The 56,472-nt window shown below is 62.9% G+C and carries 55 protein-coding genes; 37 read left to right on the top strand and 18 right to left on the bottom strand.

Annotated elements, in window-relative coordinates; genetic code table 11:
• The first annotated feature begins 73 nt into the window (after positions 1-73).
• The 5 genes from A3M3_RS0102455 to A3M3_RS0102435 are packed head-to-tail and all read left to right on the top strand — an operon-like array spanning position 74 to position 5,497.
• Positions 74-679, top strand: a complete 606-nt coding sequence (locus A3M3_RS0102455; protein ID WP_028265007.1) for a flavin reductase family protein — start codon at positions 74-76, stop codon at positions 677-679.
• On the top strand, positions 676-2,136 hold the full coding sequence (locus A3M3_RS0102450) for a 4-hydroxyphenylacetate 3-hydroxylase family protein (RefSeq protein ID WP_028265006.1): 1,461 nt from the start codon (positions 676-678) through the stop codon (positions 2,134-2,136). Before A3M3_RS0102455 ends, A3M3_RS0102450 begins: the two co-directional genes overlap by 4 nt.
• A 58-nt stretch (positions 2,137-2,194) precedes the next feature.
• Positions 2,195-2,869 carry a DUF1028 domain-containing protein gene (locus tag A3M3_RS0102445; protein WP_028265005.1) on the top strand — a complete coding sequence of 225 codons (675 nt, stop codon included), beginning with the start codon at positions 2,195-2,197 and terminating at the stop codon, positions 2,867-2,869.
• Positions 2,866-4,089, top strand: a complete 1,224-nt coding sequence (locus A3M3_RS23540; protein ID WP_081736668.1) for an amidohydrolase — start codon at positions 2,866-2,868, stop codon at positions 4,087-4,089. The genes A3M3_RS0102445 and A3M3_RS23540 overlap by 4 nt, the downstream gene beginning before the upstream one ends.
• Positions 4,079-5,497, top strand: coding sequence for an aspartate ammonia-lyase (locus tag A3M3_RS0102435; RefSeq protein ID WP_028265004.1), 1,419 nt, complete (start codon positions 4,079-4,081; stop codon positions 5,495-5,497). Before A3M3_RS23540 ends, A3M3_RS0102435 begins: the two co-directional genes overlap by 11 nt.
• Before the next feature lie 269 nt (positions 5,498-5,766).
• On the opposite strand, the gene A3M3_RS0102430 is transcribed toward A3M3_RS0102435, so the two are convergent.
• Both A3M3_RS0102430 and A3M3_RS23535 read right to left on the bottom strand, forming a co-directional pair.
• Positions 5,767-7,278 carry a GntT/GntP/DsdX family permease gene (locus tag A3M3_RS0102430; RefSeq protein WP_442853089.1) on the bottom strand — a complete coding sequence of 504 codons (1,512 nt, stop codon included), beginning with the start codon at positions 7,276-7,278 and terminating at the stop codon, positions 5,767-5,769.
• Positions 7,275-7,838 (bottom strand): gluconokinase, encoded by a 564-nt coding sequence (locus tag A3M3_RS23535; protein WP_231497163.1) that lies wholly within the window; start codon positions 7,836-7,838, stop codon positions 7,275-7,277. Before A3M3_RS23535 ends, A3M3_RS0102430 begins: the two co-directional genes overlap by 4 nt.
• A 116-nt stretch (positions 7,839-7,954) precedes the next feature.
• Between A3M3_RS23535 and A3M3_RS0102420 the strand changes: the two genes are divergently transcribed.
• Positions 7,955-9,418, top strand: coding sequence for an MFS transporter (locus A3M3_RS0102420; protein ID WP_028265002.1), 1,464 nt, complete (start codon positions 7,955-7,957; stop codon positions 9,416-9,418).
• A gap of 6 nt (positions 9,419-9,424) precedes the next feature.
• Here A3M3_RS0102420 and A3M3_RS0102415 read toward each other — a convergent pair whose 3' ends face one another.
• The 4 genes from A3M3_RS0102415 to A3M3_RS26805 all read right to left on the bottom strand — a co-directional run bounded on the left by A3M3_RS0102415 (position 9,425) and on the right by A3M3_RS26805 (position 14,027).
• Positions 9,425-10,699, bottom strand: coding sequence for an MFS transporter (locus A3M3_RS0102415; protein WP_028265001.1), 1,275 nt, complete (start codon positions 10,697-10,699; stop codon positions 9,425-9,427).
• The gene (locus A3M3_RS0102410; RefSeq protein ID WP_028265000.1) at positions 10,696-11,811 is read right to left on the bottom strand and encodes a JmjC domain-containing protein; all 1,116 of its coding nucleotides are present in this window, start codon (positions 11,809-11,811) and stop codon (positions 10,696-10,698) included. Before A3M3_RS0102410 ends, A3M3_RS0102415 begins: the two co-directional genes overlap by 4 nt.
• On the bottom strand, positions 11,808-13,076 hold the full coding sequence (locus tag A3M3_RS0102405; protein ID WP_028264999.1) for a hypothetical protein: 1,269 nt from the start codon (positions 13,074-13,076) through the stop codon (positions 11,808-11,810). The genes A3M3_RS0102410 and A3M3_RS0102405 overlap by 4 nt, the downstream gene beginning before the upstream one ends.
• A 339-nt stretch (positions 13,077-13,415) precedes the next feature.
• On the bottom strand, positions 13,416-14,027 hold the full coding sequence (locus A3M3_RS26805; protein WP_028264998.1) for a ThiF family adenylyltransferase: 612 nt from the start codon (positions 14,025-14,027) through the stop codon (positions 13,416-13,418).
• Between the two features lie 436 nt (positions 14,028-14,463).
• Between A3M3_RS26805 and A3M3_RS0102395 the strand changes: the two genes are divergently transcribed.
• The 11 genes from A3M3_RS0102395 (at position 14,464) to A3M3_RS0102345 (ending at position 28,581) form a co-directional block, all read left to right on the top strand.
• Positions 14,464-15,309 (top strand): sugar phosphate isomerase/epimerase family protein, encoded by an 846-nt coding sequence (locus A3M3_RS0102395; protein WP_028264997.1) that lies wholly within the window; start codon positions 14,464-14,466, stop codon positions 15,307-15,309.
• A gap of 43 nt (positions 15,310-15,352) precedes the next feature.
• Positions 15,353-16,360, top strand: a complete 1,008-nt coding sequence (locus A3M3_RS0102390) for a Gfo/Idh/MocA family protein (RefSeq protein WP_028264996.1) — start codon at positions 15,353-15,355, stop codon at positions 16,358-16,360.
• A gap of 124 nt (positions 16,361-16,484) precedes the next feature.
• Entirely contained in the window at positions 16,485-17,345 is an 861-nt protein-coding gene (locus tag A3M3_RS0102385) for a sugar phosphate isomerase/epimerase family protein (RefSeq protein ID WP_231497162.1), read from the top strand.
• A gap of 32 nt (positions 17,346-17,377) precedes the next feature.
• Complete coding sequence (locus A3M3_RS0102380; protein WP_028264994.1) at positions 17,378-18,544, top strand: Gfo/Idh/MocA family protein; 1,167 nt, start codon at positions 17,378-17,380, stop codon at positions 18,542-18,544.
• 87 nt (positions 18,545-18,631) lie between these two features.
• Positions 18,632-19,678 carry a LacI family DNA-binding transcriptional regulator gene (locus A3M3_RS0102375; RefSeq protein WP_028264993.1) on the top strand — a complete coding sequence of 349 codons (1,047 nt, stop codon included), beginning with the start codon at positions 18,632-18,634 and terminating at the stop codon, positions 19,676-19,678.
• A gap of 84 nt (positions 19,679-19,762) precedes the next feature.
• On the top strand, positions 19,763-21,163 hold the full coding sequence (uxaC, locus tag A3M3_RS0102370; RefSeq protein ID WP_028264992.1) for a glucuronate isomerase: 1,401 nt from the start codon (positions 19,763-19,765) through the stop codon (positions 21,161-21,163).
• 86 nt (positions 21,164-21,249) lie between these two features.
• Positions 21,250-22,578 (top strand): mannitol dehydrogenase family protein, encoded by a 1,329-nt coding sequence (locus tag A3M3_RS0102365; protein WP_081736874.1) that lies wholly within the window; start codon positions 21,250-21,252, stop codon positions 22,576-22,578.
• A gap of 476 nt (positions 22,579-23,054) precedes the next feature.
• Positions 23,055-24,443 (top strand): glucuronide transporter, encoded by a 1,389-nt coding sequence (uidB, locus tag A3M3_RS0102360; protein ID WP_028264990.1) that lies wholly within the window; start codon positions 23,055-23,057, stop codon positions 24,441-24,443.
• A 182-nt stretch (positions 24,444-24,625) separates the two neighbouring features.
• Positions 24,626-25,855 (top strand): D-mannonate dehydratase ManD, encoded by a 1,230-nt coding sequence (manD, locus tag A3M3_RS0102355; RefSeq protein WP_028264989.1) that lies wholly within the window; start codon positions 24,626-24,628, stop codon positions 25,853-25,855.
• Positions 25,845-28,190, top strand: a complete 2,346-nt coding sequence (locus tag A3M3_RS0102350) for a gluconokinase, GntK/IdnK-type (protein ID WP_231497161.1) — start codon at positions 25,845-25,847, stop codon at positions 28,188-28,190. The genes manD and A3M3_RS0102350 overlap by 11 nt, the downstream gene beginning before the upstream one ends.
• Before the next feature lie 121 nt (positions 28,191-28,311).
• Positions 28,312-28,581, top strand: a complete 270-nt coding sequence (locus tag A3M3_RS0102345) for a hypothetical protein (RefSeq protein WP_155854261.1) — start codon at positions 28,312-28,314, stop codon at positions 28,579-28,581.
• Between the two features lie 17 nt (positions 28,582-28,598).
• Here A3M3_RS0102345 and A3M3_RS23525 read toward each other — a convergent pair whose 3' ends face one another.
• The gene (locus tag A3M3_RS23525) at positions 28,599-29,333 is read right to left on the bottom strand and encodes an SOS response-associated peptidase (protein WP_051422889.1); all 735 of its coding nucleotides are present in this window, start codon (positions 29,331-29,333) and stop codon (positions 28,599-28,601) included.
• Positions 29,334-29,452: 119 nt separating this feature from the next.
• Here A3M3_RS23525 and A3M3_RS0102335 point away from each other — a divergent pair, with 119 nt between their 5' ends.
• From A3M3_RS0102335 to crcB, 3 genes are read left to right on the top strand one after another with little or no spacing between them, the layout of a single operon-like run.
• Positions 29,453-29,989, top strand: a complete 537-nt coding sequence (locus A3M3_RS0102335) for a universal stress protein (protein ID WP_051422888.1) — start codon at positions 29,453-29,455, stop codon at positions 29,987-29,989.
• On the top strand, positions 29,986-30,489 hold the full coding sequence (locus tag A3M3_RS0102330) for a fluoride efflux transporter FluC (protein ID WP_081736667.1): 504 nt from the start codon (positions 29,986-29,988) through the stop codon (positions 30,487-30,489). Before A3M3_RS0102335 ends, A3M3_RS0102330 begins: the two co-directional genes overlap by 4 nt.
• On the top strand, positions 30,486-30,854 hold the full coding sequence (crcB, locus tag A3M3_RS0102325) for a fluoride efflux transporter CrcB (RefSeq protein ID WP_028264984.1): 369 nt from the start codon (positions 30,486-30,488) through the stop codon (positions 30,852-30,854). The genes A3M3_RS0102330 and crcB overlap by 4 nt, the downstream gene beginning before the upstream one ends.
• Before the next feature lie 27 nt (positions 30,855-30,881).
• Here the strand turns inward: crcB and zapE are convergent, their stop codons facing one another.
• The 4 genes from zapE to A3M3_RS0102305 are packed head-to-tail and all read right to left on the bottom strand — an operon-like array spanning position 30,882 to position 33,136.
• Positions 30,882-31,400, bottom strand: coding sequence for an AFG1/ZapE family ATPase (gene zapE / locus A3M3_RS0102320; RefSeq protein WP_028264983.1), 519 nt, complete (start codon positions 31,398-31,400; stop codon positions 30,882-30,884).
• Positions 31,400-32,395 carry a magnesium/cobalt transporter CorA gene (gene corA / locus A3M3_RS0102315; RefSeq protein ID WP_028264982.1) on the bottom strand — a complete coding sequence of 332 codons (996 nt, stop codon included), beginning with the start codon at positions 32,393-32,395 and terminating at the stop codon, positions 31,400-31,402. Before corA ends, zapE begins: the two co-directional genes overlap by 1 nt.
• Complete coding sequence (locus A3M3_RS27805; RefSeq protein ID WP_155854260.1) at positions 32,382-32,525, bottom strand: hypothetical protein; 144 nt, start codon at positions 32,523-32,525, stop codon at positions 32,382-32,384. The genes corA and A3M3_RS27805 overlap by 14 nt, the downstream gene beginning before the upstream one ends.
• A gap of 53 nt (positions 32,526-32,578) precedes the next feature.
• A complete protein-coding gene (locus tag A3M3_RS0102305) occupies positions 32,579-33,136 on the bottom strand; it encodes an Lrp/AsnC family transcriptional regulator (protein ID WP_028264981.1) in 558 nt (185 codons plus the stop codon).
• Between the two features lie 167 nt (positions 33,137-33,303).
• Between A3M3_RS0102305 and A3M3_RS23515 the strand changes: the two genes are divergently transcribed.
• The 3 genes from A3M3_RS23515 to A3M3_RS0102275 all read left to right on the top strand — a co-directional run bounded on the left by A3M3_RS23515 (position 33,304) and on the right by A3M3_RS0102275 (position 35,550).
• On the top strand, positions 33,304-34,542 hold the full coding sequence (locus A3M3_RS23515) for an MFS transporter (RefSeq protein ID WP_035741246.1): 1,239 nt from the start codon (positions 33,304-33,306) through the stop codon (positions 34,540-34,542).
• Between the two features lie 106 nt (positions 34,543-34,648).
• A complete protein-coding gene (locus A3M3_RS0102280; RefSeq protein WP_028264978.1) occupies positions 34,649-35,326 on the top strand; it encodes an ArsR family transcriptional regulator in 678 nt (225 codons plus the stop codon).
• Positions 35,323-35,550, top strand: a complete 228-nt coding sequence (locus A3M3_RS0102275) for a hypothetical protein (protein WP_028264977.1) — start codon at positions 35,323-35,325, stop codon at positions 35,548-35,550. Before A3M3_RS0102280 ends, A3M3_RS0102275 begins: the two co-directional genes overlap by 4 nt.
• 10 nt (positions 35,551-35,560) lie before the next feature.
• Here the strand turns inward: A3M3_RS0102275 and A3M3_RS0102270 are convergent, their stop codons facing one another.
• On the bottom strand, positions 35,561-36,064 hold the full coding sequence (locus tag A3M3_RS0102270; RefSeq protein ID WP_028264976.1) for an Lrp/AsnC family transcriptional regulator: 504 nt from the start codon (positions 36,062-36,064) through the stop codon (positions 35,561-35,563).
• 385 nt (positions 36,065-36,449) lie between these two features.
• On the opposite strand from A3M3_RS0102270, the gene A3M3_RS27800 reads away from it, so the two are divergent.
• Entirely contained in the window at positions 36,450-36,617 is a 168-nt protein-coding gene (locus A3M3_RS27800; RefSeq protein WP_155854259.1) for a hypothetical protein, read from the top strand.
• Between the two features lie 128 nt (positions 36,618-36,745).
• Here the strand turns inward: A3M3_RS27800 and A3M3_RS0102260 are convergent, their stop codons facing one another.
• The gene (locus tag A3M3_RS0102260; RefSeq protein ID WP_081736666.1) at positions 36,746-37,930 is read right to left on the bottom strand and encodes an integrase catalytic domain-containing protein; all 1,185 of its coding nucleotides are present in this window, start codon (positions 37,928-37,930) and stop codon (positions 36,746-36,748) included.
• Between the two features lie 220 nt (positions 37,931-38,150).
• Between A3M3_RS0102260 and A3M3_RS0102255 the strand changes: the two genes are divergently transcribed.
• Positions 38,151-39,110: an MIP/aquaporin family protein gene (locus A3M3_RS0102255; protein WP_028264974.1), complete on the top strand. Its 960-nt coding sequence runs from the start codon at positions 38,151-38,153 to the stop codon at positions 39,108-39,110.
• Positions 39,111-39,113: 3 nt separating this feature from the next.
• Here the strand turns inward: A3M3_RS0102255 and A3M3_RS23510 are convergent, their stop codons facing one another.
• Positions 39,114-40,376 carry an MFS transporter gene (locus A3M3_RS23510; protein WP_035741244.1) on the bottom strand — a complete coding sequence of 421 codons (1,263 nt, stop codon included), beginning with the start codon at positions 40,374-40,376 and terminating at the stop codon, positions 39,114-39,116.
• A 93-nt stretch (positions 40,377-40,469) separates the two neighbouring features.
• On the opposite strand from A3M3_RS23510, the gene A3M3_RS0102245 reads away from it, so the two are divergent.
• Both A3M3_RS0102245 and A3M3_RS0102240 read left to right on the top strand, forming a co-directional pair.
• Positions 40,470-41,444, top strand: a complete 975-nt coding sequence (locus tag A3M3_RS0102245; RefSeq protein WP_028264973.1) for a LysR family transcriptional regulator — start codon at positions 40,470-40,472, stop codon at positions 41,442-41,444.
• Positions 41,445-41,492: 48 nt separating this feature from the next.
• Positions 41,493-42,419: an N-acetylglucosamine kinase gene (locus A3M3_RS0102240; protein ID WP_051423282.1), complete on the top strand. Its 927-nt coding sequence runs from the start codon at positions 41,493-41,495 to the stop codon at positions 42,417-42,419.
• Between the two features lie 132 nt (positions 42,420-42,551).
• On the opposite strand, the gene A3M3_RS0102235 is transcribed toward A3M3_RS0102240, so the two are convergent.
• A complete protein-coding gene (locus A3M3_RS0102235) occupies positions 42,552-43,595 on the bottom strand; it encodes a pirin family protein (RefSeq protein WP_028264971.1) in 1,044 nt (347 codons plus the stop codon).
• A 101-nt stretch (positions 43,596-43,696) separates the two neighbouring features.
• Here A3M3_RS0102235 and A3M3_RS0102230 point away from each other — a divergent pair, with 101 nt between their 5' ends.
• From A3M3_RS0102230 to A3M3_RS0102200, 7 genes are all read left to right on the top strand, one after another.
• On the top strand, positions 43,697-44,155 hold the full coding sequence (locus A3M3_RS0102230) for an NUDIX hydrolase (protein ID WP_028264970.1): 459 nt from the start codon (positions 43,697-43,699) through the stop codon (positions 44,153-44,155).
• 147 nt (positions 44,156-44,302) lie between these two features.
• Complete coding sequence (locus A3M3_RS0102225; RefSeq protein ID WP_028264969.1) at positions 44,303-45,385, top strand: ABC transporter ATP-binding protein; 1,083 nt, start codon at positions 44,303-44,305, stop codon at positions 45,383-45,385.
• The gene (locus tag A3M3_RS0102220) at positions 45,385-46,095 is read left to right on the top strand and encodes an ABC transporter permease (RefSeq protein WP_028264968.1); all 711 of its coding nucleotides are present in this window, start codon (positions 45,385-45,387) and stop codon (positions 46,093-46,095) included. Before A3M3_RS0102225 ends, A3M3_RS0102220 begins: the two co-directional genes overlap by 1 nt.
• Positions 46,092-46,838: an ABC transporter permease gene (locus tag A3M3_RS0102215; RefSeq protein ID WP_028264967.1), complete on the top strand. Its 747-nt coding sequence runs from the start codon at positions 46,092-46,094 to the stop codon at positions 46,836-46,838. Before A3M3_RS0102220 ends, A3M3_RS0102215 begins: the two co-directional genes overlap by 4 nt.
• Complete coding sequence (locus A3M3_RS0102210) at positions 46,835-47,779, top strand: ABC transporter substrate-binding protein (protein WP_028264966.1); 945 nt, start codon at positions 46,835-46,837, stop codon at positions 47,777-47,779. The genes A3M3_RS0102215 and A3M3_RS0102210 overlap by 4 nt, the downstream gene beginning before the upstream one ends.
• 229 nt (positions 47,780-48,008) lie before the next feature.
• A complete protein-coding gene (locus A3M3_RS0102205; protein WP_028264965.1) occupies positions 48,009-49,229 on the top strand; it encodes a pyridoxal phosphate-dependent aminotransferase in 1,221 nt (406 codons plus the stop codon).
• 50 nt (positions 49,230-49,279) lie between these two features.
• On the top strand, positions 49,280-50,134 hold the full coding sequence (locus A3M3_RS0102200; protein ID WP_028264964.1) for a polyphosphate kinase 2 family protein: 855 nt from the start codon (positions 49,280-49,282) through the stop codon (positions 50,132-50,134).
• A 32-nt stretch (positions 50,135-50,166) separates the two neighbouring features.
• On the opposite strand, the gene A3M3_RS0102195 is transcribed toward A3M3_RS0102200, so the two are convergent.
• Together A3M3_RS0102195 and xseA are read right to left on the bottom strand one after the other, a co-directional pair.
• Positions 50,167-50,424, bottom strand: coding sequence for an exodeoxyribonuclease VII small subunit (locus A3M3_RS0102195; RefSeq protein WP_028264963.1), 258 nt, complete (start codon positions 50,422-50,424; stop codon positions 50,167-50,169).
• A 3-nt stretch (positions 50,425-50,427) separates the two neighbouring features.
• Entirely contained in the window at positions 50,428-51,723 is a 1,296-nt protein-coding gene (xseA, locus tag A3M3_RS0102190; RefSeq protein ID WP_028264962.1) for an exodeoxyribonuclease VII large subunit, read from the bottom strand.
• Between the two features lie 274 nt (positions 51,724-51,997).
• Here xseA and A3M3_RS0102185 point away from each other — a divergent pair, with 274 nt between their 5' ends.
• Positions 51,998-52,876 carry a hypothetical protein gene (locus A3M3_RS0102185; RefSeq protein WP_028264961.1) on the top strand — a complete coding sequence of 293 codons (879 nt, stop codon included), beginning with the start codon at positions 51,998-52,000 and terminating at the stop codon, positions 52,874-52,876.
• Complete coding sequence (locus A3M3_RS0102180; protein WP_028264960.1) at positions 52,873-53,958, top strand: 4-hydroxy-3-methylbut-2-enyl diphosphate reductase; 1,086 nt, start codon at positions 52,873-52,875, stop codon at positions 53,956-53,958. Before A3M3_RS0102185 ends, A3M3_RS0102180 begins: the two co-directional genes overlap by 4 nt.
• 35 nt (positions 53,959-53,993) lie before the next feature.
• On the opposite strand, the gene rmuC is transcribed toward A3M3_RS0102180, so the two are convergent.
• On the bottom strand, positions 53,994-55,205 hold the full coding sequence (rmuC, locus tag A3M3_RS0102175; protein WP_028264959.1) for a DNA recombination protein RmuC: 1,212 nt from the start codon (positions 55,203-55,205) through the stop codon (positions 53,994-53,996).
• 115 nt (positions 55,206-55,320) lie between these two features.
• Between rmuC and ychF the strand changes: the two genes are divergently transcribed.
• Entirely contained in the window at positions 55,321-56,406 is a 1,086-nt protein-coding gene (ychF, locus tag A3M3_RS0102170; RefSeq protein ID WP_028264958.1) for a redox-regulated ATPase YchF, read from the top strand.
• Positions 56,407-56,472: the final 66 nt, after the last annotated feature.

Genomic DNA, 56,472 nt, shown 5'->3' with positions numbered 1-56,472 from the left:
TGTTGGACACATATCTAACCTGCTCCGAATACTGATTGCAGACAACATCCGCAATCGGACAAAGGAGCCAACGATGACTGTTTCAGCCGAACGCACCTCCCCGGCCGCACCACCGGAAGCCCGCCCAAGGGACCCCTTCATTACCGCGATGGCAGTCGTGGCCACCGGGGTCACGGTGGTGGCGACCGACGGAGAAGCGGGCCGTTTTGCCCAAACGGTGAGCGCCATGTGTTCCGTCTCGGCGGACCCCCGTCTGGTGCTGGTCTGCATCAACAGCCGGAGCCCCATCAACGAAGCCATCAACACCCACGGGAGCTTCACCGTCAACGTGCTGGGGAGCCAGCACGATCACGTGGCCGACACGTTCGCAGGACGCCCCTGGCCGGGTAAGGAGCCATGGGACTTCAGCTGCGGCGAATGGGAGCAGGCTCCCTCCGGCTCCCCGCGAATCCGCGACGCCGTCGCCAGTTTTGATTGCCGTATCCACGAGGTAGTGGAGGCCGGCACCCACCGGATCTATATCGGCCTCGTCACCAGCGTCGAATCACACGGAGGGGATCCGCTGATCTACAGCGCCCAGACCTATGCCAAACCCATTCCCGTCCCGCCGTCGGTCTTCGACGAGTATCCCGGATCGGGCCCCACGTACCGCAAGAACACCAAGGAGAACGCCAAATGATCCGCACCGGAAATGAATACCGCGAGTCCATCCGCGACGGCCGCCAGGTCTGGATCAACGGGGAAAAGGTCGACGACGTCACCACACACCCCATGTTCAAACCGATCGTCGATGTCCGCGCCCGAATCTACGACCTGGCCCACGAAGAAGCCACGCAAGAGGTGATGACGTACGCCGATGAGACCACCGGCGAACTGAACGCAATCGCCAACCGGCTGCCGAAGACTCAAGAGGATTGGGCCGACAAACGGGCCGCCGTGGATCTGGTCCAGCGCGAGGCCGGCGGCGTCGTCACCCGTGTCGGCGACGAGACAATCGGCGAAATGTGGTCACTCTTCGACGGCCAGGACGTCCTCAATGAGGTAGACCCGCGGTTCTCCGAGAACATACGCCGGCACATTGCGAAATCCATCACCGCCGACCCCTTCCACGTTTCCGCCAACACGGACCCAAAGGGTGACCGCTCCAAGGCCCCGCAGGACCAAGACCCGGACATGCTGTTGCATGTGGTCCGCGAGACCGACAACGGCATAGTGGTCCGCGGTGCCAAGTATGAGACGGCTGCCGCATACTCCAACCAGGCCTTCACCAAGCCGACGATCGCCAACTGGGGAAATAGCGAACTCTCCGACTACGCCGTCGGATTTGTCATGGACATGGGCACGCCCGGGCTGAAGTTCATTTCCCGGAACGGCTTTGCCGGCAAGGGACCGTCGGACGACTACCCCCTCTCGAACCGAGTGGATGAGGTCGAGTCGCTGGTGGTGTTCGACGACGTCGAGATCCCCTGGGAGGATGTGCTCTTCTACCAGCACACCAAGGCCGCTGCATTCATCCGCTCCACGCTCCACCGTTACAGCGCCTTTCCTTTTGTCCAGCGCACCCTGCACCTTGCCGACCTCATGATCGGCGCGGCGCTGTGGAACGTGAAGCAGACAGGGCTGGAAAAGCAGCAGGCCGTCCAGGAGAAGCTGGCCCAACTAGCGTGCTACCGCGAAGGCATCAATGCCCACCTCACGGCCGCCGTCGCCAATGCCGAGACCAGTCCCGGTGGCCTGCTGATGCCCAACCAGTCGCTGCTCTACGCAGGACGGGTGACCGCGCTGTCCCAGCTTCCGGCCATGATGCACATTGCCCGAGAACTGTGCGGCGGCCAGATCTGCATCACCCCGGACGCGGCGACCTTCAGCGACCCCGATGTCTCCCCGTGGCTGGAGAAGTTCTACTCCATCAACGACAACTGGGTCTCGGAGGACCGCCGCAAGCTGCTGGCCTTTGCCCGCGACCTGCTCAATAGCGACTATGCCGGGCACCGCCTGACCTTTCAGCTGTTTGCGCAGTCCCCGCCCTTCGCCCAATTGGGCGCCGTGTACCGAAATTTCGATTTCGACGGGCCGCTGGGCCTGGTCAAGGCCTCCGCAGGACTCTCCGACAAAATCCTGACCGGGACATTGTGAAGGTCGCCACAACCGCCCTCGGCAATTCTGCCGCTTACGCCAAATAGAAGGATTTCCCATGACGTTTTCCCTTGTAGCCCGCGACCCGCAGACTGGTGCTTTCGGCATGGTGGTCACCTCATCCTCGCCCGCCGTGGCAGCGCGCTGCGTGCATCTGCGCCACGGCGTGGGCGGCGCCGCCTCGCAGAACATCACCGATCCGCGGCTCGGCGCCCGGCTGCTTGATCTGCTCGAAACCGGCACGACGGCGGACGAGGCGATGGCCAAGCTGGTGGCCGAAACGCCGGATATCAACTACCGCCAGCTCAGCGTGGTCGATGCCCAGGGCGGCACTGCCGCCTTCAGCGGATCCGGCACCTTGGGCACACACCGCACGGTGCAAAGCGAAGGGGCCGTTGCGGCCGGAAACCTGCTGTCCTCCCCGGAGGTGGTTGACGCCATCATGGCCGGTTACTCCGCAGCCAACGGCCTCTTTGAAGACCGGCTCCTTGCCGGTCTGGCCGCCGGCCGCGACGCGGGCGGAGAAGAGGGGCCGCAGCATTCGGCGGGCCTTGTCGTGGTTGACCAGGTGGCCTGGGCCGCCACGGATCTGCGGGTGGATTGGGACGAGGAAGATCCGATTGCCCGTCTTGCCGAGATCTGGCACCTGTGGGAACCGCAAAAGCTGGACTACGTGACCCGGGCGGTCCGTCCAGGCAGCGCACCTCGCTACGGTGTCCCGGGAGACCTGTGAACAAGTTGAAGGACGTAGTCGGCGCCCGGATCGATGCTTTGGAGGGCCGGTTACTGGCCCTCTCGCACCGCATCCACGCCAATCCGGAAGTCGCTTGGGCCGAGGTCAACGCCTCCGCCTGGGTGGCCGCAGAACTCGCCGGGGTGGGCTTCAGCGTCCGGAAGAACCTGTGCGGACTCCCGACGGCGTTTGCCGCCACCATGGGCAGCGGCACGCTGCACTTGGGGATTTGCGCTGAATACGATGCGCTGCCTGGGCTGGGACATGCCTGCGGGCACAACATTATTGCCGCGGCGGCCGTCGGCGCAGCCGCGGCGCTGGCGCCCGTGGTGGACGCACTGGGCATCACGCTCACGGTCTTCGGCACACCGGCGGAAGAGGGCGGCGGCGGGAAGATCGAACTACTGGACGGCGGCGCGTTCGACGGCGTGCACGCGGCCATGATGGTTCACCCGGGTCCGCTCGACGTGGCCCGGGCTGAACCGTATGCAGTTTCGCACAGCAAAATCCTTTATCGGGGCCGGGCGAGCCATGCCGCCGCCTATCCCGAACGCGGGGTCAACGCGGCAGATGCCTTCACCGTCGCCCAAGTGGCCATTGGACTTCTGCGCCAGCAGCTCGACTCCGGGTTCCGCGTCCACGGCGTCGTCACTCGCGGAGGTGAGGCGCCCAATGCCATCCCGGAAGTGACCGAGGGCCGCTGGTACGTCCGGGCCGGCTCGCTGGCCGAACTAGCCGTCCTGGAGAGCAAGGTGCGTCGCTGCTTCGAGGCGGGGGCCTTGTCCACCGGCTGCGAGCTGGAGATTGAGGCCGAAAGCAAACCCTATGCCGAGTTCGCCACGGATGAGGCCATGCTGGACCTTTACGTTGCCAACGCTATAGCCCTGGGCCGCGAATTCACCAGCTCCGGTCCGGACATGCGGATGAACCGCGCGTCCACGGACATGGGCAACGTATCGCAGGTGCTGCCGGCCATCCACCCCTACATCGGCATTGGATCCCTGCCGGCCGTCAACCACCAGAAGGAATTTGCCGCCGCCGCCATCACGCCTGCCGCCGACCGTGCCATCATCGATGCCGCCAAGGCCATGGCCCACACGTGCATTGATCTCGCACAAAACACCGGACTGCGCGAACGGCTCATCAGTCGCGGGGCCGATCAGTTCCCTGCGGATTGTCCGGCATCCCGGGCTGAAATGGAGAGCGCAAATGTCAGCTGATGTTCGGCGAGAACAAGATTTGATCGGTTGGCTGGATGTGCCGGCGGATGCCTACTATGGTGTCCACACCGTTCGGGCCAGCCTTAACTTTCCCATTTCCGGTGTCTCCATTGGCCTCTACACGCACTTTGTGGTGGGCCTGGCTGCGGTTAAGGAAGCAGCTGCGATCACCAACCATGAGCTAGGGCTGCTGGACGGTCCGCGCTCCCGCGCTATTGTGGCCGCGTGCCGCGAGATCCGTGCCGGAGGGCTGCACGACCATTTCATTGTCGACGTCGTTCAAGGCGGCGCCGGCACTTCCACCAACATGAACGCCAACGAGGTGATCGCCAACCGGGCCCTGGAACTGATGGGCGCGGAGCGCGGCCAGTACAGTGTGCTGCATCCGCTGGATCATGTGAACCTGGGCCAAAGTACCAACGACGTCTACCCGACCGCGCTGCGCGTGGGCCTGCACCATGCGGCCGAGGACCTGCTGACTGCAATGGCAGGTCTGCGCCGATCCTTCGCGGCGAAAGCCGAGGAATTCAAAGACCACTTGAAAATGGGGCGCACCCAGCTCCAGGACGCTGTGCCGATGACCCTGGGTCAGGAATTTCGAACATTCGCGGTCATGATGGCCGAGGACGAACAGCGCTTGCGTGAGGCGATGGACCTGACCCGCGAGGTCAACCTGGGCGGCACGGCCATCGGTACGGGACTGAACTCCCATATCGACTACTCCCGGTTGGCCTGCCGGAAGCTGGCTGAGATAAGCGGTGTTCGGGTTGTCCCTGCCGGCGACCTGATTGAGGCGACGCAGGACGTGGGCGGCCTGGTCCAGTTGCACAGCGTGCTCAAACGCATCGCCGTGAAGCTGTCCAAGGTGGCCAATGATCTGCGGCTGCTCTCTTCCGGCCCGCGCGCCGGGCTGTGCGAGATCCAGCTGCCTGCCGTGCAGGCCGGATCCTCGATCATGCCGGGCAAGGTCAACCCGGTGATCCCTGAGGTGGTGAATCAGGTGGCCTACTCCGTGGTCGGCAATGATGTCACCATCACCATGGCGGCCGAGTCCGGTCAGCTGCAGCTCAACGCCTTCGAACCCATCATGGCCCGTGCTCTCTTCTCCTCACTGGGCGAGCTACGGTCCGCCTGCACTGTGCTCGGCGAGCGCTGTGTGGACGGCATCACGGCAGACCCCGTTGCACTGCTGGCCACGGTGGAGCGCTCCATTGGCCTGGTCACCGCGTTGGTGCCGTATCTGGGTTATAAGACCTCAACTGAAGTGGCCCAACAAGCCATGGCCACGGGCGCAAGTGTGGTGGACGTTGTCCGCGAATCGGGTCTGATGAGCGACACCGAGTTGGCCGATGTTCTTGGCTCACCGCATCTTCTCACCGCGCCCGGCATCCGGCTCGCAGTGCTCTGAGATGCTTTCCATCAAGCGACGGATGTCATTGCTGGGGGAGTGTCCATAGCTGCTTGGCTTGGTTGTAGCTCCAGATCTGGTTCCGGAGAAAAAGTTTCTAAATCGGCGTCATCATGCGACTCGTGGGGACTATTAGTTCCTGGGGAGTTATTTGTCGGTACAGATGGGGAGTTCTTTGTCGGCACAGAGAAGACCCTCCGAGCTGCGGAAACGCTGGGCGGAGGGCTTTCTCTTGCCTGGGTGCAACAGGGGCGTTGCGGGAAGTTCGATCAGACGAAAACGGACAGCAGCAGGGTGAATCCGAATCCCACCACCGAGATGATCGTCTCCATAACCGACCAGGTCTTGATGGTTTGGCCCACCGTCAGGCCGAAGTATTCCTTGACCAGCCAGAAGCCTGCGTCGTTGACGTGGGAGAAGAACAGCGATCCGGCACCGATGGCAAGCACAACGAGGGCCAGTTGAGCGGGCGCCAGACCGGTTGCCAGAGGCGCAATGATGCCCGCCGCAGTTACCGTTGCTACGGTCGCAGAGCCGGTAGCGAGACGGATCAGCACTGCGATAATCCACCCCAGCACCAGGGCGGACAGGCTGGCTGCCACCGCGATCTTGGCAATTGCGGTTCCTGTACCGCCGTCGACGAGGACCTGCTTGAACCCACCGCCGGCGCCGACGATGAGCATGACCCCGACAATCGGCAGGAGGCTCTCGCCAATCTTTTTTGTCAGGGTCGACGCCGAGAAGCCAACCCGCGTGCCGAACGTGACCATCGCCAGCAATACCGCAACGAGCAACGCGAAGACCGGATCGCCGATGAAGTCCAGCAAGGGACGCAGCACAGCGGTCTTATCCATCCAAATGTCTGCCCCGGCTTTGATCAGCATGAGCACCAACGGGGACAGCAGGGTCACCAGGGTCCAGGCGAAGGAGGGGGTGCCTGTGGCTTGCGGATCCTGTGCTTTGCCTACGGGCACATCACCGCGCGAACTGGCCGCTTTTGCACCGGGGCCTCCCGGTCCGGACGTCGGGGCGCTCCCGCCGGATCCGACGGTGACGGCCAGACCGGCCCCAGCAGCGCCGATGGGTACCATCCGGGCGGCGAGACGGCCAAACAACGGACCGGCGATGATGACGGTTGGAACGGCAATCAGCAGGCCAAAGGCAAGGGTCACGCCGACATTAGCGTGCAGGATGCCGATCGCCGCCAGCGGGCCCGGGTGCGGCGGGATGAATCCGTGGAGTACGGACAGGCCGGCGAGGGCCGGGATGCCAAGACGCATCGCCGGGCCCTTGGAACGGTGCACGGCGAGCATCACGACAGGGATGAGCAGCACGAGCCCGATCTCGAAGAACATGGGGATGCCGATAATGCCGGCGATCAGCGCCATCTTCCAAGGCAGCGTTGCGGGCCGGCCATGGAGAAGGGTGTCCACGATCTTGTCCGCGCCGCCGGAATCGGCCAACAGCTTGCCCAACATGGCTCCCAGCGCGATGAGCACGCCGACATAGCCCAGCACGCCACCGACGCCATTTTCGTAGGAGGTGGTCACCTTGTCCAAGGCGATACCGGAGGCAACGCCGACGAAGAGGGCGCCGATACTGAGGGACAGGAAAGCGTGCATCTTCGCCCAGACGATCAGGAGGACGACAATCGCGATACCGATGGCCGCCACGATCAGTACTTGGGAGTCATGTCCGTTCCAAGGTTGATTCATGGCATCTGTGGTGGCGTCGGTGGCCACCCCGGCGAAGGGCCTGTTGAGGATGGAGATTCCGTTCATGGTTGTCGTCCTGTTCCGCTCGGCCGCAGGCCGAACTTGTCCATGATTTCCTGGGCAATCACCCCTGGAGCGGGACCGACGTCGATCCGGATTCCAGGCTCGCCGGGGGACAGCTCTTCAAGGTCCGCGAACTGGCTCCCCAGCATGCTCGCGGGCATGAAATGGCCGTGGCGTTCGGCCAACCGTGCGCTAATGGTCTCGGGTGTCCCGGACAGAAAAACGAAAAAGACACGCGAACCCCGACGATTAATGATGTTTCGGTAAGACTGTTTGAGCGCCGAACACGTAACGACGCCGTTCTCCCCATGATCAAGCCTCTGATCGACCCACTCGGCGACCTTCTCCAGCCAGGGATATCTGTCCTCATCCGTGAGGGGGTGTCCCGCGGCCATTTTGTCGATGTTCGTTTGGGGATGCAAAGCATCGCCTTCTTCGAAAGCCCAGCCAAGTCGTCCCGCAAGCAGGGCGCCAACTGTGGACTTGCCGGAGCCGGAAACGCCCATGACAACCAGCACCATAGCTTCGGTTAGGGCGGGCGTCACCATGTCCACAGGGTCCATGGTGCCCATCTTGGCAGCACCCGGGCCTCAGTGCCAGAGCGAACCGCGGCGGAATACTTTCCCTCAACCATAAATAGGAAGCATACTGATGATCTACGGCTCAACGAGGAGGGGTTATGTCAGCAGTGAAGGATGCACCAAGCGACATCATCGAAACCAACATCCCCGGCCGTATGGATCGCCTTCCTTGGTCCAGATGGCATTGGATGATCGTCATCGGCCTGGGGACGGTTTGGATCTTGGATGGCTTGGAGGTCACGATCGTTGGAGCGATCGGCGACAGCCTCACCCAGCCGAATGGCGGCCTCGGCATGTCCGCCTCGGACATTGGCCTTGCGGCCGCAATCTATGTATCAGGGGCCTGTGTCGGCTCTCTCGCCTTTGGCCATCTCACCGACAGGTTCGGGCGTAAGAAGCTCTTCCTGCTCACCCTTGGGCTGTATCTGGTGGCCACCGTGGCAACGGCGTTCTCCCTGAACCCGATGTGGTTCTTCATTTGCCGATTCTTCACTGGTGCCGGCATTGGCGGGGAGTATGCGGCTATCAATTCCGCCATCGATGAGCTCATTCCGGCCGCACGCCGCGGTGTGGTGGATTTGGCCATCAACGGGTCCTTCTGGCTCGGGACCGCCTTTGGTGCCTCGCTCTCGGTGGTACTGCTGAACCCGAGCTTCTTCGCGCCCGGAATCGGCTGGCGCCTCGCGTTCGGCTTGGGCGCGTTTCTTGGCCTGTTGATCTTGCTCGTCCGGCGAAACGTGCCGGAATCTCCACGCTGGATGTTCATCCACGGCCGGGACAAAGAGGCCGATGAACTGGTCCGCAAGATCGAGGACGAGGTGGAGGATGCCACGGGGGAGAAGCTGTCCGCGGTCCACGAGACGCTCAAGGTCCGCCAGCGCAAGTCGATCGGCTTCGGCGTCATCATCAGAACCGCGGTTCAGCGCTACCCGAAGCGGGTGGTACTGGGGCTCTCGCTCTTCATTGGCCAGGCGTTCCTCTATAACGCGGTGTTCTTCACCTACGCGCTCGTGCTGACAAAACTGTTGAACGTGCCCAGCGACGTCGCTCCCTGGACGCTGGTTCCGATCGCCGTCGGAAATTTCCTTGGCCCGCTCATCCTGGGCCGGTTCTTCGATAGTGTCGGGCGCCGCACCATGATCTCCGGCACCTACATCGCGTCAGGCGTCCTGCTTGCCGGCACGGCGTTCATTTTCGCCGGCGGGGCGCTGGACGCTTTTTGGCTCACCGCGTGCTGGATGGTGATCTTCTTCTTCGCTTCCGCCGGCGCCAGTTCCGCCTACCTGACAGTGAGCGAAATTTTCCCGATGGAAACCAGGGCCATGGCCATCGCGTTCTTCTACGCGGTGGGCACTGGACTCGGTGGCATTACCGGCCCCATCCTGTTCGGCCGGTTCGTGGAACAAGGGATCCAAGCCGTGGCCTTCGGCTATGTCATCGGCGCGGTGCTGATGGTCGCCGCCGGGATCGTCGAGATCGTGTTCGGAGTTGAGGCCGCAGGACGGTCGCTGGAAGACATAGCTGCCCCGATCACTGCCCAGACGGAGGAAGTTCCGGCTTGAAACGGCTCATTCTGCGCCCTGTTCGATCTTGGACAACAGCGGCAATTCGCGGACAGCAGTCGAGGCGACAATCCAGCACCCGGAAACCACGACGCCGAGGGTTGCGACCGCGAGTACCCCACCGGTCGGCAGGAACAGGGCCAGAACTCCGGCCAGGGCGGCGCCTACGGGGTCAACGCCCCACGTCAGGACCCTGCTGGCGGAAGAGAATCTCCCGATGGCGTCGTGGGGAACAAGAAGTTGTTTGAGCGTTTCAGTTCCGGTGATGTTGACCATCACGCAAGCTGCCCAGAAGCCGAGCGAAAGCCCGAGGAGAAGGACGTTCGCCACGACTTGTCCGGGCGTGATTAGGAGCATGCCGAGGCCAGCGACAGCGGGGAGCATGAAGGTTGCCGTGAGTGCCCCCACTGGCCGAAACCTGTCCCACACCCAGGGCGCGATCATCATGGAGAGCAGGCCGATGATTCCGCCGACGGCCCCGGCGATTCCAATCTCGGCGGGCGTCATGGATCCAGTCCGCAGGGCATGCGTGACATAGACCGATTGGATCGCCGTGGTGAAAAGGTTGAAATGGGCAATCGACAAGGTGACAGGCCACATGACGCGATCGTTCAGGAGGAGTTTGAATCCTGAACCCAGCGACGTGAAATAGTCCCTGAAAGTGAATGCCTCAGGCGGTGCCGGCCGCTTTTCCCGGATCCGGCCAATCGCCAGGGCTGACACCAGGTATGTGATCGCATCTGAAATAAAGAGGGCCACAGGTGAGAGCAGCTGCAGAAGTATTCCGGCAGTCGCTCCGGCTCCAATATCGCCGGCAGATCGGATTCCGGCGACCCAGGTGTTGGCCGTGGTCAGCTTGGAACGATGGGCGATGCTGGGGAGCAGGGCCGCGAACGCGCTGTCGTAGAGCCCCGTCAGCCCCGACACGAGGAAGGCCGCAATCACGAGCGCTAACAGTGACAGGTTTCCCGCAAGGAACAGGACTGCCATCGCGCCGAGAGTCAATGCTCGGAGCGCCGACATCAGGGACATGAACCGCGTCCTGCGCACCTTGTCAGTCCAGGGTCCCAGAAGCCCGAGAAAGACCACGGTTCCCAGCCCTGCTGCCGTATTGATCCACGCGACGTCGGAAGCGGAAGCGTCGAGGATCTGGAGTGCCACGATGGGAATCGCGAACAGGGTGAGCTGGCTTCCGAAGAACGATACCGCTTCGCTCCACCACAGCGTGCTGAAGTCGCGATTCCAAAGCTTCGTGGAGCTATGGGTTATTTGATCAGTCATTTTGAAGTCAACGCCTCGACATCAACCACATTCCGCCCAGCCAAATGGAAGAGAACCTCCCTGAGCTCGGGATCAATTCCGGAACTGAAGCTCACCCAGCGGTCATGCTCTAACCGTTCAAGGTGCATCCCAACTGCCGTATTTACTTTCATTGCGAATTCCGCGAAGGAGAATGAGAAGCCGTCCTCAGTCTTGGTGACGGTGGCGTCCTCCATCAGGCGGATCCGGTTTCGTTCGCTGTATAGATTAGCCCAAGACGTAAAGGGCAGATGTTGCCCCGTGCGAGGGAGCTTGCGTGGCTGGGGTTTCGACAATTCACGTTCGAGTGACGTGAGAAGTGCGGGGACGTCCGGCTGCCCTGAGTTCCACGGTTGTAGTTTCCTTAGCTGGGGCATGTCAGAAACGAGGCGGTTTACAGCGTCGTCGAGGAGGTGGCGAACGCGTGGACGTTCGACTGAGAAGGTGATGTGGATCGAGAGGTTGTCTTGTGCGGTTGCGACATGCGGTGTTCCAGCCGGCATGAAGAACATGTCGCCGGCCTTGAGCACACGCGGTGCCACCCGTTTCATCTGTTCATTGAGAGGGAACCCCGATGCTGTCGCGATCTCTTGCCGCTGGGCGTTGTCCACCGTCCAGCTCTTGGTTCCAAATGTCTGGAGCACGAACACGTCCTCTTCATCCGTGTGCGGGCTAAGTCCTTGGCGGCCTGGAGGTGTCACATAAGCGGTGGCGGTCGCCTGCATACCGAGTTCGTCGCTGAGATGACTGCAAATTTCTCTCACGGGATCAGACAGGTACTCAAGTGAGTCGAGCGTGATGGTTGCGCCCCGCGTGAGCCAGCGGGCGACGGCATGAGCGTCTATGCCATCTTCGACCCATTGAGTACCGATTCGCCTCGATTCGACGTATTCGCTTGAGGGGACTGGTCTTCCTGACGCCGCCACGCGTACTTGCGGATACCTGACGAGCGGATTTGCAAGAAGATCACCAAGGCGCTCCGGCGCAACGAGGCTGCTTGCTGTCTCACCCGGAAGGCTTCCCATGGTGAACTGATCTGCGTTGCGTTCGGCTGCAAGCGCCAAGATTTGAGCCGAAAGGTCTCCAATTCTCACTTATTTGCCTTTCTGGGTTGTAACAGGCTGAAGTCGAACCATCCACTCCGTGGGACGTTCAGCGGTGCTTCGGACCGGAACCGTGTGAGCATTCGTCCAAGGACCCTCCGACGTAAAAGGACATCGAGCGGTCGTTCAACATTCTTGGCGATCTGCCGGCGCTCAACGAGGTCCTCTGTGCGCCACATAGCGCCACAGAGCTCGCGGATTGCTTCTGCCCCCGGGACGGATCCATTGGCGACGACAGCGCTCTCAACGAGGAGGCCGACGTCGTCCGGGAAGTGCGAGGAATGGATCTGGAGGGAGAACCCATCACTTAGGCCCGCGCCGGAGATGAAATCTTCATAAGGGACCACGGTTGGCACCAGCCGGTTCCCAAGACTCCTTGCCAATTCCGTGGCGATCTCACGATTCGGTGGGAAATCCGTGAAGTACAGCGGCCAGCGCTCTGAGGGGGCGGGAAGTGCAGCGGCGGCGGCAGACTGCCGTACAGGCTCGCTCGCGAAGCGGGTCAATGTTGGGTTGAGGCCGAGCGGGGTGCCTTCCGAGAGCATGCACCGGGAGAGGATCTGCCTGGACGTCGTCTGGGGAAGGCCTCGTCCTGCAGCAACGACCACATGCATGTCGAGCGGTTGGGACTCCGGAAAGGGCCCGGGATCGTCGACTGACCAGAAGGACGGGGGAACTCCGATTCCCCATCCGATATCCAGGCGGCCCTCCCTGAACTGCCGACGACCTACAGCGCGGGAAGACGTCGTCACCAGTTCGATGACCGATCCGCGGGTCCGCCCGGTTGGCACCAAGATCGTGCGGTTCCGCTGTACCCGGGTGAGGCGGTAACTTCCGGAAGAGCCACCCGGGCGCCGTGGGGAGAAGACAGGATTAGCGAGTATTCGGTCGAGCAGCACGACCTTTTGCCGAGTGGTCATACTGAGGGTTCGGTCATCGTGGACTCGGCAAGCGCTGAGGAGTGCACGGGTCCAAGCCATGTGAGGCAGGACAACCACCTTCGCCATTCGTCGGGCAACATCGTGTGCTGTGACGACGTCACCCCCGTTCCAGCGTGCGTCGTCTGCAATACGAAAGATCCATTCCTTGGAGCCCGGCTGGTCATGGATCGACAGCAGATCCGGCACGATATCGGGACCTGCCTCGCGAAACAACGGTCGGTGGAGTTGCCTATCGAGTAGTTGCCCGGTGAACTCTCGGGACATTGTGTATTCGGAAGGTCGAGTGTCGATCTCCAAGGCTACCGTCGCGCTCATAGCTGAACCGTGCCCACCCTGGCGGTACACGGGGCTCCGTCCGGAGTCCGACGAATGATCAACGGCTTTTCATACTCCACAAAACCATCCAAGCCCGCCAAATGATGCAATATCTGGTCTGCCGCTATGGCCGCTGGGAACGTGTTTGTGGGTCCATGGGAGGCTTGGAACGGTTGCCCCGAATTGTGAAACTGTGCTGCCGGAAAGACTTCCCTGGGGTTTTTGGAGCTGAGTCCTGGTGCGAAGACCGGGCTTACCAGTGATTTATGCAAGCCAACGGTGGCAAGTATTGAAGGCACGTGGGCGGCCCAGGAGACTTGCAATATGGCGATCGCCGATTCAATCGATGGCTGCGACAACGAAGTCCACTCCATGCGAAACAAACGATCGCTGCATATCTGAACGTGGGTCCCAACTGGCCGCAAGCACAGAAACTTCCGCGGCAGGGAGCCGGTCCATAACGTAAGCGCGCGCGGCGTCGACCTTTTGTTGACCGACAGATGCCTGATCGTAGATGAACTGACGGTTGAGATTGGATGGTTCAACGTCGTCTGCGTCGAGGAGCCGGAAACGGCGCACTCCGGCGCCGACGAGATGCTGGAGAACCACCGCGCCGATACCGCCCACTCCGACAATCGCTACAGTCGCAGAGCATACGTTTGCGACGGCGCCGCTCGCGTCATCCGTGAAGGCTCGCCAGTACTCGATCTGCCGCTCTTGCTCCGGTACGGCTGCGATTGCCAGGGGTCGGAGAACTCCGCGGCGGGCAAGCTCCATCCGTAGCGGTTCCAACTCAGGTACCTCGTTCGGCGCCCAACCTTCAAAGAGCTTCCGCATGGCAAGCGATAAGTTCTTTTCCAAGGTAATCTTCAGTTCGGTTTCCTCGGAACTAAGCACGATTTGCGTCGCCGTGCGAACCATGGTCCAACCAGGCGCGAGGGTGTATTTCATCCACGATCTCTTCTCAAGTCAGGGGGTGCGCCTGCGGGCGCACCCCCTGGTTGTACCGCCTAGCTGCGGTGGGTAACGAGGGTGTCGATTTCAATCGACGTCTCTTCAATCTCGAACGAAGTAGTTTCCATGGTGCACCTCCCCCCGAGGTAAATTGCGCCGCTAAACCGCTGTGCGTTCAAACACGGATGGGAAAAAGACTTCCCTGTCCGTATGCGAGGCTACGGACAGTGTCGGACAAAAACAAACCGGTCGACCCGATTATTTATGACACGCCCATTCGCAAGCGCAAGCGCCTCGTCAGCTAAGGCGTTCGTGTTGCCAATTGATGGCAATCGGTTGCTAATTTAGCTAGACTCGTAGGAATACTTGCCCGCGACCCCAAGCAAACGCCCATTACAGCCATGCGGGCGAACGGACCCAAAGGAGATTTTCCGTGACTGAAACCAAAGCCGCGTGGAGCCTGTCCGGTTTCGGCGACGAAGTAGATCCCGACCCCTCGGTGCAAGCCGCCGTCCTCTTGGCCCTTGGCGCCAGCCATATCGAGGTGCGTAGCGCGTGGGGTACCAACGTCTCCGAACTTGCGCCGGAAGACGTCGGGCGCCTCAAAGCCATCTTGGACGAGAAGGGCCTGAAAGTTTCCGCGGTGGCTAGTCCGATCGGCAAGGTCGATGCCGGCCTGCCGGTAGAACATGAGCTCGCCCGGCTGCGGCAAATCATTTCGGTGGCCAAGGCCCTGGAGACGAAGTACGTCCGCATTTTCTCCTTCTACCCGGCTGAAGGGCAGCGGCAGGAAGACATCCGCGACGCCGTCATGGAGCACATGACCGCACTTGCCAACGAAGCGTCCGCGTCCGGCGTCGTCCTGCTGCACGAAAACGAAAAGGGCATCTACGGCGACACCCCCGAGCGCGTCCTCGACATCATGCACACCGTCGATTCGCCGGCCCTGCGCATCGCCTGGGACAATGCCAACTTCGTCCAGGTGGGTGTCAAGCCGTATACGGAAGGCTATGCCATGCTGCGCCCCTACCTCGAGTACTTCCAGGTCAAGGACGCAATCGCCGGCACGGGCGAAGTGGTGCCTTCCGGCGAGGGCGACGGCGAACTGGACGCCACCATCGCCGCGCTCAAGGCCGACGGTTTTGCCGGCTTCGCCTCGCTGGAACCGCATTTGGCAAGCGCCCACGAGCTGGGCGGGTTTTCCGGACCCGTCGCCTTCGGGACTGCGGCCCGCGCTTTTGCCGCGCTCGCCGCCAAGAACGGTGTCGCGCTGGCCTGAGGCCTGTACGTTCAGATGAACACCATCTTTCGAGGGAGCAGGAATGCCTACAGCAGCAGTCATCGGTTGCGGTGATGTATCGAGCGTGCACTTCGGGGCGATCGCCAAGATGGGCGACGTCGGACTCGTGGCAGTCTGCGACTCTGATGCCTCGCGTCTGCAGGCGGCACAAGCCGCCTACGGCGTTGCCGGGTACGCGGACCACCTGGAGATGCTCGAGGCAGTGAGGCCCGACGTCGTGCATATCTGCACCCCGCACCATCTGCATGCCTCGCTGGCCGCGGACTGCCTTGAGCGCGGAGTCAACGTGATTGTCGAGAAGCCGCTCGCCCACACCCTGGAAGAAGGACGACGGCTGGTCGAAGCGAGCACGCGGAGCACGGCGAAGATCGCCGTCTGTTTCCAGAACCGCTACAACGCAACGTCACAGGCCATGCGGAGGCTGCTCGACGACGGCGGCTTGGGTCAGGTTCTCGGCGCCTCGGCAACCGTGATGTGGCACCGGACGGCCGGATATTACCGGGACCGGCCATGGCGCGGCACCTGGTCCGAAGGTGGTGGCGGACTCATGATGAACCAAGCCATCCACACCGTGGACCTGCTCCAGTGGCTCGTGGGTGACGTGACCAAAGTGCAGGGCCATGCCTCCACGCGCTCGCTGGCGGGCGTGATCGAGGTGGAGGACACGGCGGAATTCATCGCCGGCCACGCCAACGGCGCCACGAGCGTCTTCTATGCCACTCTGGCCAACGCCGTCAACGCACCGGTGACATTGGACATCGTGACCGAAAAGGCCACCCTCAGCCTCCGGGGCGACCTCACCGTCAACTACGCCGACGGCACCGTGGAGACCGTGCCGGAACGTACCTTGGAATCGGGTGGGCGCGAGTATTGGGGCGTATCCCACGAGCTCCTGATCAAGGATTTCTACGCCTCGCTCGGAGATTCCATGCCGTTCTGGATCAGCCCTGCCGAGGCCCAGAAATCGCTCCGGATCGTCAAGGGCATCTATGCCCAGAGTTACCCGGAGATGTACGGACGGATCGTCTAGGGCAGTTTTTGACAATCGGTTGCCAATTAGATGCAAAGACCGTACTGTGAATCTCATACCCGGGAAACAAGTGGCGCGCGACACATCTGCGCCCATGAGGGCCCGGCACACCACGGAGGACAAAGTGGCCACAATTGGCGTACAGGCAATGATGCTGAAAGGCAGTTTCGCCGAAGCCGGCGCGTTTGAAACGCTCCGCAAGGTCAGCGCGATCGGGTACAACGCCGTCGAGATTTCGCAGATCCCCATGACACCGGAAAACGTCGCCGAACTGGACCGCTCCCGCAGCGAGCTGGGCATGGATATCGCAGCGCTCTCGGTGGCAATGGAGACGCCCAAAGGCATGCCGGGCGACTCCCTGAAGGACCACTTCGACAAGATCGTCGACGACGCGAAGCGCCTGGATGCGAATCTCCTGCGGATTGGCATGATGCCGTTCCCCGCCATGAAATCGGTCGACGCCGTGGTGGACTTCGCGAAACAGGCCAACGAATACGCCGAACGACTGCGCGAACACGGGATCGGCCTTTACTACCACAACCACCACATCGAGTTCGCGAAATTCAACGGCAAGTACATGCTGGACATCATTGCCGGGAACTCTCCGGCCATGGGGATGGAGATCGACGTGCACTGGGTCCAGCGCGGTGGCCTGGATCCGGTCCGGACCCTCGAGAAGTACGCGGGCCGGACCGCGATGGTGCACCTCAAGGACTACCGGATCGGGGAACTTCCGGAATCCGCTTTCGGCCTCCTGGAAACCGGAGATTTCGGAGGGTTCATGGCCGAGTTCAAGAACGTGGTCCAGTTTGCCGAAGTGGGCGAAGGCAACCTGGACTTCCCGTCCATCATTCCGGCCGCCCAAGCCGCCGGTGCCGAGTATTTGCTCGTGGAACAGGACGAGCTCTACGGCCGCACGGTCTGGGAAGCACTGCAGACCTCCCACGACAACCTGGTGGCCATGGGCCACGCAGACCTCTTTTAGTCCGCTCCCCCTGAACAATGGAGAATTCACCAATGAGTACGAAAGTGCGCCTGGGCATTATCGGCCTGGGCCAGCAGGGCGGCGCATACGCAAAATTCATCACGGACGGCATGGTCCCGAACATGGTGATTGGCGCGATCTGCGACACCGATCCCGCCAAGAAGGAACTGGCGGCCTCCCAGTACCCCGACGTGCCCTTTTACAACGACTACATTGCCATGCTTGAAAGCGGCGACGTCGATGCAATCGTCACCTGCGTACCGCACTACCTGCACCCGGAAATGGGCATTGAATCGCTCAAGCGCAACATCCACGCCCTCGTGGAGAAGCCTGCCGGTGTCTATACCAAGCAGGTCAAGGAGTTGAACGAGTTCGCGGCTTCCAAGCCTGAGCTGTCCTTCGGAATCATGTTCAACCAGCGCAACAACCCGCTGTACAAGAGGCTCAAGGAAATAGTCGACGGCGGCGAGATCGGCGGCATCCGCCGCACCAACTGGATCATCACCAATTGGTGGCGGCCCCAGGGCTACTACAACTCGAGCGAATGGCGCGCCACGTGGGGCGGCGAAGGCGGCGGCGTCCTGGTCAACCAGGCACCCCACCAACTGGACCTGTGGCAGTGGATCTGCGGCGTGCCGAAGTCCGTCTACTCCAAGGTGGCCTACGGATTCCGCCGCGACATCGCCGTGGAAGACGAAGTCACCGCCGTCGTGGATTACGGCAACGGAGCCACCGGCGTCTTCGTGACCGCGACGCACGACCTCGTGGGAACCGACCGCTTCGAGATCCTGGGCGAGCAGGGCAAGATTGTGGTGGAAAACAGCAAGACCGCCACGGTCACCCGGCTGGTCAAGCCCGAGCGCGAACTCAGCGACGGCATGGACATGGATGATGTCCGCAAGCTCTTCATGGGCGAGCTGAAATCCGAGGACTACTACACCACCGAAATCATCGAGTTCGAGTCGGTCTGGGGTGGACAGCATGCGGGCGTCCTGGAGAACTTCGCGGCCAACATTCTGGACGGCACTCCGTTGTTGGCTCCCGGATCGGACGGTATCAAGGGCGTCCGCCTGGCCAATGCCATTCACCTGTCCAGCTGGACCGGCAAGGAAGTCTCCCTCGACTTCGACGAGGACGAGTACATGCGCGAACTCAACAAACGCATCAGCGAAGAAGGCAAGTTCGCCGGACGCCGCTAGCAGGCAGTGCACTCAAGCAGGGCGGTTGCCGGTGATCAGTCCGGCAACCGTCCTGCTTTTGTTGCCAGGCCGGATTACGATGGAGCCGTGACTGACGCGATGAACGCCGGAGCAGTAGCCTTCCCCACCAAGCGTGGACGCGGGGAGAAATCCTCACCCACCATCTACGACATCGCAAAGCTGGCAGGAGTCAACCCCTCCACGGTCTCGCGCGCACTGAGCAAACCGGGCAGAGTCAGTGCCAAGACCCAAAAGATCATTGAGGACGCCGCCGAGCAGCTGAACTATCAAGTGAATCCCTTCGCCAGAGCGCTTCCCACCGGCCGGACCCAGACGATCGGACTGATCGTCGCGGACATCACCAACCCCACATTCTTCGACATCATCCGCGGTGCCGAGACCACGGGCTCGGCCAGGGACTACACCTTGGTACTGGCCGAATCCGCAGAGTCTCCGGAAACCGAACTCATTGCGGCCCGCCGGATGCTGGGTACCGTGGACGGTCTCATTTTGGCGAGCCCGCGCATGGACGACGAAAAGATCCGGGCCTTGGCCTCGGATAAGCCGGTTGCCGTGATCAATCGCGAAATAGAGGGAGTGCCGTGCGTAGTCCCCGACGTCAACAAAGGCATTAGCCAGGCGGTGCGGAGCCTTGCGGCCAACGGGCACCAGCAGCTTGCTTACGTTGCCGGCCCGCCACAGTCCTGGATGTCCAGCCGCCGCTGGGAAGGGGTCCAAACAGCCTGTGATTGGTACAAGGTGGGGGCGGTCCGCTTGGAATCGTCCAAGCCAACCGTCGACGGCGGCCGCCAAGTAGCGCGCGACGTCCTGGCGAGCGGCGCGACGGCGGTGATCACCTACAACGATCTCCTCGCCATCGGCCTCATGCAGGAACTTCAGGCCGCCGGCGTGCAGGTCCCGGACCAGATCAGCATTGTGGGCTTTGACGACATCTTCGGTGCAGACTTCACGACACCGGCGCTCACCACTATCCGCTCGCCCTTGGGGGAGTGCGGGTCCCGAGCCGCTGCCCTGCTGTTGGACATGCTGCTCGGACATGACGGACCGGCGGGACCGGTTCGCGTCGACACGGAGCTCGTGGTGCGTGGCTCCAGCGGACGGCTCATCGCCTAGCGTGAACCGACTGAAGAGTTGCAACCTCGTGGCAATTGTTGGCAACCGGTTGACAGATTGCCTCTTCGAGCCGAAAATTGAGCTATGTCACAGTCGATCGCAGCCAATCCTGACCGGCTCCTGCCCGCTGATCCCGGGACGCGCAGCATTGCGCGTTCCTTGCTGGAACGCGTTCAGGACCTGCCTATCATCTCCCCACACGGCCACGTTGACGCCGCCGTGATCGAGCACAACACCCCGTTTCCTGACCCGGCCGCCCTGCTGGTCAGCCCGGACCATTACGTGACCCGGTTGATCCATGCCAGCGGCGTTTCCCTGGACAGGCTGCGTGCCGGAAGCGCCACGGACTCCCGGGAGATTTGGCGGACGTTCGTTCAGGCCTGGCCCCTCTTTGACGGCACGGCATCCGGCTATTGGCTGCGGACCCAATTCGAGAGCGTGTTCACCCTCGGCGCCGACCTTGGCGAGATGTCCGCCGATGCCAGTTACGACGCCATCGCCGCGAAGCTGCGCGAACCGGACTTCCGTCCCCGCCAGCTCTTCAAGGATTTCAACATCGAGGTCCTGGCCACCACGGACGATCCGCTCGACAACCTCGCCAGCCACCGGGCCCTCGCCGATGACCCCTCCTTCAATGGGCGTGTGCTGCCGACCTTCCGGCCCGATGCCTACCTGAACATCGCGCACCCTAGCTGGAGTGCCAACATTGAGCGGCTGATCGAGGCCGCCGGCGACGGAGCCACCGGCTACTCCGGCTACCTCCAGGCCTTGGAGAACCGCCGTCGTTATTTCGTGGACCACGGGGCGGTCTCAGCGGACCACGGCGTGCTGACCCCGGCCACGCTCAAACTCGACGCCGCGGAAGCCGAACAGATCTTCGAACTCGCCCGTGCCGGTAAGGCCTCTGCGCAGGACCGCAACACCTTCGAAGCGCACATGATGTATCAGATGGCCCGGATGTCCGTTGAAGATGGCTTGGTCATGACCATCCATCCCGGTTCCTTCCGCAACCACCACCAGCCCACCTTCGACGCGTACGGCGCGGACACCGGTCACGACATCCCGTTCGCGACCAACTACACCGAGGCGATCCGGCCGTTGCTGCAGGACTTCGGCACGGCCAAGGACTTCCATCTGGTCCTGTTCACCCTGGACGAGACCGTATTCTCCCGCGAGCTGGCCCCGCTTGCAGGGTTCTACCCCTCCGTGTACCTCGGCGCACCGTGGTGGTTCCTGGACGCCCCGGATGCGATGCTGCGCTTCCGTTCGGCCGTGACCGAAACCACCGGCTTCTCCCGCTCGTCTGGCTTCATCGACGACACCCGCGCCTTCTGCTCCATCCCCGCCCGGCACGACGCCTCCCGCCGGATCGAAGCTTCGTTCCTGGCGCGCCTCGTCGCGGAGCACCGCGTCAGCGAAGACCGCGCGCACGAATTGATCGTCGACGTCGTCGACTCTTCACCTCGAAGGGTTTTCAAGCTGTGACCACCGAGCCGAAGCAGCCCGCCGACCTTCCCCGCTTGAATCGTGCCGTCCGGCCCCTTGGCAAGGCCCCCGTGCGGATTGTGCACATGGGGCTGGGTGCTTTCCACCGCTCGCACCAGGCCTGGTACACCCAGCACGCCGGCGATGCGGCGGACTGGGGCATCGCCGCCTTCACCGGACGTCGGCCCGACGCCGCGGAGGTCCTGGCCGCACAGGACGGTCTTTACACCGTGGTGGAGCGCGCGGACGCCGGTGATTCCTTCGAGGTCATCGCCAGCATTGTGGAAGCCGTCGATGGTGCCGACGTCGACCGTTTTGTCGAGCTTGTCGCCGCGCCGCTGACTTCGCTCATCACCCTGACCATCACCGAGGCGGCTTACCGGCTCGGCGTTGACGGCAAGCTGGACAGCCGGGCGCCGGACGTCGCCGCAGACCTCGCTTTGCTCTCTGGCGGTGCCGGCCCTGCCTCCAGCAAGCCGACGACGCCGCTGGGCCGCCTGGTGCTGGGCCTCGCCGCCCGCCGCGACTCCGACGCCGGCCCCCTTGCCGTGGTCTGCTGCGACAACCTCTCCAACAACGGGACAGTTGCAAGAAGCGCCGTGATGGGGATGGCCAAGGCGTTCGACGCCGGCCTCGCCGCTTGGGTCGACGCCAACGTCAGTTTCGTCAGCACTTCCGTTGATCGCATCACGCCACGAACCACAGACGCCGATATCGACGCCGTCGCCGCAGCCTGCGGATACCGCGACGAATCTCCCGTGGTCACCGAGCCCTTCCATAACTGGGTCCTCAGCGGAGGCTTCCCAGCGGGGCGTCCCCGCTGGGAAGACGCTGGCGCCGTTTTCGTCGACGAGATCGAGCCTTACGAGAACCGCAAGCTGTGGCTCCTCAACGGCGCCCACTCGCTCCTGGCCTATGCCGGCCAGCTGCGCGGATACAAGACGGTGGCCGAGGCCCTCGCCGACGATTCCTGCCGCCGGGCAGTGGAGGACTTCTGGGACGAGGCCGCCGCCAACCTTGACGGTGCGGACTTGCACATCCCCGAGTACCGGGCCGCCCTCCTGGAGCGCTTCGGCAACTCCCGGATAGCGCACCACCTGGCCCAGATTGCCATGGACGGCAGTGCCAAACTGCGCATGCGGGCATTGCCCGTGCTTCGCGCCGAGCGCGCTGCCGGCCGCAGCGGACAAGCGGCTGCGCGGATGATCGCGGCCTGGTCCGCCTACACCGCAACGGCCACCGGCCTGCAGGACCCACAAGCGGCTAACATTGCCGCCGCCAATCTGCTCTCCGGCCGTGCCCGGCTCGAAGCCCTACTGGACGTCCTGGATCCGGAGCTGAGCGCCGACTCCGGAATCGTGGAGCTCATAGCCGGTTTGTCCGAGACCTTCGCGGACGCCGGACACCTCAGCTAATCCGCTGGGAAGTTTCGACGGCGCCCGTTGCCTTCCACGCGAAGGTGGCGGGCGCCGTCGTGTAGGCCCGAATACGTGAGCGAGCGTGTGGCAGGCAGGTGCTATACGTGAGCGAGCGTGTGGCAGGCAGGCGCTATACGTGAGCGAGCGTGTGGCAGGACACACGCTCGCTCACTTTTGGCCGCCTTTTTGCAAACGCCCGCTCGCTTTCGAAGGGATTTCGCTCGACGCTCCTTCACGTCTTGTGATTGAGCGTCTCAGCGCAGGTGATGCCGAACGCCCGCTCGTGTGCCCTCAACCTCCCGTGCGCTATAAGGGGTGTGCGAAAATATATGGAAACTTTTGGCAACCGCTTGCCGAATGGTTGCCGAAGTGATTAGAATTACATCAATCTTCAACGATCGCAGCCGAAGGCCTGGCCTTCTGTCATTCGCAACGCCGGGACCTTGGTGCCGGCCAGGGTAAAGGAGCCCGCAATGAACAAGCTCAGCAAACTCAGCATCTTAGGTTATGGAGCTGGCGACGCCGCCAACAACCTTGCCTTCACCACGGCCACCATGTTCCTGCTGGTCTACTACACCGACGTGGCAGGGATCTCTGCGGCGGCAGCCGGCACCCTGTTGCTCACTGTGCGGATCTTCGACGCCTTTGCGGACGTCTTTGCGGGACGGCTCGTTGACCGCGCCTTCAGCAAGCGTTTCGGAAAGTTCCGCCCGTTCATCATGTTTGGGTCATTTCCCTTGTTGCTCCTGAGCGTTGCGGCCTTTTCCGTGCCGCAGATCGGCCACACGGGAATGCTGCTCTACGCCTACGTGACATACGCGGCCTTGGGCCTGGCCTACTCGCTGGTGAACATCCCCTACGGTTCCTTGGCGGGCGCTATGACCCAGGACCCCGGCGAGCGTGCCAAGCTGGGGTCCGCCCGCATGGTTGGCGCCCTCCTGGTCAGTTCGGCCCTCGGCATCTTTGTTGCGCCCCTGATCAAGCCTGGTGCCAATCTGCAGTCCCTGTTCACCACGATCACCCTGGTCTTCGTCGTGATCGGCGCCGCCCTGTACTTCTTCACCTTCCTGACGGCGAAGGAGCGCGTCCACCGCTCGGTACCCAAGGTTTCCTTCAAGCAGAGCATGGAGACGCTCAAGACCAACCGTCCATTGCTTATGCTGTGCCTGAGCTCCTTCCTCTTCCTGACCGGCTACATGGCACTGTCGTCCGTGCAGCTCTACTACTTGCGCGACGTCCTGGGCCGGCTGGACCTCTACGCGGTGCTTTCCATCGTCCAGTTGCTGGTGACTTTTAGCCTTGCGCCGCTCTTGCCGAGGCTCGTTCGGAACTTCGGCAAGAAGACCATCTACGTGGTGGCCGGGGCCCTCTCCGTGGTGGGCGGCGGGATCGTGTTCTTCGCCCCGGCGGCCATGGTCTGGGTCGGCTACTCGGGCCTCCTCCTGAGTATGGTCGGTGTCATGGCCATCAACATCGTCGTGTGGGCGCTCGAGGCAGACACTGTGGAATATGGCGAGTGGAAGACCGGTGTCCGGACTGAAGGCATCACCTACGCGCTGTTCTCCTTCACCCGCAAGACGGGCCAGGCTGTGGGTGGCGCCCTTGCTGCTTACGCCCTCGCGGCCGGCGGGTACAAGTCCGGCGCCACCCACAGCGCCGAATCACTACAGGCCATCCAATTCGCCGCAGGTGCCCTGCCTGCCATCATGACCATCCTTGCCATCGTCGTGATGGCCAAGTACAAACTGACCGATGCGTTCCACGCCGAAATCCTAGGCGAGATCAAGGCCCGCCGCCCTCTGGAAGCACGCGGCGGAACATCCTCTCGCGCGGACGCCGCCAGCGTGGTCCCCACGAGGTGACTGGGGGGAAGCGGACCCGTCAGAAAGAGTTTCTGCCAAATAACAGCAGGTTCTGGAAAATAACTACTGCAACCGGTTGCCAATAATTGTCATCCGCCCTAAGATCATCTTTACCCGCCCTGTGGTGCACCTCGCATCCGGGTCAGGCCAGCCCTCGAACAGCAACCTTGAAAGGACCAGCTGTGAAAATCGTTGCCGCGGAAGTCTTCGTGACCAGCCCCACCCGCAACTTCGTCACTCTCCGCATCACTACGGATGAGGGAGTCACCGGCATCGGCGACGCGACGCTCAACGGCCGTGAACTTGCGGTCGCGGCGTACTTGAAGGAACACGTCGCGCAGCTGCTGATCGGCAAGGACCCGCATCGGATCGAGGATACCTGGCAGTTCCTGTACCGGTCCTCGTACTGGCGCCGCGGCCCCGTCACGATGGCCGCGATCGCCGCCGTCGACATGGCCCTGTGGGACATCAAGGGCAAGGTCGCCGGCCTGCCGGTCTACCAGCTCCTCGGCGGCGCGTCCCGCAACGGCCTGCGCGCTTATGGGCACGCCTCGGGCGCGGACACCCCTTCCCTGTTCGACTCGGTCCGGGAGCACCTGGAGCTCGGTTACAAGTCCATCCGTATCCAAACCGCCATCCCCGGCATCAAAGCCGTGTACGGCGTGGCCGCGCAGGCGCAGGCCTCGGGCGAGCGCTACGACTACGAACCCGCCGGCCGGGGTGCCTTCCCGCAGGAAGAGGACTGGGACACCCGCGCCTACCTCCGGCACCTGCCTACCGTTTTCGAAGCCGTGCGCAACGAGTTCGGCCCGGAAATCCCGCTGCTGCACGATGGCCACCACCGTATGACTCCCATCCAGGCAGCCAAGCTCGGCAAGGCCCTGGAGCCATACGATCTTTTCTGGCTCGAGGACTGCACCCCGGCCGAGAACCAGGAAGGGCTGCGCCTGGTCCGTCAGCACACCACCACGCCGCTCGCCATCGGCGAGATCTTCAACACCGTGTACGACTTCCAGACGCTCATCAAGGAGCAGCTGATCGACTACGTCCGTGCCGCGTCCACGCACTTCGGCGGAATCTCGCCGTTGAAGAAGGTCATGGACTTCGCCGCGCAGTACCAGATCAAGTCCGGCTTCCACGGCCCCACCGACATTTCCCCGGTCGGCTTCGCCGCGCAGCTGCACGTGGGCCTGGCCATTCACAACTACGGCATCCAGGAATACATGCAGCACTCGGACAAGACCAATACGGTCTTCGAACAGTCCATGACGTTCAAGGACGGCTACCTGCACCCGGGCGACAAGCCCGGTATCGGCGTCGAATTCAACGAAGAAGCCGCCAATTCCTTCCCGTACCAGCAGGCCTACCTGCCGTACAACCGCCTTGTGGACGGCACCGTTCATGACTGGTAGGAACGAAGCCATGACGGGGGACCGGGACATTGCCGCGGCAACGCCACGCCGCATTGTGGTCATGGGCGTGTCCGGCTGCGGCAAGACCACCATCGGGGACCTTGTTGCCCGGGAACTCGGGGTGCCGTTCCTCGACGGCGATTCGCTCCACCCCGTGGAGAACGTCGCCAAAATGGCTGCCGGTATCCCGCTGACCGACGAAGACCGCTGGCCGTGGCTGGCCACCGTGGGTACCGAACTCGCGAATGCGGGGGATGGCGGGTTGGTACTTGCCTGCTCGGCCCTGCGTCGTAGCTACCGGGACGCCATCCGGGCACAGGCGCCGGACACCGTCTTCCTGCACCTGCATGGCAGTAAAGAGGTGCTTAAGGAACGGACGGAAGGCCGTTCCGGCCACTTCATGCCGCCTGCCCTCCTTGAATCACAGCTCGCCACGCTGGAACCGCTCGACGTCGACGAGACCGGTATCGTCGTGGACATCGCCGCCCCGGTCAACCAGGTGGTGGCCGAGGCGCTAGCCGGCATTGCCGCCGTCGCCGGTTCCATGGCCCGGGCGGGCAGCCGAGCGGGCGCTCCGGGCACCCAAGCGCGCCAGTTCGACGTCGACCTCCGGGCGGCGCCGTTCACCCTCGACGACGAGGCCGTCGCGTGGGTGCACTCGACGATCGAGGGCATGGGCCTTGAGGAGAAGATCGGGCAGCTCTTCATCAACCACAACAACGACTACTCTCCGGAGTATCTCGACGGTGTGCTGGAGAACTTTCACGTGGGCGGCATGCGGTACAGGCCGGGCCCGTCCGCTGCCGTGCAGCAGCACATCCGCTATGCCCAGTCCAAAACGCGCATCCCGCTCCTGGTGGCCTCCAACCCGGAAATGGGGGGAGCCGGAAGCTGCGACGACGGAACGTTCGTGTCGACCCACCTGCAGGCCGGTTCGCACCCGGACAAGTCCATCGCCCGGAAGATGGGCCAAGTGGCCGGAGTGGAGACTGCGGCCTTGGGCTGCAACTGGGCCTTCGCGCCCATTGTTGACATCCACTACAACTGGCGCAACACCGTCATCTCCACCCGCGCCTTCGGCAATACGCCGGAAATCGTGGTGGAGCGTGCCAAGGAATACTTCGACGGCATCAGCGAATCGCCCACCGTATGCGCCATCAAACACTTCCCGGGCGACGGCATCGACGAACGCGACCAGCACGTGGTCACTTCCCACAACACGCTCGGTTACGCGGACTGGAATTCCAGCTATGGGCACGTGTACCGGGAAATGATCGGCCATGGGGTCCAATCGATCATGGTCGGGCACATCGGGGCACCGGAATTGTCCAGGCATTTCCGGCCAGGCACGGTGGACGCGGACATCCGGCCCGCCACCTTGGCTCCGGAGCTCCTCCAGGACCTGCTCCGTGGCGAGCTCGGCTTCAACGGGCTGATCCTGACGGACGCATCGCAGATGGTGGGCCTTACCCAGGCCATGAGGCGCAAGGACCTGGTTCCGGCCACCATCGCGGCCGGCTGCGACATGTTCCTGTTCTTCCGCAACCCCGCGGAGGACTTCCAGTACATGATGGACGGCTACAAATCCGGCGTGATCACCGAGCAGCGTTTGCATGACGCCCTGCGCCGCATCCTCGCACTGAAGGCGAGCCTGGGGCTGCATAAGAAGCTTCCGGAAGAATTGACTCCGTCGCCCGAGGCCCTGCAGCTGATTGGCAGCGAAGCCCACCTCGCCGTCGCCGCCGAAATTGCGGACAAGACCGTCACGCTCATCAAGGACACGGCCCGGAACCTGCCCATCACCTCGGAAACGCACAAGCGTATTCGCCTGTACGGCATCTCCGGCGGTTCCGATTTCACGCGGGCGGATCCGCTGGCCTATCTGGACACCGTGCAGGAGGAACTGGAAAGCGCCGGTTTCGAAGTCCATGTCTTCAAGACGGCGGAGCAGCGTGAAGCCGCGGGGGAGACCGGCGTGAACTTCATGAGCGTCATCTCCGACGAGGCCACCGGCGACTATGCGGACAAGTACGACGCAGCATTCGTCTTTGCGAACGTCAAGGGCTTCGCCCAGGAGGCCGCCATCCGCATCAAATGGTCGAGCCCCATGGCCGCGGAAATCCCTTGGTACGTCACGGAAGTGCCCACGGTGTTCGTCTCCCTGAACCAGCCGAACCACCTGATCGATGTGCCGATGGTCAAGACTGCCATCAACGCCCATGCAGGCACTCGCGAGGCCATCCGGGCGACCATCCAGAAGATCCAGGGCAAGTCCGAGTTCCAGGGAACGTTCAACGAGAACGTGTTCTGCGATTCGTTCGACACCCGGCTTTAGCTTGTGACGGCCATTCCCGGCGACAAGGGAATGGCCGTTGCATGTTGGCGCGGATGAGCGTGGCAGCCACCGATATCGATTGACTCGGTACATTGTCGTTGCCCGGCAGTAGTATTCCGGCATGCCTGAGCAGCCCGAATATCCCGCGCCGTTGAATTCAGTGGGCGCCCCGCCTCCGCGTCAGACGGAGCCGCTATCCACTGTTTCAAGGGTGCCTGTCATCGCCAAGCTCGTTTGGCCGAAATACCTTCAATACGTTCCCGCCATGGTCACCCGGACGGCGGAGGGCAAGGTCCTGGTGCAGTGGTGGCCGAACCCGTTCGGATCGGGGACGCGGCTCACCTGGCTGAAAGACACGGACGTCCGGGCGGAGCTGCGCTACGAACGGTGAGTGCTACGAGCGGGGACTCAGGCGGCCGGGTTCGCGACGTCCACCAGACGGGTGTTGTCGTCCAGAAGTTCCACCGGTCGCAGTGTCCATGACGACGCCAAAGCGTACGCATCGCCCAGCACGGCATCCAAGAGGGCCTGGCCCCGGGTTTCCTTAGGGTCGATCCAATCGTCGATCATGTCCGGAGAAATCGGCACCGGGATCCTGTCATGCAAATGGTGCAGTCTCTCGTGGACGCCCTCCGGAGGGGAATCCATGGTCAGGATTGAGCAGGACAAACGCCATGCGCCGGGCGCGGACCTGTCCTCGATGCTCTCGTCGCGCCACGGAGCAAACAATCCCGCGAAGGTAATCAGTTCATCGCGTGGTTCAACAATGTAGCGCTGCTTGGGGTCCTTGCGTCCAGGTCCTGATTTCTTCCACTCGTAGTAGGCAGAGGCCGGAACGACTGCCCGCCACTTGGGCAGGGAAGCCCTGAACGCCGGGATCTGGCCGGCGGTTTCAGAACGTGCGTTCCAGGTGGGTACCTTCGAGTCGAAGGACTTGGAGAAGGACGGAACCAAGCCCCACCGGCCCGCGGCAAGCTCCCGGCCCACCGCGCCGTCTTCGGCCCGCCCCCGCAAAAAGACCACGGGATCAGTCGGATTAATCTGGAGGGTCGGCGAGGGGTAGTCGATATCGCCGCGCAGTACAGCGCCGAGCTTCCTCGAGAGGTAATCTGCTTCGAAACCGACACTGAACCGACCGCACATATCGACATTCTTACCTAGCGCTTGGGACGACGCCAGTCCTCGACGACGGGCTTCGTGCAGCTTTCTGGAGCAAGATAGAAGAACCCGTATCCTGACAACCCGGAAATTTGGAGGGCCCCATGAGCAATCCGCGTGGCGATGACACGCCGTTGGCCAAAGGGCGGCCGTCGAGGTTGGCCGGGCCGGTACTGGCAGGGGTGCTCCCGAAGCAGCCTGGAACCGTGGTGGAGAAAGCCGCGGAGGTGGCGCTCAGTGCCGGGTTGGAACTGGTCCTTGCCTTCGCTGATGTCACGAACTTTCCTGCTGCGGGGGACCGGGACGGGCATCTCGCGGCCCAGCCGATCGACCCCGACGGAATCGACGACGACGCTGCGGCCATTTCGGAGTCACTCCAGTCCCGCATCGCGGACCAATTGCGCGGTACGGCGGTGCAGTGGTCATTTGTCACGCTCGCCGGCGAGCCTGCGAGATCGTTGGGCCGCTATGCCGCGAGCATCAACGCTTCCATGATCGTCGTGGGAACCAAGGAACACGGCCTCGGCCCGAGGTTTGAGGGACTGGTCACCGGATCGGTAGCCTTGCACTTGGCCCATCGCCAGAACTGCCCTGTGCTCATGGTTCCCTTGGGCCGTCATGATGCAAGCAGGGATCAATGAAGGACAGCAGCACCGCACCGACCGGCGCCAAAACTCCGGAGGCGCCCCCGACTGACAGGCCTTCGCACCGCCCGCTCCATCTGCACGGACCGTTCGTTCTGCTTGTCGCGGCCGGGGGAATCCTGGGGGCTTCGAGCCGCTACGGATTTGGCATGGCCCTTCCGGCGCCAGATGGGTGGCCGCTGCCCACCTTGCTCATCAATCTGACGGGCGCGCTGGCGCTTGGCTGGCTCCTCGAAGAACTCGCCCGGAGCGGTCCCGACGCCGGTCTCCGGCGGGTTGCCCGGTTGGGCATCGGAAGTGGCTTCCTCGGTGCCTACACCACCTACAGCACCCTGGCCCTGGACTCGGTGCATCTCTTCGGCGCAGGACGCGGAATGGACGCTGTCTGGTACCTCGCGGCTAGCCTATTTGGCGGTGCAGCGGCCACTACCCTCGGTATTTGGCTTGGAGCCTTTCGGCACAAATCCGCCGAAAAGAAACGGAACAGCCCGCCATGACCATCCTTCTGATCGCACTCGCGGGCGGCGCAGGTGCGGCCGCCCGGTTCGTAATGGATGGACTTGTCCGTTCCTGGGCCAGGACTGCGCTGCCTCTGGGCACCATCTTCATCAACGTTTCCGGCTCGCTGCTTATGGGGATCTTGGCCGGGCTGGTGATGACAAGGCAGGCACCCGAGTCCCTGCAGTTGATTCTCGGCACCGGATTCCTTGGCGGATACACGACGTTCAGCACGGCAAGCCTTGAAACCGTCAGGCTCATCCAGAGCGGCCGGACGGGCCTGGCCCTCCTCAATGGAGTGGGCACCATGGCCGCTTGCGTGGGAGCCGCAGCGGCCGGCGTCGGGCTGGTTTCTTTGCTCTGAAACCGCCTGTCCCGCAAGGGAAATCGTTCAGCTGCCCCAAGTCTCTGCGTCTTCGAAAGGCGCTGAAGCCTCCACCCTGCCCAGGGGCGAGAGGCGGCTCGCGATCCTGGCCAAGTCAACTGGCTGGATATCGCTTCGGTGGACCGGATCCTGGGCTGGCTCCCAATCCAGCGGGCCATGTCCGATCAGGAACAGGGTGATGTCTTGCTCGCATAGAACATCGATCACCTTGGTGAATCGCTGCCAGGCCGCCGCGGATCCGAGAGATGACTCCCGATGTGGTGAGGGAACGCCGTCGACCACCCAGGTCTTGAAGTCCCCGGCCAAGGCCTCATAGTCCGCCGTCGACGTCGGGCCGCCGCATAATTCGGAGAAGCCGATCCAGAGGAGGTCGTCGGCCGCTTTGACGGTGATCCCGTGGGTTGTGGGAGTGAGTACCCGCTCTTGTGACGCCGACGGGCGAAACAAACCGAAGGCCCCCAGCTGCGCCGGCGTCCCGGGTGTGATGATCCAGCCCTTGTTGAAGCCTTCCTGGCCGGGGGTCATCAGAGCCAGCTCTTCCGCTTGAAAATGGTGTACATGAGCAACGATGCGACGACCATCAGGCCGATCGCCATGGGATAACCGTAGGTCCAATGGAGCTCGGGCATAATGTCAAAGTTCATGCCGTAGAGCCCGGTAACGAAGGCCGGTGCGAAGAAAATCGCTGCCCACGATGAAATCTTCTTGGTTTGTTCGTTTTGTGCTGCGCTCGCCTCGTTCTGCCGGTTCGCGGTCAGGGTGCCATCGAGGGTCAAGGCGTTCTGCAGCAGGTCGCGGAACCCGTTGGCTCGGGAAATGACTTGTTCGGCGTGGTCCTCCACATCGCGGAGTTTACGCTGCAGCTCTATGTCGACACCGTATTTCACGAATCCGCGTTTGAGGGCGGCCATCATCTCCGGGAGCGGGTTGATGGCGCGCTGGAACTGGATGACCTCGCGGGCGAGCTCATAGATGCGCCGGGAAACGGTGGGGTCACCGCCGAAGAGTTGGTCCTCGATCTCGTCAATGTCGTTTTCCAGCCCGGAAATCACCGGACCGTAATCGTCCACCACTTGGTCAAGCAATGCATAAAGGACGGCTTCGGGCCCATGGCGCAACAGCTCCGGTTGTTGTTCCAGATTGCGCCGGACCTGGGCTACTCCGGGGGTTTCCGCGTGGCGGACCGTCACCACGAAGTTGCTTCCGGTGAAGATGTGAAGCTCGCCGAATTCCACGGTCTCCGTTTGATCCAGGTATCGCGCGGGCCGGAGGACCGTGAAGAGGTTGTTGTCGTAGCGTTCAAGCTTGGGCCGTTGGTGGGCATTGACGGCGTCCTCGACGGCGAGCAAGTGCAGGCCGAACTCGGCCGCCACTGCCGCCATTTCGGTTTCGTCCGGCCGGTACAGGCCTATCCACACCATTCCGCCGTGGGCGGCCAGCGTTTCGACGCTTTGCTCAAGACTGTCCGGAGTGGCGGTCCGGATGCCGTTCACGTAGACGGCGTTATCAATGATGGTCACGAGGCCATTCTCCTCCCGCTGGGCCGCCGGTGCGGAAGACGACGGACATCACCAGCGCAAAGAAGGCGCCGGCCATGCCTCCGTGCACTCCCGACTTGACGATGAGGACAGCCAGCAGGATGCTCGTCACCGACGCCGCCACGATCATGGGGACCCAAATAAGAGCCGATCCATTCCGGAATCCTAGTCGGCTTCGCTGACCGGCGAAGGGGAGGAATCCTGCGGTTTGATCCGTTTCGCGGTTCCTGCGGTCTCGGCGTCCGTGAGCCTGCCGATGAGCGGCTCGGTCCGGTACGGGATGTGGGTGTGCAGGGCGAGGACGGTTTCCGTACGGATGACGCCCTTGATTCTGAGGATGGAGCGGAGCGCGGTTTGCAGGTTGTGCGTGTCGGTGGCTACCACCCGGCACAGGAGATCGCCTCTCCCGGAAATTTCATGCACCTCCAGGACCTGGGGAATGCGGCGCAGGGAGCCGATCACGCCGTCGAGCTCCCGGTGGGTCACCTCCAACGTCACGAAGCCGACGACGTCGTACCCCACCTTTTCGAGGTCGACCTCGCGGCCGCCGTCGTTCAGTACGCCCGAACGGACCAGCCGGCGCATCCGCGACTGGGCGGTATTGCGCGCAATCCCGAGGGACTCGCTGAGTTCGCCGATCTGGACCCGGGGATCGCGGATCAATTCCAGCAGGATCTTCAGATCTGTCGGGTCGAGGGTGTTCACATCATCACTCCGGGTCATTTGTGGCTATCAACGAGCGTCAATATTGACAGTTTTGATCAATTCTTTCATGAATATCTGATCTATCTGGCAGTCCTGCGACATCCTATTGCCAACAATAATTGGGTCATTGCGTCCCGGCCCACAAAGCCCGGCAGCGTGATGGCCGCTGAGGCGAAGGCATGGGAATGACTGTCTTTAGCGAACTCCGCATGCGTCCGGCCACCGCCGAACGCTGGGGCTGGGATGCTTCCACGAGGGCACGGCTGGTCCTGGCCGGCGTCGTGATGTTCACGCTGCTGGTAGGCGCCAACCTGGCGAGCCCGCTGTATCCGTTGCTTCAGTCGGAGTTGGGGATAACCTCCCTGGGCGTGACGATCGCCTTCGCAAGCTACGTCCTGGCGCTCGTGGGCGTGCTGATGCTCGCCGGTCATTGGTCGGACCACATCGGCAGGCGCGCTGCCTTGGTCCTCGCCGTCGTCGTGGGCCTGGCCGGTGGCCTTGTTTTTGCCAACGCTGACAACCTGTTGATGCTCTCTGCTGGCCGGATGCTCCAGGGCGTTGCGGTCGGACTTGCCACCGGGGCGAGTTCCGCGGCGCTCCGGGAGCTGCTTCCGTACCGGCCGGAATGGGCTTCACGATTCACGTTGCTTTCTTCGTCCGGCGGGGTGGCTGCCGGTCCTGCGATCGGCGGACTGCTTTCGCTGCTCCCGGGCGCCACCTCCACGCCCTTTGTCATTCATGCGGCCGTCCTGCTGCTTTTGCTGGTGCCGCTGTGGCTCCTCAAGGCCCGGCCCGCGATTCGTCCGGCCGAAGGCCCGCGCCCCTACACAGTGCTCGCCCCCCGGCGGCCCTCTGTATCGCGGGACGCGAGGGGCGCGTTCTGGTTGGCCTCCAGCGTTGGATTCTTGAGCTTTGCCGTGTTTGGATTCTGCCTCTCCCTGGCGCCTGGCTACTTCGCCGTCGTCGTGCATGCCGATTCCCGCCCCATGACCGGGCTGCTCGCCGGGCTGACGTTGGGCGCGTCCGCGCTGAGCCAGCTCCTGACCGTCCGCGGCAGGTTCGCAGTGCCGGCGGGACTGGCAGTGTTGGGGGGATCCATCGTTCTGGTGGGCGCGGCAGCGTCGCTGTCCAGCCCGGTGTTGCTGGTGGCGGCCAGCCTCGCCGCCGGTGTTGGGCAGGGGGTCGCATTCCGTTTGGTGTTCAACGATGTTGCCGGAAAAGTGGAGGCGTCGCGGCACGCCCAGATCATCAGTACCCTCTACGTCATCACCTACCTCGGAAGCGCGGTGCCCGTCATCGGACTGGGGCTGGCCGCTTCGGTGATCGGACTGGGCGCCGCTGCCAGCTGCTTCACGGTGGCGTGCGGACTGGCAGCGATGGTGCTTGCGGCCGTGTCGGTCCGTGGAGTACTCCGGAAGGGCTGACGGCGGGCCCCTGGCAAGGCAAGGCAACTTGCAAAGACTGATTTGCAAATAAATGCTTGCAAAGAAATGCTTGCAAAGGTTTCTTTGCAAGAGTAGCGTTTCCGACATGGACAAGGTTCAGGAACCGGAATTGCCCGTCCGTAAGGTCGATACGGCATCCCTCAAAGCGCTCGCACATCCCCTGCGGGTCCAAATTCTTGAGATGCTGTCCCGTTACGGAGCGCAGACGGCGTGCAGCCTGGCCGAACTCCTGAACGAATCCAGCGGCGCCACAAGCTACCACCTGCGCCAGCTCGCCAAGTTCGACTTTGTCCGCGAGGTCCAAGGCAAGGGGACGGCCAGGGAACGGTGGTGGGAGCGGCCTAAGGGAGCCATCCAGATCACCTCGCCCGAGCTGGCACATTCACCGGCGACCCAGGAGGCGTCGCGGCTGGTCACCCGCGAATTCGAACGCAGCAGGCAGGCTGTCCTCGCCGACTTCATGGCCCACGGCATGGAATCTTTGGATGAAGAGTGGCTCGAGGCCGCCATCGTCAATACGGCCAATGCCCGGATGTCGGCCGAGCAGCTTGGCCGCTACGCCCGTGCCATGGAAGCCGTGGGCCGCAAGCTTCTGGAGGAAATCCGGAGCGAACCCGAGGCAGACGATGCCCGTCCAGTCCAGATCCACATCAACGCATTCCCCATCCTGGGTGTCCCCGCATGGGCCGGAGACAAGAAATCCCGCGACGCGAAGTCGCACGCAGCAAGCACCGCAGCAACCACTGAAGGGAAAGAGTCATGAGCACTGCCACCGCATCATGCGGATCCTACCGGCGACCCTCCATGCTGGAGTCGGCCGCTGCGGGAATCGGAGCCAATCTGATTTCATGGGCCGAACGCAGGCGCTACATTCCGCCGGTCGACCTGGCCCTGCAGCGCGCGGCCTTCAGGCGCCGCCGGGAACTCGGTGATTTACGCCAGGACGCTATCGGAGCCGCGCACTCCGGGCTCGAACCGCGCCACTGAAACAAGGCCGTTAATCCGGAAGTGGGCCGTGGTTGCCCTGGATGTGGGCAAAGACCAAGGTGGTCTCGGTATGGCCCACCACGGGGTCCGTCGCGAGATTGTCCAGGACCCAGTCACGGAGGTCATCGGTGTTGGCTACGGCGATATGCAGAAGGTAGTCCACCGAGCCCGAAGTGTGGAACGTCGAGATCACCGCAGGAAGCGCAGGCACGCGGGCAGTGAAGCGGTCAATCTGGTCCCGGTCGTGGGCACGCAGGCGCACGGCGATCAGGGCCTGGACCGATCGACCGATCGCGGGCAGGCTGAGGACTGCCTCGAATCCCTCAATGATGCCGCGTTCGGAAAGTGACCGTGTGCGCATGAGTGCGGTTGACGGTGCAATGCCGACCAGTTCGGCCAACTGCTTGTTGGAGATCCGGGCATCCCCCACCAAAGCTGCAAGGATGCGCTCGTCGATCGCATCCAGGGGCTCGCTGGTGCTGACGGGCCGAACGTTCTTCGGGGTGGTGCTCACGAATCCTCCTGAAAGTGCTGTCTATTCATCATAGTTGCCATTTTCCGCACAATCCATTCATTGACACCATAAGTCTCCGAATTATTGCCAGATATTTGGCGAATTCAGCGATGAATAATTCAAGCAGAGCAGTGATGGCCTGCGACGCGCTCGCGGTCCCAGCGGGCCGGACGGGACTCGCGGAACGGGGCGTTCACGCCCTGCCCATCAAGCTATCGACCACGGCTCCTTTGCCTGCTGTTCGCGACGGCGGACTTGCGTACGGGCAGATGGCCACGGGTGGGAAACCCTCGGAGGTCAAAGCAACGTGTAGCAGCGTCTATGGAATCTTACGGTAGCCAGGTTCGAAGACGGCGTTACGGCGCTCGAAGGAGTGGGGCAATCGGTGGGTCTTGCTTCAGGAATAGCCGCCTTCAGCGCCGTGCGGTTGGCGGCCTGGCCGGAGGGCCCTGGGGCCAAGCCGCACGCGCGCATGCTCAGGCTTTCGATTGGATTGGAAGACTCCGCCGATATCGTCGATGACTTGGTCTGTGCCATCGAGTCCACCCGGTAGCCGGTCCCTCGGCTGACGTTGGCCCCTGTTGACTCATTGCAATACCTCCGGGAAGAGTAATACGTTGCCTCATTTGAAAACCTCCGGATGGGTGGTTTCGTTGCCTCGTTGAAGAGCCTCCGCGAGGCCTAGCTGTTCCAGGCGCGGTTGACGGGTTTGAGGGGTGCTGGTTTCTTGGCTAAGGCCAGTGTTTCCAGCTGCCCGGTAAGCGCCAGGATCTCGCGGGAAAGGGCTCCGGGCTTGATGCGTTTGAAGGCGGCGTTCATCTGGATGACCGGGCGTTTGTTCATCCGTTCATGCCGGATCGCGCGTTGGTGGGGTGTGGCGGGGGCGTCGTGTTTCTTCGTGACTTTCGCGCCGTGCCGCTGCTTGGAGAGTAGCTTCTGCTGCGGCAGCAGGTAGTTGGTGAAGACACGGTCCAGCTCCCAGATCTCGTTGAGTTTGGCCAGTTCCGCGTCGGTGTCGTAGCGCAGGTAGCCGACCAGTTCCCGGACCCTGGCCCAGTTCTTCTGCTCCACGTGGGCTCCGTCGTTTTTGTTGCCGGGCCGGGAGCGGGTGAAGGTGATCTCGTGCGCGTGGCAGTAGGCCAGCAGATGCTCGTTGATGAACTCGGAACCGTTGTCTGAATCGATGCCGATGATCGGGAACGGGAACACGGCAGTGACGTGTTCGAGGGCCTCGAAGACCCATTTGGCGGCCTTGTTCCGCACCGACCGGTTCACGGTCCAGCCCGTGGCGATGTCCGTCACGGTCAGGGTGCAGCAGAACTCGCCGAAGCTGTTGCCTCCCTCGTGGCCCACCAGGTCGATCTCCACGAACCCCGGGACGGCGTCATCCCACTCGGCCCAGGTGCGGACCGGGATCTGGGATTTGAGCAGCGTGCCCGGCTTGGTATGGGACCGTCCCCGCGGGAAAAGTTTTGCCCGTTCGCCGGCGAGTTTCCGGTCGATGGTCGCTGCGCTCATCCGCATCAGCAGTCCGGCCTGTTCATCGGTCAGCTCAAGCTCCCGGTCCCTGCGCAGCAGCGGGACCAGGACAGGCAGCATCGGGGCCAGCAGCCTGCCGGCAGGGGCGCGCAGCACGGCCCAGCACTTGATGAGGGCAGGCAGCAGATCAGGCCCGTAGACCGCGGTCCTGCCCGGGCGTGGTCTGACGATCTTCAACACCAGGGCATCCCGCAACGCCGCCCGGGCGTAGTCGCGGTGCCAACCGGTCAGCTCGACCAGTTCGTTCAAGATCCGGGACTTCCCTGCACGATCAGCACCCTTATAGGCGAGGGCCTTCTTCTTCGTCACAGCTTGCCGCTGGGCCATCGTTAGCTCCATGAAAACGGGCATAGCCCCCAACCGCCGCCACAATTGCGAACCACGCCGCTACACGGAGGTTTTCAAATGAGGCAACGTATCCGGCTACGCGGAGGTTTTCAATGAGTCAACGCGGGCCATGGTCACCCAAGGCCAATCGGCATACCATGAATGTGCTGGGGTTGTCAATTTCCATTGGTGAATCAGATGACTCAAGGAGGCACTCGGGATGAGTGATGTCAGTCCCCTAAGGAATGCGGTCCGCAACGGAAGCGGCCTCAAGCAGTTGGGCGGTACGTGGGGTGAGCTCCTCTCCGAGTTCCTCGGTACGTTCGTCCTGATCTCCTTCGGCGACGGCGTTGTGGCCATGGCCGTGGCTGCGTTGCCCGGCTCGGGACGCGCCGCAACGTCCACCACTATCTTCATGGCCGCCGGTGACTGGCTGTTGATCACGTGGGGATGGGCCATCGCGGTGACCATGGCAATCTACGTCGCCGGCGGCGTCAGCGGGGCGCACATCAACCCAGCCGTGACAGTGGCTTTCGCAGTCCGGCGGAAATTCCCGTGGAAGAAGGTGGGTCCGTACATCCTTGCCCAGATTGTCGGCGCCTTCGCTGGTGCAGCGATGGTGTACCTGCTCTATCACGACGCGATCGACGCCTATAACAAGGCAGTCGGCACCGGGCGTGCGGATTCGAAGGGGCTTGCCACCTACTCGATTTTCGCGACCTTCCCAGCACCGTACTTCAATGGAAATCCCGTTGGTCCGCTGATCGACCAGGTTGTTGGCACGGCTTTCCTGGTCTTGTTCGTTGTGGCCATCATCGACATGCGCAACACGGCTGTCCAGGCCAATCTGGGCCCGTTCATGATCGGCCTGGCCGTGGCGGCGATCGGCATGTCCGTGGGTGCGAACGCTGGATACGCCATCAACCCGGCCCGTGACTTCGGACCGCGGTTGTTTGCCTGGCTGGCCGGATGGGGGCAGACGGCGCTGCCGGGCACCGTAGATGGAGCGTTCAGCTGGTACTTCTGGGTGCCGATCGTGGGGCCGTTGATCGGCGGGGTCATCGGTGTGCTGATCTACGACTGGTTCATCGGCGATGTGTTGCACGCGCGGGCGCGGTTGGCGGAACCCACGCCTTCGGGCAGGACGGGAATGGAGACCGCCCCAACGTCCGAGACATAGCAGTCACAGGGAGGAGCCGACGACGCCGACCCGGCGCTCCGGGGAGCGGTGCACGACGGCGGTGATCACCGCCGTCGTGCAACACAGCGCGATGACGGTCCAGGCGAGTGCGTTCCAGCCGAAAGTCTGGAAGGCGAGTCCTCCGGCCCAGCCGATGATGCTGGAACCCAAGTAGTAGGAGAGGTTGTACAACGAGGCCGCCTGCGCACGTCCGTTCGTCGCGATGGTCCCGGTCCAGCCCGATCCGATGCTGTGGGCTGCGAAGAATCCTCCGGTGAAGATCACCAAGCCCACCAGTATCGCGGCGAGGTTGTCCCACAGGGTCAGCCCGAGTCCAGCCGTCATGGTCGCGATGCCCACGAGGAGGACCGTGCGTCGGCCGAGGCGCATGGACAGTCCTGCTCCCCAGCGGGAGCTCACGGTGCCGGACAAATAGGCCAGGAAGATGAGGCTCACCACGGTGGCGGGCAGTCCAAAAGGCTCGGCGTGCAGTCGGAACCCGAGGTAGTTGTAGACGGCAACGAAACCACCCATCAACAAGAACGCCTGAACGTAGAGGGCAACGAGTCGTGGATTGGAGGAATGGCCCACCAAGGTCCTCATCGCCCCTCGGAATCCTCCTGCCGAGCTTGGAGTGAAGCGCCGCGGCTGCGGAACCAGCAGCAGAAACAGGGCGGCCGACAGGGTGGCAAGGAGGGAAACCGCAAGAGTGGCCGCGCGCCACCCCCATAACTCGCCGACCGGGCCTGCCAGCAAACGACCCGCAAGTCCACCGAGGGTGGTGCCGGCCACGTAGCTGCCGGCAGCCAGCGCGGCGTGCCCTTTGTTGACTTCCTCATTCAGGTACGCGATGGCGATGGCTGGAATACCGCCCAGGGCCATGCCCTCGAGTGCCCGCAGCGCGAGGACGAGGGGGAAAGCGGGGGCCATGGGGACGAGCAGGCCCAGGACAGTGGCGGCCGCGATTCCAATAGTCATGGCACGCACGCGGCCAATTCTGTCGGCAACGAAGGACCAGGGCAACACCGTCGCCGCAAGTCCTACCGTGGCAAAGGAAATGGTGAGCGCAGCCTCGGCTGCCGTGATGTGCAGCTCGTTCGCCATGAGTGGCAAGACAGCTTGGGTGGAGTAAAGCTGCGCGAACGTAGCCACACCGGCAAGGGCGAGTCCGGCAAGGATCCTCCGATACGCCGCAGAGCCTTTCAGGTGGCCTTCCCAGCCGAACTCGCCCGGGCTCCCGCTCGTGGATGCTGCGCTTGTACTCACGTTTCAACAGTACGGCCGCCCGAAGTGATGATTCCAATGCATGATTTACCTAAGATTGATAGCAGATATTGATGATTGAAAAGGCGGACCGGAATGGACAGCGAACACAAGCAACTGGTCCAGCTACTGCCGATGCTGCCGCTGCTGGCTGAGCTGGGCCGGACAGAACACGTCACCGAGACTGCAGAGCTGTTGGGAGTACCCCAATCGACCGTCAGCCGGGCGCTGGCCCGGGCTAGCGCCGTCGTCGGGACCGAACTCCTGATCCGTGAAGGCCGCGGCGTCCGCCTGACCCCCGCCGCGAAGGCGTTGCTGCCTTATATTGAGTCAGCTCTGGCGGAATTCCAGGCGGGGCTGGACGCGGTCCGCCACGAATCCGACGTGGTCCGCGGCAGAATCAGGGTGACTTTCCAGCACACTTTCGGCGAAGCAACGTTGCCGCTGCTCATAAGTGCCTTCCGGAACCGGCACCCCTCCACTGCCTTCGAGCTCAGTCAAGGAGCCCGTGCCGCGTGCCTTGAATCGCTCATCGCGGGAGACGCCGACTTCGCCTTGACAGCACCCGTTGCGGGCCCTGGCAGGAACCTCGGCTCTGCGGCCTTGTATCGGGAACCGTTGCGATTGGTGGTCCATCACCGCCATCCGGTGGCCCGAAGGTCGAGCGTGCGGCTCGTCGAGCTCAAGCATGAGCCGTTCGTTTCCATGGGACCGGGTTTCGGCCTGCGCTCGCTGGCCGACGCGATCTTCCGGGATGCGGGCTTTCGCCCCAGGGTCGCTTTCGAAAGCCAGGATTCGCACACCATCCGGGGGCTGGTGTCCGCCGGATTGGGCTACAGCATCCTGCCGCCGGGCGGACTGGGGTCCGGACCCCAGGGCGTCCTGGATTCCACGGACCTCGGCTGGGTGGAGGTATCGCTTGAGTCGGAACTCGCGTACCGGGAGATAGGGATTGCATGGCGAGAGCGGCGCAAAGAGCCCGATCCCGTACAGCTTTTCCGCGAACTGGTACTTTCCGAAGGGCCGGGACTACTCGGGGGACTGGTGAAGGCGAGATCCGGAAGCCAATAGGACCTCCACCTTAGGATCACAGCGCGGGCCCGCGCTACGCTTTTGGACGTGGAGACAGCAGAAAACCCGACCCCCCGGCCCGACGGATCGGTACCGGCAACGGTCATCGGACTGGACATCGGTGGTAGTAAAACCCGAGGCGTGCGGTTCGAGGACGGTGTACCGGTCCGCGACGAAAGCACCGGCAGCTCCAACGTCCAAAACGTCAGCAGAGAGACGGCGGCCAAGAATCTCGCGCAGCTCTTCGCCTTGATCGGTGGAGGCACCGTGGACCGCGTCCTTGCCGGCGCGGGCGGAATCGATACCGACGCCGATGCCCGCGCCCTCGCCGGACTGATCGAACCCCATGTCCCCGGCGCACAGGTCACGGTGGTGCACGATTCCCGCCTCCTGCTGGCGGCCGGCGGCGCAAGCACGGGAGTGGCCGTCATCGCGGGAACCGGATCCGCGGCGTGGGGAAAGAACGCGGCGGGAGAGGAAGCCCGCGCAGGGGGTTGGGGGTTCCTCCTGGGCGACGAGGGCAGTGGTTATTGGCTCGGCCGGGAGGCGGTCCGCCATAGCCTTCGCCGGATGAACAAAGGGCTGGAACCGGATGGCCTCACCACGGCTCTCCTGGAATCCTGCGGGGTGGACGATCCCAACAAACTCATTGCGCTCTTCCATTCGGAGGACACCGACCGGCGGTACTGGGCTCAGCGGGCAAGCGCAGTGGTGGAAACCGCGCGCGAAGGACTCGAGACCAGCCGCCAGTTGCTGGACCAGGCGGGCCGGGACCTCGCGGAGCTGGCTGCGCAGCCCGTTCGGCAACTTGGCCTCCGCGGACCGGTGATATTGGGTGGCGGGCTCGGCATGAATGTGGAGGCCCTACAGACCGCTTTCCGGGCGGGACTCGCCACCCATGGGATCACCGATGTACGGGTTTTGGAGCAGGAACCGGTTTTCGGGGTCATGCGGATTGTCGGGGAACTGTCCTAAAGCGCAGAGGCGGTTCATGCTGAGCGACGCGCAAACTGCCGACGGACACGGAGAAAGACCGGCGACGCGCTGATACCGGTGTCCTAAGTCCTGCTATGTGGCGCCAGGCTTTTTGGGTGTCGCTCCCAACTCCTACTCGGTAGCCCGGTTCCGGGTCCTTGGTTTCAGCTGAACCCCCGGCATGGGAGGTGCCGGGATGCGCCCGGCTTCCGCACCGGCGTCGGGCCCATGCCCGTTGATCCACCCGAATCTCGCGGAGCGGGCTTCGTCATCGCTCAGGAGCGCCTGGGCTTCCCATTCTTCGCGCGCCTGCTCCACTTCCTTGTGCGTCCGGCCCACAAAGTTCCACCACATCAGGATGTCTTCTTCGAAGGGTTCACCGCCGAGGAGCATGAACCGCGTGCCAGGAGCGACCTCGACGCGGAGCGATTCACGGCCCGTGCCAAGGAAAGCGAGGGGCCCGGGCTCGATAGTTTGGCCATCGATGACCGCGGAGCCGTCCAGGACCAGGACCGCGTGTTCAAAATCGGGGTTCAGGGGCAGTCCGACGTCGCCCGAGGCTGTGACTTCGGCGCCGACAATGGGACTGTACATCGTGGCGGGGGAACTGTGTCCGGCGAATTCGCCGACGAGTACAGTGGCCCTGAAATTGTCCGCGATGACCACCGGCAGATCGACGATTTGCTGGAACGAGGGCGCCCGGTGCCTGACGGCGTCCGGCAAAGCGACCCATAACTGCAGCCCCCGGGAAATCGGCAGGGGAGCGCCGGCGTCGAGCGTGTCCGGGCGAAGTCCTGCCGGAAGGACTGCGAACTCGGAATGCGAAATGCCGCGGCCTGCGGTCATGATATTCAATTGCCCCGGGCGGACCACGACGTCGCTGCCCAGGCTGTCGCGGTGCCGCACTTCGCCTTGCAGCGGCCACGTGACTGTTTGCAGGCCGGTGTGGGGGTGGGGGAGGACGCTCATCGCCACGCGATCCGGGCCGAAGCTATCGAGGAAGCACCAGGCGCCCACGGTGGGGAGGCCACGCTGGGGAAGCGTACGGGAGACCGTCATATTGCGGACACCGCCCAAAGGAACGTTGCGGGCCGGCCAAAGCTGCACGCAAGGACCCTGGCCGGGGTGACCTGCAGGGCAGATTTCCTGGGACGGGGCCGTTTCCAAGTTGGTCACGATAAAACTCCATGTGCCGAAATTTGCAAAATCAAAAATATTGAACCCGGAACTTCCACCAGCCTAGTCCCGTGGCGTTGCTCCCCGCATAGGCTGGCTCCATGAGCATCGATTTCGACACCCGACCTGCCGCCTACGGAGTCGTCATCCGCGACCATGCAATCCTTCTCGCCTATTGGAAGCAAGACGGCAAAGAAGGGTGGACCCTTCCCGGCGGAGGCTTGGACCTGGGGGAGCATCCCGTGGACGGCTGCCGCCGCGAAATCATGGAGGAAACCGGGTACGACGCCGTCATCGGCCCAATGCTCGGCATCGACGTCGGGCACTGGCCGGACCAAGATCGGCTGGACGGGGCAGACCGTGATTTCCAGGCAATCCGCCTGATCTACGAGGCCACCATCACGGGCGGCGAACTGACCCACGAGATAGACGGAAGCACTACGCACGCGGCCTGGGTGCCGTTGGAGAAGGTACCAGGACTGAACCGGGTGTCCCTCGTGGACATCGGCCTCCGTCTGCACAGTGAAAGGCCCCTCAACGGAAAACTCCCGACGCCCTGAGCATTGCCGATTCATTACGGTCTTCGCGCCTGCGCTGACATCGTCGGTGGTGCTGGCTAGGCTGTAGAAACAATGTTCACTGTTGAATCGTTTCCACCCTTGATAGTGCAGTTGATAGTGCAGCCCAACAGTTAGGTAAGCCCGGGAATGGCTGAAGCCATGATTGAGTTCCAGAGCGTCACCAAGCAGTATCAGGGCGGGCAACCCGCGGTTGATGGATTGAGCATGTCCATCGACAAGGGTGCCATCACCGTATTCGTGGGACCCTCGGGCTGCGGAAAGACCACTTCCCTGCGGATGATCAACCGAATGGTGGAGCCCACCTCGGGCACCATCACTGTGGGCGGACGGGATGTTTCGAATGAACCGGCTGCCCGGTTACGCCGCTCCATGGGTTATGTCATGCAGTCTTCGGGGCTCATGCCTCACCGTTCGGTGCTGGACAACATTGCCACGGTTCCAAGGCTCAACGGTGTTTCCAAGGCGGCAGCCCGAAAGCGCGCGCAAGAATTGCTCGACGTCGTCGGGTTGGCCTCGGTGCTTGGCAAACGGTACCCGTCCCAGTTGTCCGGCGGCCAGCAGCAGCGTGTCGGGGTAGCCCGTGCGCTCGCAGCAGACCCGCCCGTCTTGCTGATGGATGAACCCTTCAGCGCGGTTGACCCCGTGGTTCGCGACGAACTCCAGCAGGAACTTCTCCGGCTCCAGCGCGAACTGGCCAAGACCATCGTCTTCGTCACCCACGACATCGATGAAGCCACCGTGTTGGGCGATAAGGTGGCCGTTTTCGCCGTCGGTGGCAAACTGGCGCAATACGCGGCACCGGAGGAAATCCTCCGCGCGCCCGCCAATGACTTCGTGGCCTCGTTCGTCGGGCGGGACAGAGGCTTCCGGCACCTGGCCTTCAACGACGCCAATGCCGTTCCGGTGCATCCGGTCAAGACCGTAGCGGCGCCGCAACTCGGCGCGGACAGCGAATGGGCTGTGGTGCTCGACGGCGACTCCCGGCCGTTGGGATGGGCCTCCCCGCGTGACGGAGCCGGGCTGATTCCCGGCGGTTCCCTTTTCCGTCGCGGGGATACGCTGCGACGAGCGCTGGATGCGGCCTTGTCATCTCCATCGGGACTGGGCGTAGTGGTCGACGACGACGGTCGGTTCGCCGGGGTCCTCAAATCCGAGGAAGTACTGGCCCTGATCGAAGAAACCCGGCACAACCGGGAGGACGCCCCCTGATGGAATGGTTCCTGGCGAACAGCGACATGGTCTTCCAGCGGGCAGGCGAGCACCTTGTCCTCGCTTTGATTCCCATGGTCCTGGGCCTGCTCATCGCGGTGCCCCTGGGGCAACTGGCTCGCAGGAACCGGACCCTCCGGGCTGTGATCACCACGGTAAGCTCCCTGCTGTACACCATTCCTTCCCTGGCGCTCTTCATCATTTTGCCGCCGATCCTGGGAACCCGGATCCTGGATCCGCTCAACGTGGTGGTTGCACTCACGATCTACGCCGTCGCCTTGCTGGTGCGGGCTGCCATGGACGCGTTCGATTCAGTGGACGACGACCTCCGGATGGCAGCGGTGTCCATGGGATTCAAACCAACCGCGAGGTTCTTGCAGATCGACCTGCCACTTTCCTTGCCCGTGCTTTTCGCGGGCTTGCGCGTCGTGTCCGTCAGCAATATTTCCCTCGTCAGCGTCGCCGCGCTCTTGGGAGTCGGGAACCTTGGAATGCTGTTCACCGACGGGCTTCAGAGGACGTTTGTCACTGAGGTGGTGGTCGGTATCATCGCCATTCTTCTGCTGGCCCTGGTCATGGACACGTTCCTGGTCCTGCTGGAGAAGCTGCTGACACCCTGGACGCGGGCGGGTGCCACCACTGCCAAGCAAGATGCCAAAGCCGAACACTTCATCGCCGACACCCGGATCCACTCGGAGGTGGGCCGGTGAGCAACATCTTCGTTGACACCCTGGCATGGCTCACGGATCCCGTGCACTGGACCGGAAGCGGAGGAATCGCAACCCGGATCCTGGAACACCTGCAGTATTCCGGGCTGGTCCTGGTCATTGCCGCGGCCATCGCCGTGCCGGTGGGACTTTTCATTGGCCACACCGGACGGGGGCGCGTCGTCGCGGTCGCAATCGCCGGCGCCTTGAGGGCACTCCCCACCCTCGGCTTGTTGGTCCTGTTCGCCTTGTTGGCCGGCAGCGGACTCATGCCTCCTGTCTGGGCTTTGGTCATCTTGACGGTGCCGCCTCTCCTTGCGGGGACCTATGCAGGGATTTCCAGCGTGGACCCGACCGTTGTCGACGGAGCCCGTGCCATGGGTATGACAGAACTCCAGGTCTTGTTCAAGGTGGAACTGCCCAACGGCCTTCAGGTCATGTTCGGCGGCATCCGCACTGCAGTCCTCCAAGTCATCGCGACGGTTTCCGTGGTGGCCTACCTTCCCTTGGGAGGCTTGGGGCGTTATCTTTTTGACGGATTGGTCCTCCAGGACTTCCCCCGAATGCTGGGCGGGTCACTGCTCATCGCGGCATTGGCAATTGCTGTCGACCTCATTCTGGCCTTGGCGCAGAGGATCCTCCTCCCGCCCGGACTTTCCATCGATTCCAGCGGCGGCCACAAGGCCGCCGAAGATCTCGCAGCCGCTGCACCAGCAGGGGCTGCCGTTCAAGGAGGTACCGCATGAAGCACCCCGTCACCCTGACCCGCCGAGGGTTCGGCGGCCTAGCGGCAGGGGTGGGCGTTGCGCTCGCCCTGAGCGCATGTGGAGGCAGCCCGCTGTCGAGCCCATCCACCAATGCTGCCTCCGGGGCCGGCGGCTCGCTCACCGTGGGCTCGGCGGATTTCCCGGAGAGCCAGGTCATCGCCGAAATCTACGCGGGAGCGCTCAACGCCGCCGGGGTCACGGCGACCACCAAGCCCAACATCGGTTCGCGCGAGATCTACTTCAAAGCTGTCCAGGACGGTTCGATCGACCTCGCGCCGGACTACTCGGGCAACCTGCTCTCGTATCTTGATGCGAACGCCACCCAGGTCTCGGCCGATGACGTCTACAAGGCACTTCCCGGCAAACTTCCACAGGGCCTGGGAGTGCTCGACCCCGCCAAGGCCGAAGACAAGGACGCCATGGTCGTCACGAAGGCCACGGCGGAGAAATACCAGCTCAAGTCCATCGACGACCTCGCCAAGGTCTGCCAGGACCTCACCATGGGGGCACCGGCAACCTTTGAGACCCGTGCCTACGGTTTCCCCGGCCTCAAGGCCAACTACAACTGCGTCATGAAGGGCTTGAAGCCATTCAGCGACGGCGGCGGCAACCTGACGTTGCAGGCCCTGCTGTCCAACGACGTCCAGGTCGCTGACATCTACACCACTACGCCGTCCATCCAGGACAATGCCCTGGTGGTCCTCGACGACCCCAAGAACAACTTCAAGGCCCAGCAGGTCCTTCCCTTGTACAACACCGCCAAAATGACGGACAAGGCGAAGGAAGCCCTCAACGGCGTGTCGAAGATTCTGACCACGGATGATCTCATTAACCTCAACCGCGCGGTCAGCGGCAACCAGAAGCAGAATCCCAAGGATGCTGCTGCCGCCTGGCTCAAGGACAAGGGCATCGTGAAGTAAGTCCCCACCGCCTCCCTCGCCTCGCTCCGCTCATCCAGGGAACCCTCCCCGCCACCTCCCCAAAACTCGCAAGCTCGATTGGGGCCCCTCGGTGGCGTGGGCCCAGGCGGCGGAGGGCCCTGCCAAGGACGACGGCGGTGAGGAACCCTTTGCGGGGCCTCGCCGCCGTCGTCGCTTGTGTGAGTGATGTCTCAACGGAAGTACATCCCCGGTGTGGCATATTTGATGAATGGCAGAATTCAAGCAGTCCACCAAGCTTCATAATGTCCTTTACGACATCCGTGGACCGATTCTTCAGGCCGCCCAGCAGATGGAGGCAGAGGGGCACCGCATCCTCAAACTGAATATCGGAAACCCGGCACCGTTCGGATTTGAAGCGCCGGACGCGATTTTGGTGGACATGATCCGCCACCTGCCCCATGCCCAGGGATACAGTGACTCGCGCGGTATCTTCTCGGCACGCACCGCCGTCTCGCAGTACTACCAGACCCGCGGCATCCAGAACATTCACGTTGACGACATCTACCTCGGCAACGGTGTCAGCGAGCTCATCACCATGTCGCTCATGGCCTTGCTGGAAGTGGGGGACGAAATCCTCATCCCCACTCCCGACTACCCTCTCTGGACAGCTTCGGTGGCGCTGGCCGGCGGCCGTCCGGTCCACTACTTGTGCGACGAAGAATCAGGCTGGCAGCCGGACCTTGAGGACTTGGAATCCAAGATCACCTCCCGCACCAAGGGCATCGTGGTCATCAACCCGAACAACCCCACGGGTGCGGTGTACCCGGAAGAGACCCTGAAGAAGATCGTGGCCCTGGCGGAAAAACATGGCCTCGTGGTGTTTGCCGACGAGATCTACGAGAAGATCCTCTACGAAGACGCCGTCCACGTAAATCTTGCCGGGCTCACCGGCGATGACGTCCTATGCCTGACCTTCAGCGGACTGTCCAAGGCCTACCGGGTGTGTGGCTACCGCGCCGGCTGGATGGCCATCTCCGGTCCCAAGAAGGACGCCGCCGACTACCTTGAGGGCATCAACCTGCTGGCCAACATGCGATTGTGCGCCAACGTGCCGGCACAGCATGCTATCCAGACCGCACTGGGCGGCCACCAAAGCATCAAAGATCTGATTCTGCCCGGCGGCAGGCTCCTCGAACAGCGGAACAAGGCCTACGATCTGCTGAACGCCATCCCGGGCGTTAGCACCCAGCAGGCCAAGGGTGCGCTGTACTTGTTCCCGAAGTTGGACCCTGAGGTCTATCACATCCGTGACGACGAGAAATTCGTCCTCGACCTGCTCAAGGAGCAAAAGATCCTGGTTTCACACGGGCGCGCCTTCAACTGGGTGCGTCCGGACCACTTCCGCATGGTGACGCTGCCGAACGTCAAAGATATTGAAGAAGCGATCGGCCGCATGGCGGACTTCCTCGAGCGGTACCAAGGCAACTAGCCTAAGTGGATCGCCGCCATCAGCGCGGCCACACCAGAGGAGAAGCCGAAATGGCTGGGGCAACGGAGTTTACCAAGCAAGTATCAACGGTCTTGAAGGTCGGGGCCGGATTCTCGCTCGACGCGGTAGACCCCGAATCGACGCCCGGCTACAAAGGGAAGAAGCCTAACGGGGTCGCTTTGCTGGCAGCACAGGACGATCGTTTGGACGTCCTGCAGGAGATGCTCTTTGCCCAGGGAAAGTTTGGCAGCCAGAAGCGAGTGCTCCTGATCCTCCAAGCCATGGACACCGCCGGCAAGGGAGGGATTGTCGAACACGTCGTGGGATCGATGGATCCACAGGGAGTGAGGGTTGCTCCGTTCAAGACGCCGACTGAGGAAGAGAAAGCCCACGACTTTCTTTGGCGGGTCGAGAAAGCCTTGCCCGACGCCGGTTTCGTTGGAGTTTTTGATCGCTCGCACTACGAGGACGTGCTGATCCACCGCGTGCACGGTTGGGCCGACGAGGCTGAACTGGAACGGCGCTATGGAGCCATCAACGAGTTCGAGGCGCGTCTGGCCGAACAGGGCACCGCGATCGTCAAGGTCATGCTGAACATCAGCCGCGATGAGCAGAAAACGCGACTTCTGGCACGCTTGGACGACCCGTCCAAACATTGGAAGTACAACACGAGCGATCTCAGGGAACGGGCGCTCTGGGACTCCTACATGAAGGCCTATCAACTCGTTTTCGAGAAGACCTCAACCGAGGTGGCGCCGTGGTACGTGGTTCCGGCGAACAAGAAGTGGTTTGCGAGGATCGCAGTCCAGGAGCTTCTTCTGGAGGCGCTTGGAAAGCTGGATCTCAGCTGGCCGAAAGCCAATTTCAACGTGTCGGCCGAACGGGCGATGGCCGTCCAATCCTAGGAGGCCGGGGGCACGTTCTTGGCGCGCATGATTCAACGCGTGGCCGCGTCGTCCTCGCCACTGTGCCGGGCCGCGGCGAGCCTCCTGCGGGCACCTTCCAGCCATTCTTCGCAGCGCTTTGCGAGGGCTTCTCCGCGTTCCCATAGCGCGAGTGATTCCTCGAGGCTTGCTCCGCCGGCTTCGAGGCGGCCGACCACGCCCATGAGCTGTTCGCGGGCTTCCTCGTAGCTGAGGGCGTCCAGGTTCTCAGTTGAAGCTGTGGCCTCGGGGGAGGCGTTCTCTGCCGTCATTTCTCAATCCTCATTCTGCTGGTGGTTGCTTGGGTGTCCGGCGGCTCCGGAAGATACGGCGGCGAGGCGGCCTTCCGCCAAACGCAGGGTCAGTTCAGTGCCGACTGGCGCTTGCTCGGGGCTCCGGACCACGTCCTGGCCGAGGCCGTCCGCTCCCGCAAGCTGCACCACGGCGTAGCCTCGGTCCAGCGTTTTTTGCGGGGACAACGCCCGCACCTGGGCGCGCAGGTGGTGCACCTGGTCGAGTGCGCGCACGACGGCGGAGCTCACCGCCGTGTGGGCATGCCTCCGGAGCCGCTCGACATCCTCTTCCCGGGCTGTGACCATTCCTTCCGGAGATGCCAACACGGGGCGTGACCTCAACGCGTGAAGTCGGTCCGTCTCCCGGTCCACCAGACGGCCCACGCTGCGGTGAAGTTGCTCACGGGCTTGCCGGACCCTCGCCAGCTCCTCGGCGACGTCCGGCACGATCCGTTTCGCTGCGTCGGTGGGTGTTGACGCCCGCAGATCGGCGACATCGTCCAGGATCGGGTGGTCGGCCTCATGCCCAATTGCGCTGACCACGGGCGTAGTCGTTGCAGATACTGCCCGGACCAGCTCTTCGTTGCTGAACGGAAGCAGGTCCTCCAGGGCTCCGCCGCCACGGGCGATCACGATCACGTCCACGTGGGGATCGGCGTCGAACTCCTTGAGCGCCGCCAGGATCTGGCTGACTGCGGTGACACCCTGGACTGCGACCTCGCGGACGGCGAATTCGACGGCGGGCCAGCGGAGGGCAGCATTGCGGAGGACGTCTTTCTTGGCGTCCGAGTCGCGGCCGGTGATGAGTCCGATCCGGTGGGGGAGCAGGGGCAGCCTTTTCTTCCGCGACTCGGAGAACAATCCTTCGGCGGCAAGGGCCTGGCGCAGGCGTTCGATTCTGGCGAGGAGATCGCCAAGACCTACCGGACGGATGTCCTTGATCGACATGTTGAGCCGCCCGGTCTTAAGCCAGAATTCGGGTCTTACCAAGGCGACAACGCGTGAGCCACGCTCCAGCGGCACCTTCTGGCGGTCCAGGACGTTGGACCACAGTGATGCCGGCAAAGAGATTTCAGCGTCGGTGTCCCGCAGCGTGACGAAAGCACTGCTGCCACGACGGTTGAGCTCGATGACTTGACCTTCGATCCACGCGGCGGGAGCCCGCTCAATATGGGTCTTCAGTTTGCGGGACAACAATTGCAGCGGCCAGGGGTTCTCCGGGCTGGTCTCCGATGCCGTGGCAGGCAGGGTGGACTCTTCCTCGGGGGAGCTTCCCATGGGCGACGCCGATGACGTGCCGCCGGGTACGGCATCATAGGACACGCGGGTAGCCTCCTGATGGTGGCTGATGCATGGTTCCGTCCTCGCTGGTACTTTGCTAAGGGCTGGTGGAAGCACCGCTGCTGTCGGTGCTATTGAAAGCTTGCTACCGAAACGCCGGCGGCAGGCTTCCAACTCTATCCATACCTTTAGCATGCATGGCCGACAATTATTCATCGTCTACTCATCGTCGCCCGCTTGGAACCGTTGCACGCCAAACTTGAGGAACCCCTTGCGCTCGTTCGTCTCTGCAATCGCAGTGATCTTTGCCCTTCTGCTCACAGGAATCGCCGTCCCCATGGCATGGACGGACGCCAACATCGTCCGGGAAGACGGGTTCGTGGCGCTCACGTCCTCGCTTGGAAAGAACGAGGCGTTCCAGGCCCGACTGGCCGCTACCGCCATCGGAAGTCTTGAATCCAAAGTCGAACTGCCTGCTCCTGTGGAGCAACTTGGCGCCTCGTTCCTCAAGGATGCGGCCACCGCAATGTCAAAATGGCCCGAGTACCCCCAGGCATGGAATGAAACCGTGCGCCGGAGCCATCGGCTGAATTTCGCCGGAAGTATCGGTTCTGAAAACTCAAACGCGGGAACCTCCCTGGTGCTCGACGTCGGTCCCTTGACGAAGCTTCTCGCGGACCGGCTGGCCGTAACAACAAAACTCCCCATTGAGCCGCCACCATCCACCCTGATCAACATCGGAGGCCCTGCCCAGCGGCAGCAGGTAGACAGTGTCGCGGCGTATGCGCCGATGTGGTGGATCCCGGCCCTCGGCGCCATCCTTTTGCTTGGACTTGCGCTGATGGCCGCGAGGCGCCGGGGCGCAATTTTCTTGTTCACAGGACTGGGACTGGCCGCACTCGCCGGTCTGTGGCAAGCAGCCGCTACGGTGCTGAAGGGCGCAGGAGACGCAGGCCTCGGCGGAACTGCTACCGGCGCGCTGTTCGCCCGGGAGTTGGTCGCAGCATCGGTGGACAATTTCACTGGCTGGATCACTGTCGCCGCGGTCGCCGGGGGAGTTCTAGCGCTGCTCGGCCTGATCATGCTGATCCTGGCTCCCAAAGCCAGGCCGGGTATGCGGGGGAGCGCTGCCGGTAGCATGGAGGGATGAGCAGCTCAGCAGTCTCCATTCCGATGCCCTCTGTCCCGCGTAGGCGCCGGACGCCGGAAGAGGTGCTGGCTGCCGCGCCAGTAACCCGTGCCAAACGGGTCCTGCTCGCGGCACCGCGCGGATATTGCGCAGGAGTCGACCGCGCTGTCATTGCGGTGGAGAAGGCGTTGGAACACTATGGGCCGCCCGTGTACGTGCGCAAGCAGATCGTGCATAACGTGCATGTGGTCACCTCGCTGGAGGAAAAGGGGGCCATCTTCGTCGACGAGACGGATGAAGTGCCCGAAGGCGCGCTGGTGATCTTCTCTGCTCACGGCGTGTCCCCGGCCGTCGTACAGTCGGCCGAAGACCGCGGCCTGCGCACCATCGATGCGACGTGCCCCCTCGTCACGAAAGTCCATCGTGAAGCCGTACGCTTCGCGAAAGACGATTACGATATTCTCCTGATCGGCCATGACGGGCACGAGGAAGTGGAAGGCACGGCCGGCGAAGCCCCGGACCACATCCAAATCATCAACGGTCCGCACGAGGTGGACAAAGTCACCGTGCGGGATCCGGAGAAGACCATCTGGCTTTCGCAAACCACCCTGAGCGTGGACGAGACCATGGAAACGGTCCGAATGCTCAAGGAGCGTTTCCCCACGTTGCAGGATCCGCCCAGCGACGACATCTGCTATGCCACCACCAACCGCCAAGTCGCCATCAAGAAGATCGCCCCGCAGGCCGACTTGGTGATCGTGGTTGGGTCGGCGAATTCCTCCAACTCCGTGCGGCTCGTCGAGGTGGCGCTCGAGTATGGTGCGAAGGCCTCCCATCGGGTCGACTTCGCGAACGAGGTCGACGAAAGCTGGTTCGAGGGCGTCGCTACCGTTGGCGTGACCTCCGGCGCATCCGTTCCCGAGGTCCTGGTTCAGGACGTGCTCCGCTTGCTGGCCGACTACGGCTACGGTGCGGTTGAGGAAATCGTGACAGCGGAGGAAGACCTCTTGTTCTCCTTGCCTAAGGAACTGCGCGCCACCCTCAAAGAAGCCGGCGACGTCACCCGTGCCCTGGGCGGACGCGGAAACCGCCCGACGTCCTAGGGGCTCGTGGCCGACTCCTCGCCGGCCGGCCACTTCTAGGCCGCCGATTCTCCTTCGATGAGTTCGGGTGCGGCCAAGGTCCGCGGCACTGCTTCCACGGCGGGCGGTGACTGCAGGCCGTCTGTGTCCATGGCGTTGAGCTTGCGTGCCGTGGGCAAGACACGGGCCTCCAGCGTTCCGACAAGGGCGTTATAGCGATCCACCGAGGTCTTCAACGACGAACCCAGCTTTCCCACGTTCTCACCAAGGGTGCCCATGCGTTCGTACAGCTGCCGGGCGAGCTCGAAGAGTTCCCGGGCGTTGTCAGTCAAAACGTCCTGGCGCCAGGTGAAGGCAACGGACTTAAGAACGGCCAACAGAGTGCCGGGCGAAGCCAGTACGACGTTCCGGGAGAGGGCGTGGTCCAAGAGTGCCGGGTCCGCTTCGAGCGCTGCCGCCAAGATTGATTCGGCAGGCAGGAAGCAGATGACCAGCTCGGGCGAGTTTCCAGGGATGTCCCAGTATTTCTTGGATCCCAAAGCATCCACATGGGACTTGAGGGCTTTCGCATGAGCCAGCAGCAAAGCATCGGTGCCGGAGCTTCCCGTCCCGTTTCCTGCCCAGTGCAGCGCGTTGCCCTGTTCCTGGGCAGCGAGGTAGGACGCCAACGGAACCTTCGCATCCACCACCAACTGCTTCCCGCCCGGCAACTGGACCACCAGATCCGGACGGACAGCATTGTCCACGGACGCGGAATGCACTTGCTCATGAAAATCGACGTGCCGCAGCATGCCGGCCGCTTCCACCACCCGGCGCAGCTGGACTTCTCCCCACTGGCCCCGTGCGCTGTTGGATCGCAGGGCAGATGCGAGGGCATGGGTGGAGCGCAGCAGTTGTTCGTCCGACAGCCGGGCTTCCTGGAGCTGTTGGGCAAGCTGCCCGTACTGTTCCAATCGGTCCCGTTCCAGAAGCGATACCTGTTGCTGGACAGCCGTCAGTTTCTCGGCAACCGGGCCAAGGGCACGCAGCACGCTTCCATCCTGGTTCCTGGACTCGTTCAGTTCACGGTTCTGTGACAACAAAAGCCGCCGTTCGGCGTCGGCGGCGGCAAACTGGGCGTTCACCGCGGAAAGGCGGGCCGAGACGCCGTCGAAATCTTCTTCCAGCGCGAGGCTGCGGCGCCTGAAGAAGAGGAACCCGGCCACCAGGCCGCCGGCCGCTCCGAGAAGAAGCATGAACAACGCGAGAATCACTGCAAAACCATCCATGTCCCCAACCTTGGCACAGGGGCCGGACAATATAAGGAAGGTGAACCGGCGGCACTGCCGTGCTGGGATCTTCCGCAAAGCGGACAAGGGCACTCAACGGGTAGAATCAATGCTCGTGGCTCTTACTATTGGCATCGTCGGACTGCCCAACGTCGGCAAATCAACTCTTTTCAACGCACTGACCCGCAACCAGGTGCTGGCAGCGAACTATCCGTTCGCCACCATCGAGCCCAACGTCGGTGTCGTCAACCTGCCGGACCCGCGCCTGCAGAAGCTGGCGGAGGTCTTCGGGTCCCAGCGCCTCCTGCCGGCCGTTGTCTCGTTCGTGGACATCGCCGGGATCGTGAAGGGCGCCTCCGAAGGCGAAGGCCTGGGCAACAAGTTCCTCGCGAACATCCGCGAGGCAGAAGCCATCGCCCAAGTGATTCGTGTCTTCGATGACCCGGACGTGGTCCACGTCGACGGCAAGGTCGATCCGCGCTCCGATATTGAGACGATCAACACCGAATTGATCCTGGCAGACCTCCAGACGATCGAAAAGGCCATTCCGCGGATCGAAAAAGAAGTAAAGATCAAGAAGCGGGAAGCCGCGGAACTGGCGGCAATCCTGGCCGCCCAGGCCGTGTTGGAACGTGGCGACACCATCTTCTCCTCGGTCAAGAGCGACAAGCTGGAGATGGAGCACCTCAAGGAACTCAGCCTCCTCACTGCCAAACCTTTCATCTACGTCTTCAACTCGGACGAGGGAATCTTGGGCAGCCCGGAAAAGCAGGAGGAATTGCGTGCCTTGGTGGCGCCGGCTGACTGCATTTTCCTTGATGCCAAGCTGGAATCCGATCTCGTCGAACTCGACGAAGAAGAAGCCCGCGAGATGCTCGAGATGAACGGCCAGGACGAATCCGGCCTCGACCAGCTGGCGCGGGTCGGTTTCCACACCCTCGGGCTGCAGACCTACCTGACGGCCGGTCCCAAGGAAGCCCGCGCCTGGACCATCCACCGGGGCGATACCGCGCCCCAGGCCGCAGGAGTCATCCACACGGATTTCCAGCGGGGATTCATCAAGGCCGAAGTTGTCTCCTTCGACGACCTTATCGATGCCGGTTCCATGGCCGAGGCCAAGTCCCGCGGCAAGGTCCGTATTGAAGGCAAAGAGTATGTCATGGCCGACGGCGATGTGGTGGAGTTCCGCTTCAACGTGTAGGACCACCATCTTCAGTGATGGAGAATTAACTGACACAAGCCCCGGTTCGCCTTGATCCGGGGCTTG

This window comes from Arthrobacter sp. MA-N2, from assembly GCF_000517125.1.
In the GTDB taxonomy this organism is placed as follows: Bacteria; Actinomycetota; Actinomycetes; order Actinomycetales; family Micrococcaceae; genus Arthrobacter; species Arthrobacter methylotrophus.
Note: the sequence above shows the minus strand (reverse complement) of the source record. Positions and strands in the feature narration are given on the sequence as shown.

What these genes read in the sequence shown, in the direction of transcription:
- A3M3_RS0102210 (WP_028264966.1), top strand. Translation starts at nt 46,835, where the DNA reads ATGAAGCACCCCGTCACCCTGACCCGCCGAGGGTTCGGCGGCCTAGCG.
- A3M3_RS0102405 (WP_028264999.1), bottom strand. Translation starts at nt 13,076, where the DNA reads ATGAGCGCGACGGTAGCCTTGGAGATCGACACTCGACCTTCCGAATAC.
- A3M3_RS23535 (WP_231497163.1), bottom strand. Translation starts at nt 7,838, where the DNA reads ATGGACCCTGTGGACATGGTGACGCCCGCCCTAACCGAAGCTATGGTG.
- A3M3_RS0102330 (WP_081736667.1), top strand. Translation starts at nt 29,986, where the DNA reads ATGAAGGACAGCAGCACCGCACCGACCGGCGCCAAAACTCCGGAGGCG.
- A3M3_RS0102445 (WP_028265005.1), top strand. Translation starts at nt 2,195, where the DNA reads ATGACGTTTTCCCTTGTAGCCCGCGACCCGCAGACTGGTGCTTTCGGC.
- A3M3_RS0102420 (WP_028265002.1), top strand. Translation starts at nt 7,955, where the DNA reads ATGTCAGCAGTGAAGGATGCACCAAGCGACATCATCGAAACCAACATC.
- xseA (WP_028264962.1), bottom strand. Translation starts at nt 51,723, where the DNA reads ATGGGAAGCTCCCCCGAGGAAGAGTCCACCCTGCCTGCCACGGCATCG.
- A3M3_RS0102280 (WP_028264978.1), top strand. Translation starts at nt 34,649, where the DNA reads ATGGACAAGGTTCAGGAACCGGAATTGCCCGTCCGTAAGGTCGATACG.
- A3M3_RS0102450 (WP_028265006.1), top strand. Translation starts at nt 676, where the DNA reads ATGATCCGCACCGGAAATGAATACCGCGAGTCCATCCGCGACGGCCGC.
- A3M3_RS23515 (WP_035741246.1), top strand. Translation starts at nt 33,304, where the DNA reads ATGACTGTCTTTAGCGAACTCCGCATGCGTCCGGCCACCGCCGAACGC.
- rmuC (WP_028264959.1), bottom strand. Translation starts at nt 55,205, where the DNA reads ATGGATGGTTTTGCAGTGATTCTCGCGTTGTTCATGCTTCTTCTCGGA.
- A3M3_RS0102205 (WP_028264965.1), top strand. Translation starts at nt 48,009, where the DNA reads ATGGCAGAATTCAAGCAGTCCACCAAGCTTCATAATGTCCTTTACGAC.
- A3M3_RS0102455 (WP_028265007.1), top strand. Translation starts at nt 74, where the DNA reads ATGACTGTTTCAGCCGAACGCACCTCCCCGGCCGCACCACCGGAAGCC.
- A3M3_RS0102435 (WP_028265004.1), top strand. Translation starts at nt 4,079, where the DNA reads ATGTCAGCTGATGTTCGGCGAGAACAAGATTTGATCGGTTGGCTGGAT.
- zapE (WP_028264983.1), bottom strand. Translation starts at nt 31,400, where the DNA reads ATGACCCCCGGCCAGGAAGGCTTCAACAAGGGCTGGATCATCACACCC.
- A3M3_RS0102390 (WP_028264996.1), top strand. Translation starts at nt 15,353, where the DNA reads ATGCCTACAGCAGCAGTCATCGGTTGCGGTGATGTATCGAGCGTGCAC.
- A3M3_RS0102365 (WP_081736874.1), top strand. Translation starts at nt 21,250, where the DNA reads ATGGGGCTGGGTGCTTTCCACCGCTCGCACCAGGCCTGGTACACCCAG.
- A3M3_RS0102225 (WP_028264969.1), top strand. Translation starts at nt 44,303, where the DNA reads ATGGCTGAAGCCATGATTGAGTTCCAGAGCGTCACCAAGCAGTATCAG.
- A3M3_RS23525 (WP_051422889.1), bottom strand. Translation starts at nt 29,333, where the DNA reads ATGTGCGGTCGGTTCAGTGTCGGTTTCGAAGCAGATTACCTCTCGAGG.
- A3M3_RS0102220 (WP_028264968.1), top strand. Translation starts at nt 45,385, where the DNA reads ATGGAATGGTTCCTGGCGAACAGCGACATGGTCTTCCAGCGGGCAGGC.
- A3M3_RS0102195 (WP_028264963.1), bottom strand. Translation starts at nt 50,424, where the DNA reads ATGACGGCAGAGAACGCCTCCCCCGAGGCCACAGCTTCAACTGAGAAC.
- crcB (WP_028264984.1), top strand. Translation starts at nt 30,486, where the DNA reads ATGACCATCCTTCTGATCGCACTCGCGGGCGGCGCAGGTGCGGCCGCC.
- A3M3_RS0102380 (WP_028264994.1), top strand. Translation starts at nt 17,378, where the DNA reads ATGAGTACGAAAGTGCGCCTGGGCATTATCGGCCTGGGCCAGCAGGGC.
- uxaC (WP_028264992.1), top strand. Translation starts at nt 19,763, where the DNA reads ATGTCACAGTCGATCGCAGCCAATCCTGACCGGCTCCTGCCCGCTGAT.
- A3M3_RS0102255 (WP_028264974.1), top strand. Translation starts at nt 38,151, where the DNA reads ATGAGTGATGTCAGTCCCCTAAGGAATGCGGTCCGCAACGGAAGCGGC.
- A3M3_RS26805 (WP_028264998.1), bottom strand. Translation starts at nt 14,027, where the DNA reads ATGAAATACACCCTCGCGCCTGGTTGGACCATGGTTCGCACGGCGACG.
- A3M3_RS0102415 (WP_028265001.1), bottom strand. Translation starts at nt 10,699, where the DNA reads ATGACTGATCAAATAACCCATAGCTCCACGAAGCTTTGGAATCGCGAC.
- uidB (WP_028264990.1), top strand. Translation starts at nt 23,055, where the DNA reads ATGAACAAGCTCAGCAAACTCAGCATCTTAGGTTATGGAGCTGGCGAC.
- A3M3_RS0102305 (WP_028264981.1), bottom strand. Translation starts at nt 33,136, where the DNA reads ATGACCCGGAGTGATGATGTGAACACCCTCGACCCGACAGATCTGAAG.
- A3M3_RS0102200 (WP_028264964.1), top strand. Translation starts at nt 49,280, where the DNA reads ATGGCTGGGGCAACGGAGTTTACCAAGCAAGTATCAACGGTCTTGAAG.
- A3M3_RS0102245 (WP_028264973.1), top strand. Translation starts at nt 40,470, where the DNA reads ATGGACAGCGAACACAAGCAACTGGTCCAGCTACTGCCGATGCTGCCG.
- A3M3_RS0102260 (WP_081736666.1), bottom strand. Translation starts at nt 37,930, where the DNA reads ATGGCCCAGCGGCAAGCTGTGACGAAGAAGAAGGCCCTCGCCTATAAG.
- A3M3_RS0102350 (WP_231497161.1), top strand. Translation starts at nt 25,845, where the DNA reads ATGACTGGTAGGAACGAAGCCATGACGGGGGACCGGGACATTGCCGCG.
- A3M3_RS0102430 (WP_442853089.1), bottom strand. Translation starts at nt 7,278, where the DNA reads ATGAACGGAATCTCCATCCTCAACAGGCCCTTCGCCGGGGTGGCCACC.
- A3M3_RS0102345 (WP_155854261.1), top strand. Translation starts at nt 28,312, where the DNA reads ATGCCTGAGCAGCCCGAATATCCCGCGCCGTTGAATTCAGTGGGCGCC.
- A3M3_RS0102335 (WP_051422888.1), top strand. Translation starts at nt 29,453, where the DNA reads ATGAGCAATCCGCGTGGCGATGACACGCCGTTGGCCAAAGGGCGGCCG.
- A3M3_RS0102230 (WP_028264970.1), top strand. Translation starts at nt 43,697, where the DNA reads ATGAGCATCGATTTCGACACCCGACCTGCCGCCTACGGAGTCGTCATC.
- A3M3_RS0102180 (WP_028264960.1), top strand. Translation starts at nt 52,873, where the DNA reads ATGAGCAGCTCAGCAGTCTCCATTCCGATGCCCTCTGTCCCGCGTAGG.
- A3M3_RS0102275 (WP_028264977.1), top strand. Translation starts at nt 35,323, where the DNA reads ATGAGCACTGCCACCGCATCATGCGGATCCTACCGGCGACCCTCCATG.